Source organism: Parachlamydiales bacterium (genome assembly GCA_041671045.1).
Taxonomy (GTDB): Bacteria; Chlamydiota; Chlamydiia; order Chlamydiales; family JABDDJ01; genus JABDDJ01.
The window spans coordinates 57,672-115,342 of the sequence record JBAZCF010000006.1; the positions used below are offsets into that span (position 1 = coordinate 57,672).

The 57,671-nt window shown below is 43.6% G+C and carries 49 protein-coding genes and 2 tRNA genes (1 of these 51 only partly in view); 18 read left to right on the forward strand and 33 right to left on the reverse strand.

Annotated features, from left to right (window positions below; translation table 11 throughout):
- The 10 genes in view from WC222_07880 to WC222_07925 are tightly spaced (at most 60 nt apart) and all read right to left on the reverse strand, a layout consistent with a single transcriptional unit that may run on beyond the window.
- A protein-coding gene (locus tag WC222_07880; GenBank protein ID MFA6916302.1) for a hypothetical protein crosses the window boundary here: on the reverse strand, positions 1 to 840 show its beginning. It extends 2,127 nt beyond the left edge of the window; 840 of the gene's 2,967 nt are visible here — the first part of the coding sequence; its start codon is at positions 838 to 840; the stop codon falls past the left edge of the window.
- 60 nt (positions 841 to 900) lie between these two features.
- Complete coding sequence (locus WC222_07885) at positions 901 to 1,848, reverse strand: glycosyltransferase family 2 protein (protein MFA6916303.1); 948 nt, start codon at positions 1,846 to 1,848, stop codon at positions 901 to 903.
- Between the two features lie 54 nt (positions 1,849 to 1,902).
- Positions 1,903 to 3,027 (reverse strand): glycosyltransferase family 2 protein, encoded by a 1,125-nt coding sequence (locus WC222_07890; protein MFA6916304.1) that lies wholly within the window; start codon positions 3,025 to 3,027, stop codon positions 1,903 to 1,905.
- An 11-nt stretch (positions 3,028 to 3,038) separates the two neighbouring features.
- A complete protein-coding gene (locus tag WC222_07895; GenBank protein ID MFA6916305.1) occupies positions 3,039 to 5,222 on the reverse strand; it encodes a hypothetical protein in 2,184 nt (727 codons plus the stop codon).
- Between the two features lie 28 nt (positions 5,223 to 5,250).
- A complete protein-coding gene (locus WC222_07900) occupies positions 5,251 to 6,468 on the reverse strand; it encodes a glycosyltransferase family 4 protein (protein MFA6916306.1) in 1,218 nt (405 codons plus the stop codon).
- On the reverse strand, positions 6,455 to 7,900 hold the full coding sequence (locus tag WC222_07905; GenBank protein ID MFA6916307.1) for an O-antigen ligase family protein: 1,446 nt from the start codon (positions 7,898 to 7,900) through the stop codon (positions 6,455 to 6,457). The genes WC222_07900 and WC222_07905 overlap by 14 nt, the downstream gene beginning before the upstream one ends.
- Positions 7,888 to 9,138, reverse strand: a complete 1,251-nt coding sequence (locus tag WC222_07910) for a glycosyltransferase family 4 protein (protein MFA6916308.1) — start codon at positions 9,136 to 9,138, stop codon at positions 7,888 to 7,890. The genes WC222_07905 and WC222_07910 overlap by 13 nt, the downstream gene beginning before the upstream one ends.
- Positions 9,139 to 9,170: 32 nt before the next feature.
- Positions 9,171 to 10,130, reverse strand: coding sequence for a glycosyltransferase family 2 protein (locus WC222_07915; protein MFA6916309.1), 960 nt, complete (start codon positions 10,128 to 10,130; stop codon positions 9,171 to 9,173).
- Complete coding sequence (locus tag WC222_07920; GenBank protein ID MFA6916310.1) at positions 10,127 to 10,714, reverse strand: exosortase-associated EpsI family protein; 588 nt, start codon at positions 10,712 to 10,714, stop codon at positions 10,127 to 10,129. The genes WC222_07915 and WC222_07920 overlap by 4 nt, the downstream gene beginning before the upstream one ends.
- A complete protein-coding gene (locus WC222_07925; protein MFA6916311.1) occupies positions 10,704 to 11,144 on the reverse strand; it encodes a hypothetical protein in 441 nt (146 codons plus the stop codon). The genes WC222_07920 and WC222_07925 overlap by 11 nt, the downstream gene beginning before the upstream one ends.
- A gap of 126 nt (positions 11,145 to 11,270) precedes the next feature.
- On the opposite strand from WC222_07925, the gene WC222_07930 reads away from it, so the two are divergent.
- Entirely contained in the window at positions 11,271 to 11,732 is a 462-nt protein-coding gene (locus WC222_07930; GenBank protein MFA6916312.1) for a hypothetical protein, read from the forward strand.
- A gap of 37 nt (positions 11,733 to 11,769) precedes the next feature.
- On the opposite strand, the gene WC222_07935 is transcribed toward WC222_07930, so the two are convergent.
- A complete protein-coding gene (locus WC222_07935) occupies positions 11,770 to 12,180 on the reverse strand; it encodes a hypothetical protein (protein MFA6916313.1) in 411 nt (136 codons plus the stop codon).
- Between the two features lie 23 nt (positions 12,181 to 12,203).
- On the opposite strand from WC222_07935, the gene WC222_07940 reads away from it, so the two are divergent.
- Positions 12,204 to 12,641, forward strand: a complete 438-nt coding sequence (locus WC222_07940) for a hypothetical protein (GenBank protein ID MFA6916314.1) — start codon at positions 12,204 to 12,206, stop codon at positions 12,639 to 12,641.
- Between the two features lie 20 nt (positions 12,642 to 12,661).
- On the opposite strand, the gene WC222_07945 is transcribed toward WC222_07940, so the two are convergent.
- From WC222_07945 to WC222_07955, 3 genes are all read right to left on the reverse strand, one after another.
- Positions 12,662 to 15,424, reverse strand: a complete 2,763-nt coding sequence (locus WC222_07945; protein ID MFA6916315.1) for a carboxypeptidase-like regulatory domain-containing protein — start codon at positions 15,422 to 15,424, stop codon at positions 12,662 to 12,664.
- Positions 15,381 to 16,163: a hypothetical protein gene (locus WC222_07950; GenBank protein MFA6916316.1), complete on the reverse strand. Its 783-nt coding sequence runs from the start codon at positions 16,161 to 16,163 to the stop codon at positions 15,381 to 15,383. The genes WC222_07945 and WC222_07950 overlap by 44 nt, the downstream gene beginning before the upstream one ends.
- Positions 16,164 to 16,268: 105 nt before the next feature.
- Positions 16,269 to 17,129, reverse strand: a complete 861-nt coding sequence (locus WC222_07955; protein ID MFA6916317.1) for a hypothetical protein — start codon at positions 17,127 to 17,129, stop codon at positions 16,269 to 16,271.
- 87 nt (positions 17,130 to 17,216) lie between these two features.
- On the opposite strand from WC222_07955, the gene WC222_07960 reads away from it, so the two are divergent.
- From WC222_07960 to WC222_07985, 6 genes are all read left to right on the forward strand, one after another.
- Positions 17,217 to 18,854, forward strand: coding sequence for an FAD-dependent thymidylate synthase (locus WC222_07960; GenBank protein MFA6916318.1), 1,638 nt, complete (start codon positions 17,217 to 17,219; stop codon positions 18,852 to 18,854).
- The gene (locus WC222_07965) at positions 18,847 to 20,052 is read left to right on the forward strand and encodes an aromatic amino acid transport family protein (protein MFA6916319.1); all 1,206 of its coding nucleotides are present in this window, start codon (positions 18,847 to 18,849) and stop codon (positions 20,050 to 20,052) included. The genes WC222_07960 and WC222_07965 overlap by 8 nt, the downstream gene beginning before the upstream one ends.
- A 4-nt stretch (positions 20,053 to 20,056) precedes the next feature.
- Entirely contained in the window at positions 20,057 to 22,087 is a 2,031-nt protein-coding gene (gene uvrB / locus WC222_07970; protein ID MFA6916320.1) for an excinuclease ABC subunit UvrB, read from the forward strand.
- A gap of 293 nt (positions 22,088 to 22,380) precedes the next feature.
- Positions 22,381 to 24,555, forward strand: coding sequence for a GreA/GreB family elongation factor (locus WC222_07975; protein ID MFA6916321.1), 2,175 nt, complete (start codon positions 22,381 to 22,383; stop codon positions 24,553 to 24,555).
- An 11-nt stretch (positions 24,556 to 24,566) separates the two neighbouring features.
- Entirely contained in the window at positions 24,567 to 25,166 is a 600-nt protein-coding gene (gene rdgB / locus WC222_07980) for an RdgB/HAM1 family non-canonical purine NTP pyrophosphatase (protein MFA6916322.1), read from the forward strand.
- Positions 25,167 to 25,170: 4 nt separating this feature from the next.
- Positions 25,171 to 25,836, forward strand: coding sequence for an NYN domain-containing protein (locus tag WC222_07985; GenBank protein ID MFA6916323.1), 666 nt, complete (start codon positions 25,171 to 25,173; stop codon positions 25,834 to 25,836).
- Positions 25,837 to 25,874: 38 nt separating this feature from the next.
- Here WC222_07985 and WC222_07990 read toward each other — a convergent pair whose 3' ends face one another.
- The 3 genes from WC222_07990 to WC222_08000 all read right to left on the reverse strand — a co-directional run bounded on the left by WC222_07990 (position 25,875) and on the right by WC222_08000 (position 27,923).
- On the reverse strand, positions 25,875 to 26,126 hold the full coding sequence (locus WC222_07990; GenBank protein ID MFA6916324.1) for a hypothetical protein: 252 nt from the start codon (positions 26,124 to 26,126) through the stop codon (positions 25,875 to 25,877).
- A gap of 63 nt (positions 26,127 to 26,189) precedes the next feature.
- Positions 26,190 to 26,262 (reverse strand) — tRNA-Ala (locus tag WC222_07995).
- Positions 26,263 to 26,819: 557 nt separating this feature from the next.
- The gene (locus tag WC222_08000; protein MFA6916325.1) at positions 26,820 to 27,923 is read right to left on the reverse strand and encodes a class I fructose-bisphosphate aldolase; all 1,104 of its coding nucleotides are present in this window, start codon (positions 27,921 to 27,923) and stop codon (positions 26,820 to 26,822) included.
- Between the two features lie 112 nt (positions 27,924 to 28,035).
- On the opposite strand from WC222_08000, the gene WC222_08005 reads away from it, so the two are divergent.
- The 5 genes from WC222_08005 to WC222_08025 all read left to right on the forward strand — a co-directional run bounded on the left by WC222_08005 (position 28,036) and on the right by WC222_08025 (position 34,096).
- A complete protein-coding gene (locus tag WC222_08005; protein ID MFA6916326.1) occupies positions 28,036 to 29,229 on the forward strand; it encodes an aromatic amino acid transaminase in 1,194 nt (397 codons plus the stop codon).
- Positions 29,229 to 30,374, forward strand: coding sequence for a rod shape-determining protein MreC (locus tag WC222_08010; protein MFA6916327.1), 1,146 nt, complete (start codon positions 29,229 to 29,231; stop codon positions 30,372 to 30,374). Before WC222_08005 ends, WC222_08010 begins: the two co-directional genes overlap by 1 nt.
- 13 nt (positions 30,375 to 30,387) lie before the next feature.
- The gene (locus WC222_08015) at positions 30,388 to 31,299 is read left to right on the forward strand and encodes a glycosyltransferase (GenBank protein ID MFA6916328.1); all 912 of its coding nucleotides are present in this window, start codon (positions 30,388 to 30,390) and stop codon (positions 31,297 to 31,299) included.
- A gap of 34 nt (positions 31,300 to 31,333) precedes the next feature.
- A tRNA-Arg gene (locus tag WC222_08020) sits at positions 31,334 to 31,406 on the forward strand.
- A 20-nt stretch (positions 31,407 to 31,426) separates the two neighbouring features.
- Positions 31,427 to 34,096: a hypothetical protein gene (locus WC222_08025; protein ID MFA6916329.1), complete on the forward strand. Its 2,670-nt coding sequence runs from the start codon at positions 31,427 to 31,429 to the stop codon at positions 34,094 to 34,096.
- A 24-nt stretch (positions 34,097 to 34,120) separates the two neighbouring features.
- On the opposite strand, the gene mutY is transcribed toward WC222_08025, so the two are convergent.
- The 10 genes from mutY to WC222_08075 form a co-directional block, all read right to left on the reverse strand.
- Positions 34,121 to 35,155, reverse strand: coding sequence for an A/G-specific adenine glycosylase (gene mutY / locus WC222_08030; GenBank protein ID MFA6916330.1), 1,035 nt, complete (start codon positions 35,153 to 35,155; stop codon positions 34,121 to 34,123).
- A gap of 1 nt (position 35,156) precedes the next feature.
- Positions 35,157 to 35,687 (reverse strand): hypothetical protein, encoded by a 531-nt coding sequence (locus WC222_08035; GenBank protein MFA6916331.1) that lies wholly within the window; start codon positions 35,685 to 35,687, stop codon positions 35,157 to 35,159.
- 193 nt (positions 35,688 to 35,880) lie between these two features.
- On the reverse strand, positions 35,881 to 36,120 hold the full coding sequence (locus WC222_08040; GenBank protein MFA6916332.1) for a KH domain-containing protein: 240 nt from the start codon (positions 36,118 to 36,120) through the stop codon (positions 35,881 to 35,883).
- Between the two features lie 120 nt (positions 36,121 to 36,240).
- A complete protein-coding gene (gene dtd / locus WC222_08045; protein ID MFA6916333.1) occupies positions 36,241 to 36,705 on the reverse strand; it encodes a D-aminoacyl-tRNA deacylase in 465 nt (154 codons plus the stop codon).
- Between the two features lie 2 nt (positions 36,706 to 36,707).
- Entirely contained in the window at positions 36,708 to 37,625 is a 918-nt protein-coding gene (locus WC222_08050; protein ID MFA6916334.1) for an RluA family pseudouridine synthase, read from the reverse strand.
- 11 nt (positions 37,626 to 37,636) lie between these two features.
- Positions 37,637 to 37,942 carry a hypothetical protein gene (locus WC222_08055; GenBank protein MFA6916335.1) on the reverse strand — a complete coding sequence of 102 codons (306 nt, stop codon included), beginning with the start codon at positions 37,940 to 37,942 and terminating at the stop codon, positions 37,637 to 37,639.
- Between the two features lie 15 nt (positions 37,943 to 37,957).
- Positions 37,958 to 38,236, reverse strand: a complete 279-nt coding sequence (locus tag WC222_08060; GenBank protein ID MFA6916336.1) for a hypothetical protein — start codon at positions 38,234 to 38,236, stop codon at positions 37,958 to 37,960.
- Positions 38,237 to 38,389: 153 nt separating this feature from the next.
- On the reverse strand, positions 38,390 to 38,821 hold the full coding sequence (locus WC222_08065) for a RecX family transcriptional regulator (protein ID MFA6916337.1): 432 nt from the start codon (positions 38,819 to 38,821) through the stop codon (positions 38,390 to 38,392).
- Positions 38,818 to 40,734 (reverse strand): DNA topoisomerase IV subunit A, encoded by a 1,917-nt coding sequence (locus WC222_08070; protein ID MFA6916338.1) that lies wholly within the window; start codon positions 40,732 to 40,734, stop codon positions 38,818 to 38,820. The genes WC222_08065 and WC222_08070 overlap by 4 nt, the downstream gene beginning before the upstream one ends.
- Positions 40,734 to 42,545: a DNA topoisomerase IV subunit B gene (locus tag WC222_08075; protein MFA6916339.1), complete on the reverse strand. Its 1,812-nt coding sequence runs from the start codon at positions 42,543 to 42,545 to the stop codon at positions 40,734 to 40,736. The genes WC222_08070 and WC222_08075 overlap by 1 nt, the downstream gene beginning before the upstream one ends.
- Positions 42,546 to 42,617: 72 nt before the next feature.
- Between WC222_08075 and pseB the strand changes: the two genes are divergently transcribed.
- Both pseB and WC222_08085 read left to right on the forward strand, forming a co-directional pair.
- Positions 42,618 to 43,631, forward strand: a complete 1,014-nt coding sequence (pseB, locus tag WC222_08080) for a UDP-N-acetylglucosamine 4,6-dehydratase (inverting) (GenBank protein MFA6916340.1) — start codon at positions 42,618 to 42,620, stop codon at positions 43,629 to 43,631.
- Positions 43,632 to 43,757: 126 nt separating this feature from the next.
- A complete protein-coding gene (locus tag WC222_08085) occupies positions 43,758 to 44,753 on the forward strand; it encodes a glutamyl-tRNA reductase (protein ID MFA6916341.1) in 996 nt (331 codons plus the stop codon).
- A gap of 188 nt (positions 44,754 to 44,941) precedes the next feature.
- On the opposite strand, the gene asnS is transcribed toward WC222_08085, so the two are convergent.
- Positions 44,942 to 46,345 carry an asparagine--tRNA ligase gene (gene asnS, locus WC222_08090; protein MFA6916342.1) on the reverse strand — a complete coding sequence of 468 codons (1,404 nt, stop codon included), beginning with the start codon at positions 46,343 to 46,345 and terminating at the stop codon, positions 44,942 to 44,944.
- A gap of 15 nt (positions 46,346 to 46,360) precedes the next feature.
- A complete protein-coding gene (locus tag WC222_08095) occupies positions 46,361 to 47,242 on the reverse strand; it encodes a deoxyribonuclease IV (protein MFA6916343.1) in 882 nt (293 codons plus the stop codon).
- A 94-nt stretch (positions 47,243 to 47,336) separates the two neighbouring features.
- Here WC222_08095 and murJ point away from each other — a divergent pair, with 94 nt between their 5' ends.
- Complete coding sequence (gene murJ, locus WC222_08100; protein ID MFA6916344.1) at positions 47,337 to 48,683, forward strand: murein biosynthesis integral membrane protein MurJ; 1,347 nt, start codon at positions 47,337 to 47,339, stop codon at positions 48,681 to 48,683.
- A gap of 38 nt (positions 48,684 to 48,721) precedes the next feature.
- Here murJ and rpsD read toward each other — a convergent pair whose 3' ends face one another.
- Positions 48,722 to 49,342 carry a 30S ribosomal protein S4 gene (rpsD, locus tag WC222_08105; GenBank protein MFA6916345.1) on the reverse strand — a complete coding sequence of 207 codons (621 nt, stop codon included), beginning with the start codon at positions 49,340 to 49,342 and terminating at the stop codon, positions 48,722 to 48,724.
- 176 nt (positions 49,343 to 49,518) lie between these two features.
- On the opposite strand from rpsD, the gene WC222_08110 reads away from it, so the two are divergent.
- Positions 49,519 to 50,829, forward strand: a complete 1,311-nt coding sequence (locus WC222_08110; GenBank protein ID MFA6916346.1) for an ATP-binding protein — start codon at positions 49,519 to 49,521, stop codon at positions 50,827 to 50,829.
- 179 nt (positions 50,830 to 51,008) lie between these two features.
- Positions 51,009 to 52,412, forward strand: coding sequence for a sigma-54 dependent transcriptional regulator (locus WC222_08115; GenBank protein MFA6916347.1), 1,404 nt, complete (start codon positions 51,009 to 51,011; stop codon positions 52,410 to 52,412).
- Here WC222_08115 and yidD read toward each other — a convergent pair.
- The 3 genes from yidD to WC222_08130 are packed head-to-tail and all read right to left on the reverse strand — an operon-like array spanning position 52,390 to position 57,449.
- Positions 52,390 to 52,779, reverse strand: coding sequence for a membrane protein insertion efficiency factor YidD (yidD, locus tag WC222_08120; protein ID MFA6916348.1), 390 nt, complete (start codon positions 52,777 to 52,779; stop codon positions 52,390 to 52,392). The genes WC222_08115 and yidD overlap by 23 nt on opposite strands.
- A gap of 1 nt (position 52,780) precedes the next feature.
- A complete protein-coding gene (locus WC222_08125) occupies positions 52,781 to 53,746 on the reverse strand; it encodes a tetratricopeptide repeat protein (protein MFA6916349.1) in 966 nt (321 codons plus the stop codon).
- A gap of 52 nt (positions 53,747 to 53,798) precedes the next feature.
- Positions 53,799 to 57,449: a secretin N-terminal domain-containing protein gene (locus WC222_08130; protein ID MFA6916350.1), complete on the reverse strand. Its 3,651-nt coding sequence runs from the start codon at positions 57,447 to 57,449 to the stop codon at positions 53,799 to 53,801.
- Positions 57,450 to 57,671: the final 222 nt, after the last annotated feature.

The window sequence follows — 57,671 nt, forward strand, 5'->3', positions numbered from 1 at the left end:
CTCTAAAAGGGTTTTATCCTCTTTCTCTTCACTCTGCAATAGATATGCGATCACATGGCGGTACTGATTAGCATTCGTTAGATTACGTTCCTCAAGAAGAGGTGCATTAAGTACCCTTATGTATCTTTTATCCCCTTGATTTTTCAAGTGGTGAAAAAAAAAGCTAAGGATAGTTAAAGAAGCATCTTCAGGAAGAATAAGATCTACATATTCAAGTTTAGAAGCAAGATGGTCTGCTAGTATCCTCGTTTTTTCAATTGAGATGTAATCAAACTGTCTAAAAAGTGCTTCGAATACTCCCACTCTGAAATCCAAATCTACAGCATTAAAAAATTCGCTCGATAAAAGAGTCTTTAGCTGTGTGTCGGATCCTATCTTACATACTTGAAATATGAGTTCGGGCAGATAATCTGAATTTTCATGTGCTAATAATAATAGAGACTCCAGGCCTAAATTTTGGTTCTTGGAAATTTCCTTATAAAAATCGCTTAAATACAAGTTAAGGGTGCTTTGCAATCCTTCAAGTTGAGTTTTCAAAGCCCCTTCAATAGAAATAGTGTTAGATAAAGTGTGGGTTTTTGCAAGAAAACGTGTAAGTTTTTCCTTACTTAAAGGAGCTGTTTTTTCTATTCTTATATTCCAACGTTGGAGAATGGCGGAGGAGATGTTTTGTTCTGTAAAGAGAAATTGGTTAGTTTTTACTGAAAGGTAAATTCTCTTTGCAAACTTATATAAGACTGAAGGAAGGTTAAAAAATAGTTGAAAGCGACTGTTAGAGACTGGAAAAAACAGAGAAATTAACTCAGAACTTTTATTATTAACAAGATCAACTTTCGACATAATTATTCCTAATTCTAAGGAACTAAATATATCTACTGATTACTTAAAATAAAAGTACTATTACCAAGGAATTTCGGGTGAAATCTTCCCGCGATGCGTGGACTTCCAGGCATCTTTATAGAGATTGAGAAGTAATATCGTCTCCTCATATTTAAGTTTGTTGGTCCAATTTTTCAGAAGCCGCAGATATTGCCATCCATTTTCCAGCAGATATGAAGACCAAGCTCCTAACCTTCCATAATGCTTTCTATAATAGAGGTATGTGCTTTGAAAACGCCATAGGCCTACTTGTCGTGCTGCAGTAATATGCTTCCCCTCGATAGCTTGCAGGGAAGCGCTTCCCAAATGAATAGAAGTCAGATCCTGCCAATAGCGGATGGTGCCATACTGTTCCTTAAGGGTGCGGCAAAGATCCACCTCCTCGAAATACATGAAAAAGCGTTCATCAAATCCGGCGCACGCCATCAGCAGATTTCTACGAATTATGACAAACGCACCAGGAACCCAATCAGGATAAGGACATTGCTCGTAGGAATGATTTTTAAATAAGCCTATACGCTGGACTAGGTCACGCCAGGGTGTGGGAAAAAAGCGGCTGGAAATTTGCGGTCTACCCTCTCCACTCATCAGCTGTATACCTCCGGCAGCGACTCCTCTCTCCCTTTCCATGCGCTTTAATGCTTCCTTTAGCACTCCGTTATGCAAAAGAAGGTCGCTGTTGATAAGTACTACGTAAGTACCTGTAGCGTGCTGAAATGCCAGATTATTCGCTGCAGCAAAACCTAAATTTATGGGTGAAAGTATGAGGGTGAATTGTGGAAATTCGTTTTTAACCATATCAGCGCTATCGTCAGTGGAGGCATTATCCACTAGGATGACCTCGGCTGAAAGATCTTCAATTTCTGAAGCTACCCTCTTCAAACATTGGTAAAGGATATTACTGGTATTAAACGAGATGATGACAATGGAAAGGACTGGGATATTGTTCGTACCGGATCTGGCAGACATAGGGAACTCGATTTTCTTGCAAAATTGCAGTTTCTACTATTTATTTCAATCCACTTATTTCTTATCCCTATCGGTACGCACCCATTCCGCATCGGATTTGGCGGCTTTAAAAATATCTTTAAGCAATGTGAGTTTCCATAGAATATAAAAAGGGGCTGAAGCAAGAACCCAAAGATCTGAAAGCTGCCCTTTCAATGCGATGGACGTTAAAATGTGCAATGCTAAAAGTAGAAATGAGAATATTGCCGCGGTAGGCCAAAAGAAAGCTAGTGGAATAAGCAAAAGCGCATAATAAGCTAAAGGAAGAGATGTCAACTCGAAAAGTGGTTCTAAAGTATGCCAGTTTCCATGAAAAGTTTCTTCCACTAACCTAGGAAAAAGCTCCCTAGCAACTCTTAGCCGTCCCCCTTCCCACCGTGCTCTTTGTGTCGCTGCACCTTTTCCTTGTATAGGGGCTGAGGCATAAGCGGCTGTCTCGTCGCAAAAGAAAACCTGTATTTTAGCTTGGACCAGCGCGCAGTGGTACCATAGATCTTCTGCTATAGCATGAGTATCAAAAGGCACTTGCAGCAGGACAGAGCGATGAAGGGCAAAACCTAAACCTAGTATGCCGCAGGATAGGCCTAAACGCGAGCGTCCTCTAGGCCTGAGGTAGTTCATAGAGTAGAAAGCCACCCGCATAAGTTTTTGGCGCCAATGAGATGCGGATTTATCCATTCCGTAATAGGCCTGTATTGCAGATACACCTTTTTGCGCATATGCTTGTAAGGAGGCTATGAAGTTCGGTTCCACAATACAGTCTGCATCTAACACAACAAACCAATCGAAATCTTCTTTAAGAAGAATATCAAAGGCATAATGCAAAGCCTTATTTTTACCTCTATTCAGAGTATCGATCCTTTCAATCACTCTATAACCCATTTTTCTTGAGATCTCTGCTGTTGCATCATTGCAATTGTCTGCAATAACGATTACCTCTGCCTGAATTGCATTAGCCTTTAAGCTATGAAGCAGATGTGCAATTTGTGTTTCTTCATTATGGGCTGGAATAACAATGACCCATTTACCTTCCAGAGGCTCTTTTTGAGCAATATTCCTGCGTGGCAGCAGCGCCCCTATAGTCACAATAAGGAGTTCTACTGTTGTAGGCAGAAGGATTAGAAAGATTAACCAGCCCATTAGATCGCTCATTAGGGTGAAGGGGTGCCGGGACTTAAGATGACAAAACCATAGGAAGGGAGGGTGAAAGTCACATCCCTTTCCGTAATTTGCGTAGGAGCGGACCCAAAGGTTACGTCTTGAGCGTCCTCATTGGTTGAAATCGGGCTGGTACTTTGCAGCCAAATTGCTAATTTAGGTAGCGTATTACTATCGTAGGGAAATTCTATAGTCACCGTTTGCGGCTCATCATTTCCATTGGTCGCTGCTGCAGTCCATTGTGTACCGTATTGGAAGGCACCGATGACAATTTTCTGGGCCTGCGGCTGCTTGTCTATTGTTTTAAGATTTGTACGGAACATTTTACCCCCAATGACATAATTAAGCATCATCACAGCCATTCCTGTAGGACGCATTCTTTTGGTTGTGATGATATCCCGCATAAGGCCCCAAAGGTTTACATAGTCTTGGATTTCGGCCAGAAAATAACCATACTGGGCAAAATTGGAAGCCATGATAGGATTGTATCCTAAAAGCATGGCATTGAGGATATTCTGTGCTAAAGCCGCTCCGGCTGCTTGTCCTGAGACGTAGCTGTTTCGTTCTTTAGCGGGCAGATTACCCAATGTTGTATGCATGTTTATTTCGTAAATGGACAGTTCCTTGCCGTGATTTTTGGCGACTTCTGCGTTTCCGGTCATTTGTCCATATTCAGGGGCGAATAGGTCTTCCAAGATTTTCTTTTGGTTCATCCCCTGTTCAAGGTAATAGAAGTAATAGGGTGCGGTAGACATCATATCGAAATTCTTCGCATTCAGCATGTACTGGTCAGACACCCAGGGATTGGCGTCTTGTCCATTCAGAACCTTTTTAAGCGGAGTTTGAGCACCCGCACTGTCTTCAATGAGTCTAAAAGCCCTATCGGATACTTGTCCATGAACGTCGTAATAAGGAATACCTAAGGGACGGAAAACCCAGTTCCAATTTTCATTGCCGAATTCGATGATGATGGAGCTGAAGTTATACTTCTGATTAGCCTGTGCTAGATATTCTCCAAAAGCTTTGTATTCGCTGTCGTTCCAAGTGACTGGAACGATGATCCAAGGGTTTGCCCCTATATCTTTAGAGAGGGACAGATGATCCTCGATCGAAAAGCTAAAAGATGGCTGGGGATTGCTACCTGCAATATGCATCATCCAAGTACGTCTTGCAGATAAGGGGGCGATCCTATTTTCAAAAGAGTCGCCTAACGGACCGCTATCCCGAAGGAATGAGGGGTGAAAAAGGGTAAGGATATCGATGACTTCTTTTCGAAATGGAGAGTTCCCAGGCTGTACCTCACCAAGGGAAACGTCGTCAATCCAGATCGGAGTATTCCCATAGGCATTGATGCTTAATATAATCGTCGTAGGGGGGCCTGTATCCACAGGATTGAAGTTGACTATATATTGCTGCCATTCGGTATTAAGCTGTATTTTCTCCTCAAGATATGGCTGTGTTCCATTTAAGCGTAAGAACTTGATCTCAAGATGGTCGTTAGGATCCTGTGCTTTTGCCCAGATGGAAAAAGTCCAACGCCCATTGACAAGCAGCAACTTCCCTCCTTTGTCGCTCATAGAGTCAAAAAAGAATAGAACGCGCGCTGGATCATTTCCTCGGGGATCCATACGTAAAGACTGGTTACCTGCGGACCCTGGACGTTTGGTGCTTTTGTCTACATGGATGGTATCTTTTGAGTCTACCGGTATCCACCAGATAGGAACCGGATCTTTCTCTACCGTCAAGGTAACAACAATCATGTCTTTAGCATTTAAAGAAGGGAGAGGATTATCCACGAAAAACTGAGGAGCCCCTCCCAAACCTTCTTGTACATACTTTTTTATGGTTCCACGGGTACCGATATGGTCTCCGCTCCGTATTTCAAATTTAGCTCCATTCCAGTAGTTGTCCGGAAGCCCCCAGCCGCTATGGTCAGAAAAACTTTGAGCATTGCTTTGGGATACAAAGACAATACGCCTATCAATATAGCCTTCAAAGCCGGGGTTCTTTAGGATATTGCGCATGAAATGTCCTGAACCGGAAGTTGACCAATAACCCAGATTGATGCCTACCCTCCAGGGATGGACTTGTACAGGGAGAGGGTCTATTCCATAATGGATGCTCTGATCTTCTTGAGTTTGACCTAACAAAGGGGAAGACAAAAGAAGAAAAGTCAAAAATAAACTCTGGCAGTAACTTAGCATATTAAAATAGGCTGCTTAATGTTTTTGTGTTTTTCTCTAAATTATATTCATCCTCTATTCGCTGCCGTCCTGATTGAACAATTTTCTGTTGCAGCTCAGCATTCTCGGAGAGATGCGCTATTGCATTCTGTAAACTAATAACATCTGAGGGGGCTACAAGGATTCCGTCAATCCCATTTCTGATCAGTTCCGGCGTGCCATTGATCCATGTGCTGATGCAAGGAATTTTCATGGCCATAGCCTCCATCAGAACAATAGGGATGCCTTCGGCAAACGTAGCCAGAACAAATAAATCTGCATGCTGCATATGTTTTAAAGTTTCATGATGGGATAAAGGCCCTTTGAAGCGTATTTCATCCACCACATCTAAGCGCATAGCAAGCTCCTCAAGTTCAGCCCTTTCAGGCCCGCTTCCTATCAAAGTCAGCTCAAAAAATTTTCCCTGTTCCTTAAGGTTTGCAATAGCTTGAATTAGGATAGAGAATCCCTTTACTGGAACTAATCGACCTACGGTAACAATTTGTTTTCTTGGGTTGTTGCTCTTTTCATGGGTTGAAGGCAAAGGAGTAATTTTGCTCACGTCCACACCCATACGGACTATATGCAGCTTTTCCCATTCTGTGATTTTGAGATGCTTCAATATCTGGCTTTGAGAATAAAAGCTGATGCACCGAATCCAATCGGCATCTTGAACCTTGATAGGCAGGCCTTCCATTGTCTCATCATAGAAGATATCCGGACCATGAATCGAAAGGGAAAGCTTAAAGGGTTGAAGGCGTTTTGCAATCATAGCCACCGTAGCAGCCACATTCCCGAAATAGGCATGTACTTGCTCGCTATTCTGAGCGCTAAACCAGCGTGCCAATAGCAGGGCTTCACCAAAATAGCCAAATAAGTATTTTATGCTCCGACGTGTTTGCCGTATATATTTCCATGTGAAGCTCAATGCTTGAAAAAAGCGTACAGGATTGAAGATGAGGTATTGAAATAGAGCGTCAATGGCTGTAATGACACCCTTTTCTTTGATATAGAAAGTATTTTTTTCTTCTTCTCTGACTTCAATGCTTTTAGCCATCTCTTCGATATTGGAATTATTGATGGACGCCACCACAACTTTTTTACCCGCCTGGCGTAGAAAAGCAATTTCTTGCTGTATAAAGGTATGGGATACGGCAGGATAACAACTTATAACGTAAATGATAGTATTAGAATCTGACACGTAATCTCCTACTAGGTCTATTTACAACCATAAAACCTTCCGCCCATCCCATGAGTAGGAAAAACAAAGGTTGAATTTGTAAACCTAAAAAGACGGTAATAATTGAAACTGCAATAGCCACAATACATCCTAGTAATGTATAGCACAGGGATTCTTCTATTCTTAGCTCATCATCAAAGCGCAATCCTTGTCTAGCTAAACGGACGCAAATCCAAAAAATGACAAATAGGAATGAAGCTAATCCTAATAAACCATGTTTTAATATTAGAAAAAGATATTCATTATCCACAGATTGCAATGCTGCATCGTGCGGCCAGGTAGTATATCCCCAACCAAGAAATGGTTTTTGCTCTATAGCCTGGTAATAACTTTCAAATAACTTAGCCCTGTAAGCAGCGGTCGCCGTCATGTCAGGCGAGAGTGTGGCCGAAACCTCGGCATAATACCTATAAACTATGTATCCAAATATCAGAGCTAAGAAAAAGGTTATAAGCCTCCAACCTAGAGCCCACGTATGACGACGGGAATATCCTGCTGTTGCAAATAATATTCCTGAAGCAGCCCCCACGAGGGGGCCGCGGGAGATAGTCATCAGTAATCCTAAGAGGATGATGCCGGCAAAAAACCATCCTTTTGAAACTGGAATAGGGCTTGTCTCTACATTTAATTCCTTGTAACTGCTTCTTGGCACAAGCCACGCAAAGCTAAAAAGAAAGTTTAAACTTTTTATCCAGCGGTGGAAAAGCGTTTTAGGGATGGCGCGGTGCGAATGGCCCCATTGTCCGGTCCGTGTTAGCCAATAGTTGAGGATAAATCCAATAGAAAGTGCAATTCCAAAAAGAATAGTTTGTACAAAAGGTCCGCCGATACGCACCAAGCCATAACGATATAGTGTGGGCCAATCTTCTCCTTGACCCGGAAAGAAGGGCTTCATTACAGCGACAAAAGGATTAGTGACAAAGCGCATTTCGTATAAGGAGATAATGACGCATATCACCAATAAAATAACGATACGAGAGGCATAAAGATCGCTTTTACCTTTGCGATGAATTAAGGCTTTAGCTAACAGATAGGGAAAAGCTACTTTAAAGACCATGTCGATCAAAAGAATTAAGGATAGCCTTTCTTTCCCTTCAATATGTGCCGTATTGTAATGCTCCGAAACACAGCAGCAGAAAATAAAAAGAAAAATCCAAATGTCCATCCAGGACCAACTCCAAAAGCGGATGTATTTGACTGCACAAAAAATAGCAATGGGAAAAATAGCTGCAGAAGCCGTAGAGAGACTTGGAAGTCCGCTGATCTCACTGTAAAAAACCTGTGGTACAAGAATCAATACGGGCAGGTAAACATTGCGGAAGGCGCTTTCATCCCCTTTAACGCATAAAACTATAATAGCGATGAGTGCCGGAAGGAATATCAGGAAGAACATGAGTGCCCTTCCTTTGCTATAAATTCATTATAGGTATCTAGGATATCATTCGCTTTAGCACTCCATGAAAAAGCTTTAGCTCTTTGACGCGCGCATTCACCCATTTTTAGCCTTCGAGAAGGATTGAAAGTTAATTCTTCCATAGCAGAACTGAAATCAGCCGCTAACGTTTGGGGATCAGTCGCCGATAAAAGGATTCCGCACGAAGAATCGGCATATTCCCCTACACCCCCGTAGTTCACACCTACAATAGGCAACCCTGCAGCCATAGCTTCTAGGATGACCGCACCTCCAAAATCCTTGACAGAAGGGAAACAGAATATGTCCGCACTTTCATAGTGCGGCAACAACTGATTGTGGGGAACCCAGCCTGTAAATTGTACAAAGTCTTCTAAGTGCAACTTATGGACGAGAGCCTCTAGTTGTTTCCTTTCCGATCCATCCCCCACAATTGTCAGACAAATTTTCTCCGGCATTAGCTGAAGGGCATTGATAAGTATATCTACGCATTTAACAGGCTCCAAACGCCCCACAAATAAGGCGCGGCAACCGTTCTTTGCCTCTCGTCTAAGAGAGAAGTATTCATCATCGACTCCATTTTCTGAGAGTTTCACTAGATTGCTTTCAGGGAAAATGACTTTAAGTGCTTGCAACGTATAATCTGAACCAACCCATACCACTTTGGAATTATGGTAGGTTGTTTTGTATCCCGGAAGATATTTGGCAAACCGTTTCAATGCCTGAAAACCTTGATGTTCTTTCTTTGCTACTTCAGAAAAGCCTGGGGGAAAAGGAATTCCCCCGTTCACCGGGCCCAGGAAAAAAGGGGTGGATTTACACACGGAAGCAATTTTCACTGGATAGCGTGGAATAATCGGTGTGAAGGCATGCACTAGATCAAAATTACCCCTCGCCACTGACTCTGAAAAATGTTTATACACAGCGTGGTTGAACTCAGCATAAATAGGATAAAGCAGTGTATGGAATAACGGCCAGCGTGTGGCGCCCCTTGTAAGGAAAGACTCCAAAAACCGGTAATAATAGGTAGAAGCCCTGCTTTCAGGGAAAAATACGATATCTGCATCAGGGTGCAGTTTAAGCAAGGCTTCTTTATTTCTACCGTGTGTTGCGAGCGTGACATCGGCAACAGCGCCTAGCGCCCGGTATAATTTATAACCTAAAAAAGGGACAGAGGACATTTCAGGATGGCATTGTTCAATGATTAATAAAACCTTCAACCTCCTTGAAGTATCGCCTCCTACCTTCTGTATCATTTGTACTCAATGGGTTCTTGCAGTGACTTCCAGTAATACTTCATCTGCCCGTATGCCATTGGCAGATGTATAAAATGGCTATGGATACCATAAAGAATGCTATTTTTTAATGAAGCTCCTTGGGATAAAGCCCTAAGGGATGTTCGTGATACTAACGCGATAATGCAGAGAAGCCAAAGGATTAACCAGAAGGGAGAGCGGCTTATAAAAATAATTAGAGTTGCAGTTACGAAAATCGCAGCCTTGATAATGTTTTTCAGTGCAGTCCTTGTCCATAGGTCTGTTCCGAGTTCCTTAGAGCGTGCTGCCACTGCGGCATAGGCCATACCTGTCCGTACATTCCTTAACCAATATTGCTTGAAAGAATCCATTTCCAAATCATGCCAAGCCATAACTTCCGGAAGTTTCCTTATTTTCCATTCCTTCATTACCATTCGCTGACACATTTCAGGCTCTTCCCCGGCATAAAGATACTCATCGTAGCCGCTGACAGTTTGCAATGCGGTTTTTCTTATCAGCGCATTTCCTCCACAATACTCTATCCCCTTGATATTCTGTGCATTATCTAAATCTGCTACACCTTGATAGTATGAACGATCGGGATATCTTTCCCTTGTTTCTCCGTACACTATAGCAATTTTTTCTTCTGCTTTGAGAATATCTATACTACTAAGAACCGTCTCCGGCACTATTTCAGAATCTCCATCGACGAAGAGGATCCACTCTCCTTTTGCAGCTTTCCAACCTATATTACGCGCTATTGCCGCAGAAAATTTAGGACCGGGCACAGCAATGACTTTTGCCCCGGCTTTCTTAGCGATTTCTACGCTATTATCTTTTGAGTCGGAATCTACATAAATGCATTCACCAGCCTCCAAAGGGATTACAGATTTAAAACAATTTTCTAATCTGTCGGCTTCATTTCTGCCAATAATAACAATGCTTAATTCTTTCATAGTTGAAACAGTGAGGGGAAAAGTTCTTGAAGTTTATTCCAGGGCAAATATTTTTTTTCTATAGGTTGTACCACAATAAGCACAGGTTCTTCTCCAGAGTGTCCAAAAGTAAGGCGCCGCTTTGTAGCTTCCCACCAATAGCGATAAGTAGAACCAAAACTATGTTTACCGTCAGAAAACCAGTATAATGCTTCTTGAGTTTGATCCCCTTTTTTTAAAGAAACCAAACGAGCATCTCCATTAGCAATAGGAAAGGGCTCATCCTTTATGACATCCCAACCCCCGCCATGGAAGCAATAGTAGGGATCATGCACAACATGTCTATTACGTGTTCCGTCAATGACCGTAATGAAATAAGGGACATCCGCTACTGTGTATACTCGCTTCAGCAAGTCGACACCCCCAAAGATCTTAGCTTCGAAAGCAGATAGCGGTACATTTTCACCCAGATAAGCAGGCCCATAAAGAGGTAACTTGCTTATCCTTGCGGCAGCGCTTTGAAGCGGCATGAATTGCCAGAGCAAGGCAATGCATATTGCAAGAGCCAAGGTGATATACAGCAATGTTTTGCCGCTAGACTTCATTTCTTAGGCTCCTTATTTTTAATAAAGTAGCTAGAGACACTCCTAGAACTTTGCAAGAAATGGCAATTCCGAATGGCCATTCCACCATAAGATATGAGAAAATAGGCATCCAAAGAATCGAGCTGGAAATCCAGAGGGGCGACTCTTTACTCCAAGGAATCCAAGCAGCAATGGAAAATGCAAACCCTATGTAAGTTAGAGTATTCACCGCTGTTAAAATACCTGCAATGACCATCACCAAAGCAAGTTCAGATGCTACCCAGCTCGTTGGTAACCGCAAAGCATATAGCGGTAATAACCATAGGATAAACGGAATCCAGTTGAATGCATCGTAAGGCGAAACAAACCATGCTTCAAAAAGGGACAATGATTCCCAGAGACAGAAAGTTATAATACTTAAATGCAGTAAGTTAAGATTACGGTGACCCATATCCCCAATTTTTTTTTGTGGAATCTTCAAAAAATATTAATTCACTCTATATAAAATAATATGTTAATTATATAAAAAAAATTACACTTAAATTTAGAATCGAATAACCCTAACCGGAACATTTGTATGCGTAAATTACCTTGGCTTTACTTAGGTCTTATTTTCGCCTTTACTGGCCTTTCTGCTGCATCCACAGCAATCGTCACCATCACTTTTATTGTGCAGTCTGTTAGGGATATTACATTTTCGGGCAATCCGGGCACTTTTACAGTATCACCTGGAGGCGCTCCAGCAGTAGACACCTCCACAACATACTCGGTAGTTACGAATGAATCTAACCAGCGAATTTTTGCTGCCTTAAATACTAACATGCCTACCGGACTGACTTTACAGGTGAATTTACAAGCTCCGACAGGAGCCACCTCCGCAGGCGCCCAAACACTTTCAACGACATCCGTGGATTTAGTCACGGGAATTTCTAATGCAAACCAAACCGGATTAACAGTAAGCTACAGTTTAGCAGCCACAGTAGCAGCTGCAACAGCCCCAAGTGCAACGCGTACTCTGACATATACTATTGGTGATTAATGTTCGTTCTTAGGTTCTTGGCCCTGGTATTGCTAGTTCAAACAAAGCTATGGTCAGTCTCTGCAACAGCAAATGTGACTTTTACAGTCCCTACCATCAATGAGATTACTTTTTCCGGGAACCCGGCCACATTTACAATTAGTTCATTTACACCGGGTGTCCCTACGACTAATGCAACAAATAACTCTACAACGTGGACCCTATCGACCAATACCACAGCGGCCAAGGTCACTGCGAAATTGAACTCCGCAATGCCCACGGGACTTACCATGAGTGTTAATTTGGGAGCCCCCTCAGGAGCCACCAGTTCAGGAACCGTGCCGCTATCGACTACCGATTCCGATTTGGTAACAGGAATTACCAAACTCACAGCCTCTGCCTTGTCCGTAACATACACGCTGACAGCTACTGTCAGCGCAGCCCCTGCAGCTTCAACTTCACGGATCATCACTTATACTCTAGGTCCCTAACATGCTTTTCCGTTTTTTCTTATTACTAAATATCCTGAGCATCTTTTCAGCTCTTGAAGGCCTCCTAGATAGCATTGCTGTTTCGGGAAATCCCGGGACCTTTGTTTTTGCTGTGCCGGCGGCAGGCAGCCAGCCTGCTAATCTTGTGGATACTTCAACGACATATAGCGCTTCTACCTTATCCCTCGCGCGTAAAATCACCGGACAATTGAATACCAACATGCCCACAGGCATGACCCTGGCCATCGAACTTCAAGCTCCTTTGATAGGAACCTCTCAAGGCAGTGTGACCATGTCTACCACTCCTGCAGATCTAATTACCGGGATGATCCTATTGACCTTACAAAGCGGACTTCAAATTACTTACACCATGACCGCCACAGTACAGGCGTCACCTGTTACAAACAGTGTGGTTACGGTAACATATACACTTCTGTAGCGTGGTTTATGTATTTTGGCTTAAAGGACCATAGGTAGGATTTCTTTAGGTCTTGGCAGGACTTTTATTTCGATTTTTTCTGAGACCATTCTTTGAACAACTATTTCCAAAGTGTCGTTTTCCATGTAATGATCTAAAGGCACCTCATTAGACATTATTTTCATAGTCCATAAACCAGGGTGCAGATTGTCGAATTTAAAATGTCCTAAACAATTTGTAGTGGTTGAGAGGATTTCACCCGTTCCATTCCTTGAAAGGATGATACGCGTATTTGAAAGACCTTTAGCTTCAACCAAGCTCAACCACACGCCAGGCGAATGCCTTTGTGTAGAAGGATTCAGATTAAGGTTCTCCTCATAGTTATACATTTTGATATCTCCTTCCACTTGCCCTGCATAGGTAGTAGTGATATCATTGCATACTGTTCTGCCACCCATAACATTAACAGGTATATCACAAGGATTGGTTTGGAGCATTCTAGCAGGCAACATGCTGGTAGAAAGTGTATGTATGCCGGGGCAAAGATTGGAAAACCTGAAATTTCCACATTCGTCCGTTAAACGAGCGTCATCCCCCAGAGATACAACTGCATTGGATACAGGTTCATTAGTCATTTGGTCGTAAACAGTACCTTCAATGGAACCGAAATCAGTACGCCATTTGACAGGTGTTTTTGTAGGGATGGTATAGGAGGCAATAAATTTATATTCATCCCTACTGTCTTGATGCCTGCTAAAAAAACAGTCTAGGCGCACGCCAATGTTGTGCAGGTTGCTCAAAGTATGTGAAACACGTCCCATGGCATGCACATACCTTCCGTCATAACATTTCCCATTCAATTTGTCGCCATAGAATCTGTCGTTAATTGCTCTTGCATAGATCTCTGCATAGGACAGATATTGGTACCGCCAAAGGAAGGCACCCCCCGCCGCATAACGCCACTGACGGGCATCATAAGGATTTGTATTTCCGCATTCATAATGCAAAGTAAAAGAACGGACAGGATCTACTGTCATGTTGAAATCGAAATTATACCTTTGCAATGGTTTGCAAAAAGTGTCGGTCACATGATTTTTTTGTCCCCCCACCTCTGAGATACAAAATAGTGCGTACCTGCCGGTATTGAATGAATATTGGATACCACCCCAAGCCTGACTGAAATCGAAGTTACAAGGATCGTAAGCATCCCTTCCGGTAAGCAAATTCCCCACGAGGGTAATTTGCGAACACGCATCATACCAGTACGATAGCTTAGCCGTGTAATCACGCCAGCGGGGTGCTGTTGTATCGCAATGGTTTAAATTCTGACATACACGATTAGTGGTGACTAAAAGTCTTGTAACCGCTGATAACCCAAGGTCCACCCCTGCAGAATAATAGTCGGCATCATTGTAATAGCCATAAAATCCTTTGCCAGCATAGGTACGTGTGAAATAGCAAGAGGAATCCCTACCAAAAGTATTTTTAAAATCAATATCGAAGCCTTTTCTATCCCCTTGATGTTTCTTTGTACTTGTATCATAAGCAAACTCCAAACCGAAAAAACGGCCCGGAGCAGGCGCCTCTTCGCAGCGGATACTGACAATATTTCCTTGGGGAGTATCCACTTGCGAACGTCTGATATAATTTAAGGAGATATTTCCAAAAGGCGAGTATGCATATTGTAGGTATGCGGCCCCTTCCTCAAACTGGCAGTTATGATTTTGCCTATTCTGCCGATAGAAGCTACCGTAGGACAGACGGTCAAAAGTAAAGTCAATGCCTATTCCACGACCATAACCCCATCTTTCTGTCAATGGAGTCAGATAGTAGTTGGTATCACCCAAGACGAACTCGAACTGCGGATCTATAATACCCACAAATAAGCGTTGATATTGATTGTAGAGTGTGGTGTGGGCCTCGCTGGGAATAAGGAATTCGTAGTCTATCTCCCTCAGTTGATCCTCATCGATAAACCCTCTTCCATATAACTCAGTGCCAACGACCAACTCCCCTTCCTGGCCTGTCGCGAACATTCTGAAAAAGCCTGATACGTTTACCCAGGGGTCAGGAATGCTATCCATGCCACAGGGCAGCACATCTACCACTGAACAATATGAATACAATTCTTCATCTGTGCAAGCATCCAAAACAATGATCTGCAGTACTCTGCTTTTTGCTCTGCAAGTCGTGGGGAGGACCCCGACTTGTCCGTAAAAAATAGTATTTTCACCGGGAACAAGATCATATTCTTCACAATCGAGAACAGCCCAAGCATCATTATCGATGATGGTTTTAATCCTGATAGGTACCGTGATATTACCTGCGTTATGGGTGCTTAAGGTAATGGGAAAGCGCTGTCCTTCAGCTACTAACGAGGGCGTCTTCTCCACTTCAAAAGACAGCTCTCTTTGCCCTTGGACATCCAAAATAACCGAATATGGTTTGGAGTCGATAGAGAAAACGACTTCATGCAAACCAGGAAGCGATCCTTTAGCGACAGATATGGGAACAAGAAGCATATGCGAACTATCAGGAGAGAGTGGAATGAGCTTATCACATTCCACTAAAGATTCGCATTCAGGAGGTAATTGCAGGTCGAAAGGTATCAGTACATCTTTTTTTCCCGGATTGCTGATATTAATGATAATAACAGCAGCTTCTCCGGGCGTAACTTCTAGGGATGGGGGAGTGATCAGAGTACACTCAGCAGCGTACGCTAATGAAAATTGTAGTATCGCTATTCCTATCAATCCATATTTAATGAATGGATAGAGACAGCCTTTCTGCAAATAATTTACCATTCCCAACATCTAGTAGTAGTAACCCGTAGTATTCCCCTTCAGATATCTCTTCTAGGGGAAGGGAAAACCGCACTGAATTATAGGGAAGAATATTTTGTGGAGCGGCCTGCATTGTTTTTACTAATTGTCCCTTGAGATCGTATAGTTTTAGAGTAGGATGAGGATAAAGATGGCAGTTCCCATTATTTTCAACATCCATGTTTAACGTATGGCCGGTATCAGTCTTTAATAGATTCGAGTCTAATAATTTTAAAGACTTTTCTAAAGCGCCTACATTTACGATGATCTGGTGGGCGTAACGTACTTTAATTTGAATGGAAACGGCGTTTTCAGCTTGTAAGGTTGTCACAGGTTCTGTCGGTTCGATAAGTATCGCGCTAGAGTATGAACCCTTAAGCTGAGGATTATTCGGAACACGTACTGTGTAATAAACATCCTTAGTTTGCCCTGGCTCAATTCTTACGCTTTGCTGGTGGAGTTCTAACCATTTAGCATTCGAACGTTCTAGAGTATTAGGCTCTTCAAAGAAATTCTCACCGTTAGAATTATATTTATAGTCAGCTTGGTTGATGTGAACTTCTTCGGGGACATCCTTATTATTTGTCATCGTTAATTTTACATTGAAGATCTCACCCGGTTTTGCAACAAGAATTTTGGTAAGATCGCCATTAAATACCACAGCTTCAATGTTCGAAATAGTTAGTAGGAAAATAAGTAGAAACTTAATTCTTAGCGCCACGTCACACCTTAATTAAACGAATTTATTTCATAGTTTCTTCTCACGATATTTGCAAGCATTTCTTGCAGCGCAATGCTAAATACGCTCCTCTTCTAAATCTGTAAGTCAACTGAAATAACTGCGCAGAAGAGACCATCTAAACTCTTTATTTTCCGCTGCATAACGAGTGATCTCTTCAGGAGCATATCCCGCAAAAAGAATGATCTCTTTATCGGTAAGCCTGCAGGCAACATGATTAGCCTGCGACGTCAATTGCTTAAGGTTTTTCAGACATCTATCCAGTTGGCTTTGCCTATAAATTCTGCGTATGCAAGCCGCAATTATCATAAGCCAAGGTAATAGATTTATGCCGACCATCCAAAGCGGCCATACGCCTGTTCCTGCTGTTAATGAAATGACCATGCTTACAAAAATGAGAAGTGCAAAAATAGCAGTCTCTTTGGATGATTCGGCCAAGGGCCCTATAAATCGTTGAAATGCACTTTGAGAAGTCATATAGGCTAGTATTTCTTCAAACTTGGGCTCTTCAAATGCCATTCGAGCTACATGCACACCTTCGTGCGCTAGTAAGAAAGAACGCTTGTAATAACCTAAGAATATTTCCTTCTTTTTAAAGCTACGCCGTAATTGGAATATCGCTCCGATAGGAGAATCTTCCGCTACTCGGAAAATCCATGCGCAACCGCCATGCCAGGGGGCTAACTGATGATTGCTGAAAAATAAAGGGGTCCAAAGAGGGGCGATGCCGAAGAGTGGACGTGTGACTTGCCACGCTTCTTCAGTTAAGGGCTGGTCTTCCGCTTCCATTACTTCCGGAGGAATAATTGAACCGTGATCTTTAGATAGTATCGTCCTTAAATGTAGGCAATAATCTACTCTTTTATAATAGTCAGCTTCTTCTTCTTCAGGTCCGGGAAATAAGCCTAAACTGTTATACTCCAATAATTTATCATTAATTAATTCCATATCAGCCTATTTCTAAGTCAGCGCTTTTCTTTATCGTTATCTTGTGGCAAGATAAGACAATTATAATTTCCCGGCACGAGGTTTCTAATGTTATCGGATGATTACGAGGAGTTCACCGACGCGCAACGACGCATCTTGGAGCGTTACGTTACGAATACGCATAGCCATATTTTTGCTTTGCGCAATCTTCCCGAAGTCATAAAAGGAGCTCTTTTCTCCCGTTACTCACGCTCTAATTTAGGCTTGCGTTCCTTGCTATTGAAGGAGTTCATTGGAAATGAAGATGAAGCCCATTTCTCTGAAATTGCAGGACAACCTCAAAATTATAGTACTGAAAGTCAACAAGAAGCTATCCAGAAAGCCCAGAATTTCTATGACCGAATCCTGGACGGCTACGGCGATGACTCCATTGGCGAACTCGGTGGAGCACATATTGCCATAGAAAATATTTCCATGCTCGCTGCAAAGGCTATTGAAGACTGCAGAATTGGCGGCTCCCCCTTAGAGAAGTCCACCCGCTATGTCTACTTTGACCAGAAAGTGAATGGTGAATACCTTTTCTACCACGAACCTATCCTAATGACCTCCGCCTTCAGAGATGCCTATATCTCCACCTGTAATCACCTATTTGAAACTTATAGCGCACTCATCCCCCCTCTGACGCAGACTTTTGAAAAAACATTTCTGAAAGACCCGGCCATCTCCGCTACCGCTTACAAAGCTGCTCTGCGCGCCAAGGTCCTAGACTGCTTAAGAGGTCTTTTACCGGCGTCCACCCTAACAAACATGGGTGTGTTTGGCAACGGCCGTTTCTATGAAGGGCTGCTGCATAAAATGCATTGCTATACTCTCACCGAAATGCAAGACATCGGCCGCCGCATGCATGAGGAGCTTACAAAAGAAATACCTTCTTTCGTCCGCCGCTCTTCCCCCTCGCACCACACTCATACCAATTACAGTTCTTTCTATGAGAACATGCTCAATGATCTCCATCAAACAGCCTTCCTTTTTGCAGACGCAGCCGACCGCTCCATGACTCCCGGTGTACGCATGCTTGACTATGACAAGGAAGGCCCCCTCAATGTAGCAGCAGCCTTATTATTCCCGCACTGCAATAAAGGCTTGGGAGAGCTGCGCAAACTATGCCACGAAATGTCCGAAGAAGATATCGCACGCATTTTAGACGCTGCCGCAACAAGCAGGGACAACCGACGCCAGAAATCTCCGCGCGCATTAGAGCATGCAACCTTTACCTTCGAAATCATCGGTGACTACGGCTCTTACAGAGATCTTCACCGCCACCGCATCCTGACACAAGAAAAGCAAATGCTTACTTGCGACTACGGCTTCTATATACCGCCGGAGATCGAAGGCAGCGCGCTGGAAGACGATTACAACGAGGCCATGTTCCGTGCAAAAGAAGCCTACGATATGATTGCCGTTGAGTTTCCTGAAGAAGCCCAATACGTGGTCCCTATGGGCTATCATTTACGTTGGTATTTCAATGTTAATTTGCGGGCCCTGCAATGGCTCTGCGAGCTACGCTCATCTCCCGCCGGACACCCAACCTATCGCTTCATAGCTCAAGAGATGGCAAGGCAAGTATGCGAGATATGTCCTGCCTTTGAACGGTTCTTTAAATTTGTCGACTATGAAGGCTATCAAATGGGCAGATTAGGACAAGAGCAACGAAAAATAGAAAAACAACATTTATTAGATGCATAATTGGGCAAAATTTCTAGGCGGTATATTGCTTGTCGCCGGAACGACTATCGGCGCTGCCATGTTAGCATTGCCCGTATCCGCAGGTGTAGCAGGATTCATTCCCTCCTTAGTTCTTTTTATCTGTTTTTGGCTGTATATGACCTATACAGCCTTGCTGTTTCTTGAAGTGAACACCTGGTCAGGCCAAAGAACCAATCTGCTTACTATGGCCAAAATGACCTTAGGCAGACCAGGAGAAGCTATCAGCTGGACGGCTTATCTTTTTCTTCTCTATTCTTTGCTCACAGCCTATATTGCCGGTAGTAGCGCCATCATCAGCGATCTGTTAACCAGCACTTTCAATATCCCTCCACTAGGTGCTTGGTGCGGTATTCCCCTAGTACTTTTGCTGGCCTACCTACTATTAAGAGGGACGGCACACGTAGACTATTGGAACCGCTTCCTAATGATTGGTTTAGCTGTCAGCTATTCCGCAATGTTAATAATGCTTTCCCCTTATGTTGAGACTGAAAAGCTTATCCGATCCGACTGGCCGACTGCTTTTTCCGTCGTCTCTGTCGTAGCTACTGCCTATGGGTTCCATATCATTATCCCTAGCCTCTACAGCTATATGCATGGAGACATCAAAATCCTTAAATGGACCTTATTAATAGGCAGCTTCATCCCTCTCGTCATCTATGCCCTCTGGCAAATGATCGCATTAGGCATCATACCATTTGAAGGGGCTAACGGACTATTACAAGGATATCAAAAAGGGGCTAACGGCGCGACGTTACTAGCCAATGCTATCAATACCCCTGTATTAAGCCTTATCGCACAACTATTCAGTTTCTTTGCCATTGTCACCTCTTTTATTGGGGTCGCTTTAGCTCTATGCGACTTCCTCGCCGACGGATTTAAATTACAACGTACACATACGAATAACCTTATGTTAGTGTGCTTGGTTTTCATCCCCCCCTTCCTCATCGCCATCACTTATGCGCGCGCATTCCTTACAGCGCTGGAGATTTCAGGCGCTTATGGCGTAGTTTTCCTTCTAGGTCTTATGCCCGCCCTTATGGTATGGAGAGGTAGATACATACAAAAGAGATTCGAAGGGTATGCCGCCCCGGGCGGAAAAATTACCTTGATCGCTGCTATGCTATTCTCTTTTCTTGTGATAGGATTAGAAATAGCCAAATCACTTTCCCTTCTGTAAATTTATGACTGAGTTCAAACTAGCAACTGACTTTCTTCCACGCGGAGATCAGCCACATGCTATTGATGCCCTCGTAAAAGGCATTAAAGAAGGAAAGAAAGCTCAAGTCTTACTCGGCGTTACAGGTTCAGGCAAAACCTTTACGATGGCTAATATTATAGAGAGAGTACAAAAACCTACTCTGGTCCTTGCCCACAATAAAACCTTAGCCGCACAGCTTTATCAAGAGTTCAAATCTTTCTTCCCTAACAATGCTGTCGAATATTTTGTTTCTTATTATGATTACTACCAGCCCGAAGCCTATATTGCCCGAACAGATACCTATATAGAAAAAGACCTAGCGATCAATGACCAGATCGACAAAATGCGATTAAGCGCCACAAGGTCACTGCTTGAGCGCAATGATGTCATAATTGTAGCATCAGTCTCTTGCATCTACGGCCTAGGCTCTCCAGAATATTACCGCGGAATGAATCTTAATATCCAAGTAGGACAAGAGCGGCGTCGTGACGAAATCCTTTTGCACTTGGTAGAGATGCAATACAAACGAAATGATATGGATTTCGCTCGTGCGACTTTCAGGGTCCGTGGCGATATCCTTGATATTTTTCCAGCATATGAAGACTCGTTAGCTTACCGCATAGAGCTTTTTGGCGACGAAGTGGAAAAAATAACAGAAATCGACCCTCTGACAGGTAAATCTAGAAAGTCCATCGATTCCATCACTATCTACCCAAGTTCGCACCACGTTACACCTGAAGAAGTGCGCCTTCATGCCATCGAGACCATTAAAGATGAACTTAAACTTCGCATGGCGCATTACGAACAGAATAAATTGTATGTAGAACACCAGCGCATACACCAACGCACAATGTATGACTTGGAGATGATCAAAGAAATAGGATTCTGCAAAGGCATTGAGAACTATTCACGTCATTTCAGCATGAGGAATCCTGGAGATCCCCCTCCCTGCTTGATCGACTATTTTCCAAAAGACTACCTTCTCTTTGTAGATGAATCCCATCAGACCATACCGCAAATGACAGCTATGTATAATGGCGACCAAGCCCGCAAACAATCGCTAGTTGAATTTGGTTTCAGGCTCCCTTCCGCATTTGACAACCGCCCCCTTAAATTCGAAGAATCCTACGCCCGCTTCAATCAAGTCGTCTACGTATCTGCAACTCCAGCTAACTGGGAGATCCAAGAAGCTGACGGTGAGATTGTCGAACAATTGATACGCCCCACCGGACTTTTAGACCCTGTCATAGAAATACGCCCCGCTGCTGACCAAATAGACGACTGTCTCGCTGAAATCCATGCACATACCAAGAAAGGCGGCCGCGTCCTTGTCACGACACTAACAAAAAGGCTTTCCGAAGAGCTTTCAAAATATCTGATCGAGCTCGGAATCAAAGCAAAATACCTCCATTCCGATATCGATACCATCGAGCGCATGCAAATTATCCAAGATCTGCGCAGAGGAAATTTTGATGTACTCGTAGGGATTAACTTATTAAGGGAAGGATTGGATATTCCTGAAGTTTCGCTAGTCGCTATCCTCGATGCCGATAAGGAAGGCTTTCTCCGCAGTAAAACTTCGCTCATCCAAACATGCGGCCGTGCAGCCCGGAATTCCGAAGGCCGCGTCATCATGTATGCGGATAGAATGACAGAGTCGATCCGGCAAACAGTGGAAACGACTGAAAAAAGACGGGCACTCCAAGAGAAGTACAACACGGACCACGGAGTCACCCCTAAAACAATTAAAAAAGAGATCATTCCTTTAGTCTCGGATGAAGAATACGAAGAAGTATCCTACTCCGGCTCTAAGAGAGGAAAATCCAAACGCGCAGCAGAACCAAAACACGAATATCTAAGTTTAAATGAGATACGCCAAAAAGTCAGCCTTCATTCCCAAGAAATGCGCCTTGCCGCAAAAGAAATGCGCTATGAAGATGCTGCCCATCAGCGCGATCTGATGAGAAAATATGAACAAATGGAACTTAACTATTCAGATCTTAACGAACTTTGAAAGGAAATCTGTAATTCCCGTAGTTTTTTTTAGCCTTTTCATTTAACCTTTGTACATACAATTAGGAGATTTATGCAGTTCATAGCAATGATGTTTCCGTTAACCACACGTGAAGTATATGCGCCCTGCTCATTCAGCGTAATTACTGATATACTAGAATTCACTGCAATGCGGCCTATTCCTATCTATTTATCGAACCAAAACCGCTTTTGAATTTTATTGCCACTAAGATTATACTCTATCTCACCGGCAAAGTTAGCAAAAATTTTAAGTTATATTGAGGATCTTTTTTCATGAGTTACCTGGAAGAAATAAAAAGCCAAATTAATCATAGGGACTTTTCTAAGCTTCTCATCCTATGGGAAGAATACTGTGCAAATGATATTGTAGATGTCGAAGAATATAAAGAAATCCTCGAAACAATTAAAAACTCCGACCTTTCAATCCCCTTCGGAAAATATGTCGAAAATGGACTCACCCTCTGGAGCCTAATCGATAACTTAGAAGATTCCTATGAAGTTCTCAGATTGCTCATCGATCTTCAAACGACAAATACTCCCACTCTAGCAGATATCACTATCGATGCCATCAAAAAGAAACACCCCAATGATCCACATTTTAATGAACGCATCCGTCTAGTAGGCTTAAGAACAAAGCAAAACTTCCAAGGCTCAATTTCCAATTACGAACTGCTCCACCACATGAAAAAAGGCAATTATGTTTTCCATAATGGCGGATGGGATGCAGGCGAAATTGCAGACGTCTCCCCCGTGCGTGAACAACTTGCAGTTGAATTCGAATTCGTTGCCGGCAGCAAACACTTCACCTATACCAACGCCTTTAAAACACTGACACCTCTTCAAAATAGCCATTTCCTTTCCCGCCGTTTTGCCAACCCCGACATCCTTGAACAACAAGCACGTGAAAATCCTAACGAAATTATCCATACGCTTCTAAGAGACCTTGGCCCTAAAACAGCCGCAGAAATTAAAGACGAACTCTGCGAACTCGTCATCCCAGAGAAAGACTGGACCAAATGGTGGCAATGGTGCCGTACCAAACTAAAAAAAGATTCTCTTATCGACACCCCTAATAGCATTAAACAGCCATTCCGCCTACGTAAAGCCGAATTAACTGAAAAAGACATGCTCCAACAGGCGTTACAGCAAACAGCATCACCTAACGAAATCATCCTGCAATGCTACAATTTAGTGCGTGATATTCCTGCTGTCCTAAAAAACCCAGATGTCAATAAGATGCTTCGCCAAGCTATGCTAGGCTTATTCGATACCAAAGATATCTCCCCTTCAATCGCCATCCAAGTCAGCATTTTCTTTGAAAACACCTTCAATGAAACATTAGACAGCCGCAGCGTCGCCACTATTATCCAAAATAGCAACGACCTTCCCAAACTTATCGATGGCATAGAAATTCTAGCTTATAAAAAACGTGTTCTTATAGCCATCAGAGAACACCGCCCTGATTGGATTCCCCTCTTCCTCGGTTTCTTCAATAACCTCACTAATGCCCCCTTAAGAGACTACGTTCTAAAAGAACTCAATGAAGGCGAAGCTAAACCATCCCTTTCCGATGCAATAAACGAACTTCTCCAAAACCCAACGAAAAATCCGGAACTCTTCGTTTGGTATTTCCAGAAAATCGTAGGAAAAGAAAGCAAAGATCTGCCCTTCAATGACAATGAAAGCCAACAATTCTTTTTTGAATCCTTCCTGATCCTCTATAACTCCATAGAACTGAAAACCGAATACCGCGAACTCCTGAAAAAAATGTATGCCATCCTTTCAGGTCAACGCTTCTCCGTGGTAAGACAACTGCTCGAAGGAACTAGCCTCGAATTCGTCAAAGAATACCTACTCCTCGTCAGCAAATGCCAAACATTAAGCGATCATGACGTCAAAATCCTCCGTTCTCTAGCTGAAGTTGTCCACCCTTCCTTAATTGTGCGGAAGAAAACGAAAAACCAAAGCCTTACTGACGGGCATATCATATGGACAACTGACGAAGGTTATCAACGCACTAAAAACCGTATTCAAACCATCGGTACCGTTGAAATCGTGGAAAATGCACGTGAAATCGAAGCCGCACGCGCCCATGGCGACTTGCGTGAAAACTCCGAATTCAAATTTGCTCTGGAAAGACGCGCCCACTTACAAGGCCAGCTCAAATTCCTTAGCGAGCAACTTAACCGCGCACGCATCATTACCAGAGATGACGTCAATCCTAATGAAGTCAGTATTGGCACCATCGCAACATTAAGCGTGACTGGAAAACCCGACATTACCTACACAATTTTAGGCCCCTGGGATGCAGATCCAGAGAAAGGAATTCTCTCATTTCAATCCCAACTAGCACAATCGCTCATTGGTTTGAAAAAAGGTGAATCCATCCGTTTCAGAGAAGAAGACATCGTCTTAACTGAAATGAAAACAATATTCGACAAATCCTAGAGGAAATAACCATGGAACTTGTCCTAGCCACAACTAATATACACAAAATTCGTGAATACAAGGCAATGTTCCATGGTTTACCGCATATAGACCTCTTAACTCTGCATAACTTTCCCCATTACGTACAGCCGGAAGAAACCGGTAAATCCTTCCAAGAAAACGCCAGTATTAAAGCTGAACATGCTGCCAAAACTCTCCAAAAATGGGTCATAGCTGATGATTCAGGCCTGGTTGTCCCCGCTCTTAAAGGAGACCCGGGTGTACATTCCCGCCGCTATGCAGATGTTAATGCTTCTGATATTGAGAACACTAAAAAACTTCTCAAAGAAATGACAGATTTCAAAGACCTGCAAAGAGCAGGTTTCTATGAATGTGCTATTGCTCTATCAGGTCCTGATGGCTATCTAAAAGTTGTTACTGGGATTTGCGAAGGCATGATTGCCGAAGAAGAAAGAGGCAATAATGGATTTGGTTACGATTCCGTTTTTTCCAAACATGACTATGGCGGCAAAACATTCGGTGAACTGCAGGAAGACTTAAAAAATAAGGTCTCTCATCGCGGCAAGGCTTTAGAAAAAATATTGCTCTTTTTACAGTCAAAAATTAAGTAGCCCTATGCGCTACCTCATCGATGGATATAACCTCGCATTCCGATTATATTCCTCGAAGCACTCTCTCCAACAAAAAAGATTTTTAAGCATCACTGAGTTAAGTGAAAAAGTTGCTGCCCTCAATATCGAAGCAGCGATTATTTTTGATGCACAGCATACCTTAGATGAAAGTAGCCGCGGGCACTATGCAGGCCTGGAAGTTCACTTTACTAACCACAATGAAACTGCAGATGAATATATCATCAACGCCATCGATGAATTCAAAACCCCTTCTAAAATTACTGTGGTCACTTCTGATAGGGAGCTCACCCATCGGGCACGCCTTAAAGGAGCCCACTCTATTAACATAGAGACATTCGCCCTTTGGTTGGATAAGCGTTTCAAAAATAGCTTTCAGAAAATAAAGAAAGTAGCAAAACCTCAACCTCCTCCTCTACAGAAACCCCCGCCTGTTAAAAAAAAGGTGCAAAAAACCACTCCCGTTGAAGAGTGTTTAGAGTACTATATTGAAGCGTTTAGCGTGAACATGCCCACCCAAGAGCCTCTTCCAAAAACCCTTTCGAAATTAAAAAAGAAAGTCCATCCTGAAGCTATTCCTACCGGTCAAAAGGTAGAAGAAGACCTTTGGAAATACTACTTGAAAGCTTTTGAAGAGATGAGAGATTCATAAAAAAGGGTCGTCAAGGATTACTAAACGACCCCAATCCACTAATAATAATAGTAATATTCGCCCGGTACAACATATACAGGAGCTGGTTCTACGTAATATACTGGCGGAGCGTAGTAATAGACTGGCGGAGGCGGTGCGTAAACAGCTACAGGTCTAGGTGCAGGTGCAAGCAATTGTGGAATAAGATTCAGATTCAAACCAAAGAAAAAACTCGATCTAGCTTCTAAAGCAGGGGTGCTTATAAAAGTAAATGCTACAACTAAAGGTATTAAATATTTATAGTAACGCATATTATCCTCAATATAGAGTTTGTTGCGTAATTACTATAACACAAATAGTACTTTAAAGAAAATTGGAGCGTAACGGGATCGAACCGTTGACCTCAACAATGCCATTGTTGCGCTCTACCAACTGAGCTAACGCCCCTCAAAAGAAGGTGACGTTAGTTTACACAAGTGTATTTTTTGATTCAAGAACGAAATGGATATGAACCGCCGCGGTACTCCAGCGCACAGAACGCAGAGAAGCTCCACCCTGAGGGCGCCACTAGTACGGTTATTTTCATACCGATCTCACATTTACATTACACCGAATCCATTCAAGTCTTTTGCAGGATAAACCTAAATGACAATAGCAAATTTTGTCATGCTATCTACCATTAAGTTATGAAACTTGTTTCTGCTGTGGAAACCGCGATTAAGAGTATTAAATAAAGTGTCTAGTTATGCTTGACGTGATCGCGCAGCGAGCATGTCAACGTCGGCGACGCGGTCCCGCGGGGGACCGCGTCGATGTAAGATCGGTATGAAAACAACCGTACTAGTGACAACCAAATGCAGGGCGGAGCTTCTCTGCGTTCTTTGCGTTCAAAAAAAAAGCCACACAATGGGTTTAGAGGCAACTTCTTGCAGAGCGAAGCTTCCTGCGTTCAGATAAAACCCTACACAGACCATACTGGAGACAACTTCGCGGTTGTTCACCCGTTAAGCAATAGACACTTCTTTGCAAAGATAGACATCCTGAATAGCATTCGTAAGCTTGATCCCCTCATCCATTGGACGCTGAAATGCTTTTCTGCCCATTATCAGTCCCATTCCACCCGCACGCTTGTTGATCACTGCAGTACGGATTCCATCCTGCCAATCGTCTTCTGTCGATGCACCGCCGGAATTAATAAGACCTACTCTTCCATTATAGCTATTGATCAGCTGATACCGCGTCAAGTCAATGGGATTATCCGAAGACAGCTGGGAATACATCAGATCACTATATTTCCCATAGCTGCCTTTCTTATCTTTGTTTAAGGCCTTATACCCGCCATTATTTGTCGGGAGTTTTTGCTTTACAATATCCGCCCCTATTGTAGCGCCTAGATGATCCGCTTGACCTGTCAGGTCTGCACTTGTATGGTAATCTACTCCATCTACTTTGAATGCGCTGTTACGAAGGTAACACCACAAAATGGTTGCCATCCCCAATTCATGGGCATGAGCAAATGCTTCACTGATTTCTTGAATTTGACGCGGACTTTCAGGGGAGCCAAAATAAATGGTAGCTCCTACTGCGACAGCGCCCATATCATAAGCTTGCTGCACATTAGCAAATAAGACCTGGTCGAATTTGTTTGGATAGGAAAGGAGCTCATTGTGATTTATTTTGAGGATAAATGGAATTCTATGTGCATAGCGGCGTGCTACATTGCCTAATACTCCCAATGTGGAAGCTACGCCGTTACATCCTGCTTCTATCGCCAATTTAACAATATTTTCCGGGTTGAAATAGAGTGGATTAGGTGCAAAGGATGCGCCGGCTGAATGCTCTATGCCTTGATCAACGGGGAGAATGGAAACATAGCCTGTTCCTCCTAAGCGTCCGTGATCAAACAACCGCTGCAAATTCCCTAAAACACGCACATTGCGGTCGCTAAACATAGTGACTTCATCGACCCAGTTTGGATTAGGGAGCACTAAATCTTTTTTTTTGATAGTCTGCGATGTATGGTCCAATAAATCGTTTGCTTCTTTTCCTAGAAAGGAGCGGATTTGGTCATAATTAAGTGGTCCTGATTGTTTTTTTGCAGCAGACATTTTTCCTCCATTCGACATTATTTTATCTGTCTTTCTAACCTAAACCTCCTATTCTTTTCCAGCTTGCTGCTTTCATGTGAAGAGAATAGAATAACGTATTAAAAGGGTAATCATGGATATATATCATCAGCTTGAAGTAAAATCTGAAGATCCCATCTTAGGCATACCTGCCTTATTTAGGGCTGATACACATGCCCAGAAGGTTAATTTAGGAATCGGATCCTACCAGAACGAAGAGGGAAAACCTTTCGTATTCAAGTCTGTCAGGGCCGCTGAAAGTCAGATTTTTGACAGTCAGATGGATAAGGGATATCTTCCTATCCTTGGTGATAAGGTATTTATTGAAGAAGTAAGCAAAGTTATTTTGGGCGAAGACGCCCCCTGTCTTACGGAGAAGCGATTTATTGCGGCGCAATCTATCGGCGGCTCTGGAGCAATACGTATCGCAGCTGAAATGCTATTTTTTTGCGGAATAAAAAAAATATTCATTCCTACCCCCAGTTGGCCCAATCACCATACCCTAGTTTGCCATGAGGGTATTCAAACTGAGCTTTGTCCCTATTACGATAATAAGACACGCCAGATAGATTTTGATAAACTTTGCGACAGTATCTCACACATGCCTGCTCGCAGTGCGCTGCTACTGCAAAGTTCTTGCCATAACCCTACAGGCATAGACTTAAGCAATGATCAGTGGACGTCTCTATGTGCGTTATTAAAAGGAAAGGACATCGTACCCATCATCGACATGGCTTATCAGGGTATGGGAGACAGCTTAAGTGAGGATGCTTTCGGCTTGCGTCTATTTGCAAAAGAACTTACCCCCCTATTCTGCATCTCTTTCTCCAAGAATTTTGGCCTTTACGGCGAGCGGACAGGCCTATTCGGCTTAGTCCTACCCGACACAGAATCTACAAAAAAAGTTGAAAGCAATTTAAAAGTCATCGTTAGAGCAAGCTATTCCAACCCCCCACTTTATGGAGCGCGGATCATTAGAACGATATTGCAATCTCCCACATTGAAGCTTATGTGGGAGCAAGAGCTTACTGAAATCCGCCACCGTCTACGCGTATTACGAAAAGCTATTGTAGATGAACTTAAACAACAAAACCCCCATACCGACTATTCTTTTTTCTTAGGAGGCAAGGGTTTCTTCTCCCTCACCGGATTATCTAAAGAACAAGTACTAAGTCTGCGTGAAGAAAGCGGCGTATACATTCCTGAAAATGGCAGGATCAATATTGCCGGCTTGAACCAAAGCAACATCCCCCTCGTAGCCAAAGCCATAACACTTGCAACTCGATAATGAAAAAACGGTCCTATACTTACCTGATTTTGCCTTTAGCGGCCCTTATCCTAGTGCTGAATATCTCTCGGATGCAAGTGGAGAATATCCAAGGATGGGTGATGAAAATTTCCGCCCCCCTTTGGAATATTTTTCAAAGCCCTGAACCTTCTACAGATATCTATTATCCAGATACGATTGCTTCGTTAGAAGCGGAAAACAACTATTTGCGCACATTGATACAACAAGAGCTCCAACTCTTGGATAAGTTATCCACAGCAGCTTTTGATCAGGCGACAGACAAACACCGTAGAATTTTGGAAGAAAATCTACGTCAGCAGTTGGAAGGACTCCCTGCTCGCGTTATATACCGCACTACAGCCGCATGGAATAGTTCGTTATGGATTGATGTCGGTACTGAAGACAACCAGACAGTCGGATCGCCCGTCATCTCGAAAAATAGCCCCGTCCTTTCTAAAGGCGCTGTTGTCGGTGTGATCGACTATGTGGGGGAAAAACAAAGCCGAGTGCGATTAATCACTGATTCAGGCCTAACAATATCTGTCAGGGCAGCCCGCGGAGGCTGGCGGGATCAATGGTTAGCAGAGATGCTAAATACCCTTCAAAGGCAGCTTTCCTCCCGCAACGAGCTATTTGATGCTTCGGAAGAAAAAGACCGGATGCTGGATGACCTGGCTATGCTCGGGGGCAAACTTCAATCTGAAGCCGGCACCATCCTTATGGCTAAAGGTGAGTTAAATGGTTCCAGCGCCCCTTTATGGAGATCCCCTGGTCAGCGCTTAAAAGGGATCGGTTTCAACTATGATTTTCCCGATGAGGAAGGCCCTGCCCGTGATTTGCGTTCAGGAGCACCTGAAGGCTCTATAAACCAAGACAAAGCCCTACCCGTCCTCAAGGTAAAAGATCTACTCATGACAACCGGCTACGATGGGGTTTTTCCCCCAGGACTCCCCGTCGGAGAGGTAGTTCACATTCAGCCCTTAGGCGAAGGGGATTATTACTATAGCCTGGAAGCATTACCTGCAGCGGGAAATCTTGACGACCTCTCTTATGTTCTAGTATTACCTTCCAATGGCTACGATAAGTCAGACCTTCCTCCACCCGTACTGTGGGATAACCGCACTAAGTTAAATAAATTGAAATAAAGCCTAATCGACCATGAACAAAACTATCGGCATCTGTGTGTTAACTTTAAACGGAGAAAAGCATCTTCACTCTTGCCTTACTCCACTTCTTAAATCTGATTTAAAGCCTCGTGTTCTCGTTATCGATTCTTCCTCCTCCGATCTAAGCGTCTCTATCGCAAAGTCACTAGGGGCTGAAACGTTAGTGATCCCACGCCACCAATTCAATCATGGCACCACTAGGGAAATGGGACGCAAACATTTAAATACAGATATTGTAGTGATGGTGACGCAAGACGCCTATGCCTGCGATGAGTATGTCCTAGGGAAACTAGTCCAACCTCTTTTAGAAGGGAATGCCTCCGCATCTTATGCACGTCAACTACCTCACAGCGGAGCAGAGATCTTTGAAAGTTTCCACCGTCAGTATAACTACCCTCCCGAGAGCGAACTTCGCACCTTGAAGGATTTACCTAAGAAGGGCAAAAAAATCTATTTTTTCTCCAACTCATTCTCATGCTACTTGAATTCTGCTCTAGATGAAATCGGGGGATTTGAACATCTCCTCCTAGGAGAAGACACCCTCGCTGCTGCACGCCTGCTTCATCAAGGACATGCAATAGCATATACTGCGGATGCCCTAGTGCATCACTCCCATCGTTATGGACTAAAGGAAGAGTTCCAACGCCACTTCGATACGGGCTACGCGCGCTACAATTTTGATAAAGTGATTGCCTGCACCCAAAGCGATAACGCTCAGGGAAAAGCTTATATGCAAAAATTGATGCAGTATGCATGGCAGCATTCCCCGCAATCGCTACCTTATGCCGTTCTTCTCATCCTAACCAAATGGACGGGATATACTCTCGGTCGTTGGGGACATAGGATGCCCCCCTCCTACAATAGGTTCTTCAGTGCATATAAGGGTTTCTGGCAAAGAAGTTGAAAAGAACCCTGCGTAACTGTATAATTCTTCGCATGGACTGATAGCTCAGTGGATAGAGCACCCGCCTTCTAAGCGGGTGGTCGTAGGTTCGAGTCCTACTCAGTCCGAATTCTCTATGGGAGCGGCTATGGGAAAAAAATCCAGCATTTCCCTGCAGTCTAAGGAAGCACTACCATCAAATGTGCTTATAGGTGAGCACGTCCCTTTATTTTCCACCTTTTCTTCTCTTGATAAGTATTTTGAAGAATTCAATTCGCGTGCTTTTAAGTCGATGTGCCGCCGCAGGCAATTTCGCAGAGTAAATCAAATTCTGCTTAATTTACTTCAAGAAGCTCCTCATGACGCATACTTACTTACCGCTGTCGGAGGGTTCATTGGACGGATCAACAAAGATAAAGTCTTCAATGAAACATATACCTTTGATCTGTTTGAATTTTGGCTTAATCACTTCAACGATCTTCCTCTAGAAGAGAAATATAAAATCAGAGCAAAAATTTCCGGAAAATTTCTGCCCAGAGAAGCTTACCAAGCCCTATTCCCTATTGGCGGCGGAACGATCTATCCCGGAACGCATTTTGTCACTGCCCATCTTTCTCCCGATATGGATACTACCATTGCCTCTTTCTGGGGCTGGAACGATGCTTTTTCTGCCGGGATCGGTACCGGACAGCATCTGTGGTGCCTGCCGGGCGGCCCCCCGCCTTCTCCCATGACACGTGTCTTTAATGACCTTTGGGGCGAAAATTTCTTCCAAGTATTTGCACGGACTTCCCTGACCCTCTCATTAAACGCTCAGGACCTTGTCAACCAAAAGAATTTTTTCCGCAAAAAAGGCGAGAACTCCATCAACACTATCGAACACCGGCTGGACGAACACGCAATAGTGTTGGTGGACGATAACGGGCACTTCATCGGAGATTGGCGCAGTTCGGATGTTGAACCTGTCAGACAGGTATCTGTCCTCTTTAAATCATGCTTGCACTGGTTTGAAAATAATCTGCATATCAAGATGATCTCGCTATTTGCCACTTCCGGACTACACATCGACCAAGTACAAGCCTTCGCCAACCTCCTCTGCGATACTACCATCGAGCAGTCTGAACCCGTCCAAGAGTTCACTGAACAGCAGAAGGAAACGCTTGATAAATTACTTTCACGTGTCTTAAACCTTCCTCAAGGTTTGAAAGCCTCTTTCCGCGATCTTAGCGAAGCGATGAATACCTTTGAAGTCTATGAATTCGGCCTCTTCCTAAAAGAGTTGGATAATCTAACCTTCTCTCCACTCTTTGATACTCAAGGCAACCTTGTCAATGACACCTCAGGTATCCTTAATCTGATCGAAAGAGTCATCATCCAGCTGGATATTGCTATCCATTGCATGAGATTGCATGTGGAACGTCTGGATACTGCAGTAGCAATCAAACGCCATGTCTCCGTAGATGCGCCGGACCCATTCATCACCTTAAAAAGCGATGTGGAAGAAATCCGGATGCGGATGAAGTCATATAACTTTCTGACAGTGCTAGTGGAAGATGAAAATGATAAAATGTATCCCGTCGGCGTCATCTGGGCCACCGATCTACGTAAACCTACGTTAGGCACAGTCTCCTTACGCGATTTCAGCAGTTTTGAAGAGGTTAGAATGGCACCATACCTTTCCATCATCAGTGTCATCGACCATCACCGCGCTGCCTTTAGCACACCTTCAACACCTATGGCAATCATAGGCGATGCGCAATCCAGTAATGTGCTCATCGCTGAGATTGCTTGTGAACTGAATAATCAATATAGCCTGGGCGGCATGACGCAAAAAAACATTGATGCCCAGTTGGCTGAACTCGCTAAAGCCCCGCAATCTGTTAAAAACATACGCCTCCAACGCCGCCTTCTACGCAAAGCCTCCATCCTTCACAATAGATCAGACTTCTATGTACACCCCCAGCGTGAATTTGCTGAATATCTAACTTTCCTTTACGGAATTTGCGATGATACGGATCTTCTCAACAAGGTCACACCGCGTGATGTGCAATGCGTAGCTAAAATCTTAAACCGCATGAAATCTATCGTTGAGGGTAAGGAAACAGAAATCATCGATTTCGACAACATCCCGCAAGATGCATCTTTTGCCAGACAGGCTGCAAAACGTATTCTCAAAAGCCCTGATATGTTCTCTATTTATAGTAAGATCTTTATGTCTAAGGAGAAAGACATTGAAGAACAGCTATATCTCTGCGGCAACGGTAAGCCATCCGAGCTATTCGCTGACACCAAAGAACAAAACAAATGCTGTAGGATCGGACAGATTAAGATATTCAGTTCCAATATTGTTTCTTACCTTAAATATCGCGATTCCATCTTGGATTATTGGCTCACCTCCTCCTATGACGTTGCCTTTAACCATCCGGAAATCGATTTGCATATATTTATGATCAGCACTATTGCTAGCGCTGCTGAAGTGTATGAAGACCGCCCCGGCAGCACTTCTCATCAGGATGAACTCTGGTTCTGGGGACCTAATACTCGCCAAGCCTTCAACCACCTCTCAAGTTTTTTACTTGCATTCCAAACATTGCCGGAGCTACAAAACAACCACCCTATGTTGGAACTTACACCACAGGAAGAATTTTCCCATGAAGTGGAAGACATCTTCCGGCGTCACTTTCTTAACATCCCTGTAAAGAAACTTCCTGAATCATCAGCAAAATTAAAGCCCTGGGCAATTCTTAAATATGATGCAGGGACGATCAACTCCCGCAAGTCAATGATTACACCCTATCTTCCGCGCGCCATAGCTTAACCATCGCCGCTGCTTAAAGTTAAATTAAAGATATTTTTTGAGATTGCGGTGTCCTGAGGGAAAGGGAAGGGTATGCACATCCTCTACCTTAACCCAAAGATAGCCTTTTATGTCGCTTTGAATAAGTACTCTTATTTGATAGGCATAAAGACAGGCTTGGTAATTTGTGAATCCATGTTTTTGTACTGTCAACGGATTGATCCGGTCTACCGTCATACCATGGGCATTCAACCATTCTATCAACGGGTCGGCAGTGGAAGGCACGTCGACGACTTGAACGTAAGGGAATTCATATAATCCCCCCATTATCTTTCCCTCCTGCACTTTTCGAATCAGGATAGAATCATTAGCCCAAACGATTCCTGTGATACGATGAAGTGGGATAGTAGCAGCCCTATCCTTCTTTTTTGGAATAAGAGCTGTTTTTTTTTGGAGCCTAGCGACGCAATTCTCTTGCAATGGACATTCTCTGCAGAGAGGCTGACGGGTGCAGACTTTCGCACCCAGTTCTATTAAGGCTTCCGAGATAACCCACGGATCTTCATCCGGTAATAATTCCTCTACAGCACGCAAAACCTGAGCTTGGGTGGATGCTTTCGAAATTTCTTCCTCTATACCATAATATCGGGCTACCACCCTTTGCACGTTGCCATCGATAGCGGCAGCTTTCTTATGGAAAGCAAAATTCAATATCGCCCCTACTGTATAGGGCCCCAGCCCTTTTATTGATCTTAAAGCTATCGGACAACAGGGAAGCTCGCCCTCAAAGTTTTCTAAAACGTATTTTGCCCCTTCATGGAGATTCCTAGCGCGGCTATAATAGCCTAAACCTTCCCAAGTCTTAATAACTTCTTCTAAAGGTGCTTTTGCAAGACTTTTGACATCAGGAAAACGTTCCATCCAGAGGAGATAGTACGGGATAACGACGGAAACTTGGGTCTGTTGCAGCATAACCTCTGACACCCACACTTGATAAGGTGTAGGATTACCACGCCACGGAAGATCGCGGGCATTGTCTAGAAACCATTTTCTAAGTTTTTTTACTGCGTTTTTACTCAACTTACACTACTTCAATATCCACATTTTCAATATCCACATTCATTTCCCTTTCCATGCCGACTACAATGCTCAGAGAGGCAAAAACCATATAACCTAAAGGAAGGACGTTATTTGAAATGCAATATTTTGAGCATATTCCCATTTCACGTTCGCTTGTTAGATCACTATAACAATCTGTAACGGCTTTTCTTAACAACAGCCCTTGAACAAAACTGCCTGCGTTCAACATCAGGGCCAGACTCTTCTGCTTTAAGTTTCCAGGAACGCGTATCTGAAAACATTTATAAACTCCTCCCGCAGTAGCTACGGTGAGAAGGATCACATTTTTAACATTCCAGTTTTGGATGTCATAAACATCTAAACACTCTGATGTACCCTCATAAGCGATATAGCCGATAAAGCCTGCCTGGGCTAACTCATTAATCAACGTCACTATATCTTTATCTACACCCACTCTATCACAGAGTACTTGGCAAGATGTTGCAACAGTATTTCTCACTGAACTTAACAATGACCTAACTAAAGCGGCCATAATTTAATCCTTGATTCTGAGTAAAAGAGAACTACTTTGGAGTCTCTCTTTAAGTCTCTTTTCCGTCAATTTTTTGGGTAAGGGGAATTATCCTAAATTTTGGAGAAAACGTACCGAAGTATGAGCTATCGCCCCATCCGGTACGTCTAATTAGAAATGTGGCTCATCTTAAAACTACCTATACTTTAGCTTTTCAATGCTCGTCTTCCAAGATTTCCAAGCTAACTCGAATGCCATTGCGACTAGCAACCGACATTAACAAAGTACGGATAGCGTTAATTGTTTTACCTTTTTTGCCAATGATTTTACCGATGTCGGATTTCTCTACTGACAATTCGATGATCAGGGTTTGAGTCCCCCCAATTTCATTAATCTTTACCTTGTCTGGGTGATCGACTAGGTTTTTTACTATGTAAGCTACAAATTCTTTCATAGCTCGATCCTTGTTTAACATTGTCTGTTTTCGATAGATGAAGAAGTAGTTCTTCTTCAATTGTTATGTTATCTTATTAATAGATAAATTATCTACTTAAAAAATTTTCCTTCTTTGATCTTAACTTATTGTCCCTGAATAATCAGGACCCTTCTCTACCAGAACAGTCACGGGTCCGTCGTTATTAAGTTCAACTTTCATGTCGGCCCCGAATATTCCAAACGCCGATGGAAAATGAGCTTTTTTCAATTCTTGAATGAAAAATTCGTAGAGAGTTAATGCTTGGGATCCCCCTGCAGCGTGGAAAAAATCAGGGCGCCTTCCTCTAGAGCAGTCGGCATAAAGAGTGAATTGGCTTATAAGTAGAATCTCGCCTTTTACATCCTGGATGGAGAGATTCATTTTATCTTCCATATCATTGAAAATACGTAAGTTAAGTAATTTATTGATCAACCATGGAATAGGTGCGGCAGTATCATCACGATGAATCCCCAGAAGAACAAGCAATCCCTTCTGAATTGCGGAGACACGCTCACCTTCTACCGTTACACTTGCAGAGCTGACACGCTGTATCAATAAACGCATGACTAAAAACAGTATTGGGGTAATTGGCGGGATAGGAAATTTTGCATGTCGATAGGTGGGCGTGTTTCAAAGCTTAAAGGATGCCCTGTGATAGGGTGATTAAATCTAAGTTTCCAGGCATGCAGCATTTGTCTTGCAGCTTGGGTATTGGCGCCATAGAGCGGATCGCCTATGAGCGGACATCCAATATGTTGGAAATGTACGCGGATTTGATGGGTCCTGCCGGTATGAAGCGTTGCGGCAACGACACTGATGCCTTGGTGCGAATGCAAGGTGTTTAAGAGAGTCAAGGCATGCTTGCCCTCAGGTCGGACAGTCATTCGTTGCCTTTGCACGGGATGGCGCCCAATAGGTTCATTTATCTCCCTTTTGCCAGGGTTGCCTTTGCAAATGGCGAGATATTCTTTATAAATCTGACGTGAGGAAAAAGCTTCGATGAGTTTTCTTTGCGCAGGTAAATTTTTCGCTGCGAGCAAAAGGCCGGAAGTATCTTTATCTAAGCGGTGTACGATTCCAGGTCTTAGGGAATCATCTTGCTGAACGTTACAGTGAAACAGGAGAGCGTTCACAAAAGTGCCAGTCCAATTGCCAGGAGCGGGATGAACGACCATGCCGGCGGGTTTATTGATAACTACGATGTGATCATCTTCAAAAAGAATTTCAAGGGGGATGTTCTCAGGAATCAGGTCGGGAGGAGCAGTATTTTCGAATTGGACCTCGATTTCCGAGCCTGAGGGGATCAAGATCCTTTTTTTAGTTTGAGGCTTCCCATTAACGGAAACAAAGCCTTTTTCAATGAGATTTTGAAAATAGGTGCGTGACTGCAAAGAGGGATATTGTAAGACGAGCAGCTTATCCAAGCGTAAATTATGCAATTCGTCACTTACAGTAAATAGATCTATGGAGGAATCGAGGAACAAGATAGGAGCCTTTATTTTTCTAGAGAGTGGACAATAGGAACAAGTTGAAGAGGTGTGGTTTCATAAGGGAAATTGGGAACGAGTTTTTTTAGAATGCTATAGATGTTCAGCTGAAGAAGTTCCAGCGTGGAGGTTTCAGTAATAGGGCCTACGGGTTTACCTAAGTACTTATTACCTTCATTTTCAATACTTTGGAGATAAGCTTCCCCCTCTTGAACATATAAATCTATCATACGGGGGTCTAATGATTTCAAAGCGGCAGAAAAATGTTCATCCACCGGAAAGCCAAAAAACATATCTATCTGGACATATTGCATTCTAAAAATCCTAGGTTAAGAATCGCGATGTTTTTTGTTTTCTTGTTTTATGCGTTCGTTCGAATCATTTTGTCTTTTGAAGAAAGTTGTCATACTTCCTTGCAGCATCAGATCATATAATTTAGGGTATTTTCTGCGCAGCTCCCCTAGGCTACTGAATGATGTATCTGATCCACTTACGGATTCTTTAGTTCCACCATTTGAACTGACTGCATTAGCTGCGGTGGTTGCGTCTGCCTCAACAGTTTGAGCGCCGGGAGCCACTGATGCGGCTGCTGCTGCTTCTTGTGACATACTTACCTACTTTTCTGTAAGTTTACAGAATTTTATCTTCTACTAATTATTATTATACTAAATATTGATAAACTATCAAACTAATAATCAGCATCTTATTTCAAACTAACATTTTGGGATCACAATCGTGGGTAATAAGTAAGCAGTCAATGATCATTGGTAATTCGAATCATACACGACATCGGGATTAAATCCATTTCTGACTAACAATCCATATTGTTTACGAGGATCGCATTTTTTCTTTCCAAGGAGGGCTTTGGCTTTCTCCGTCTGTATTTCTCTAGGATAGTGTTCGGTAAGGAGTTTGTCTGACAAAGAGGAAGAAATGCCTTGGGCATACAGTTTTTGTTTAATCCAACGCGGCCCGCGGAAGCGTTCCATTTCACGATGAATCAATCGAATAGCATATTCTTCATCGTTAATGTAGCCGGCTGCTGTGAAGTCGTTGATCACTTGATCGACGACTTCTTCAGAAATTTCTTTTTCGATAAGGGCTTTGCGTAGTTTATTTCCCGACTGACTTTGACGAGTTAACTTGCGGACGGCTTGTTTTTTTGCGAAAGAATACTGGTCTTCATCGTTCATTTAGCTTCCTTCGTTGCAGGAGCAACGATTTTTTTCACAGCACGGTTAGCTACTCGGATTCCTTTTGCTGTAACACCTTTGATAAGAACATCGTCAAAAGCAAAGTTGACCATCCCGATTTTCTGTCTGACGAGAGGAACAAAATGCACATCAATGACAGTTCCGGGTGCCGTTCCTAAATAGAGGAGTTCTGAATCCTCTTCGAGGTAGAGATAAAGCTTATCCAACATGTATTGGGAGACTACAAAACGTTTTGCAAACGCCATACGTGTCTTAGTGGAACGGTAAAGCACATTGAAAACCGTTTTTTTGTCAGCGATACCGACATATACAGGTTGTTTGCCGTCTTGGTGGATATAGTTTTTTTCGGGTAGATTCATCACTTGATAGGAGCCATCCTTGAAGATAAACAGGAGTTTATCAAAGTTGGTACATTCAATGAGATGGCCGGAAGCTACTTTGGTTCCGACAAATCCTGCTTGTGCATCGTAGTAGACCTTAACGGCTTGGGTTTCTACAGCACGTTTATCGATCTGTACTAAAGCTTGTACTTCAGTTTTACGAGGAAAAAGCTTTCCATACTTCTCGATAAGGCCTTCAATATAATGGATAGTGAATGCTACAACATTTTTGAGGCTTTTCTCAATTTGAGAGACTTCTTTGCGATAGGATTTGATATCTTCCTCATTCTGACGGCTATCATAACGTGAGATGCGCCTGATAGGAATGTTCAGCAGACGCTCTCTATCTTCGTGCTCTGGAATGCGTGTCAATTGGGAATGGAAGGGCTCAAGCTTAGTACGCAACACCTCATGGATACTCTCCAAAGTTGTCTTTTCTTCAATGTGCTTATACATGCGCTCTTCGATGAATATCTGCTCTAGGGTGCGGTTGAAGATCTTCTCGATGAGGGCATCTCTTTCTATTTCCAGCTCGCGCTTCAGGTAACCTTCAAGCTTTTCCGTGTTATAGCGCAGTATCTCCTCTACATCCATTTCACAAGGCATATTATCCTTGATCAAAAGCATTTGGGGATGGAGGGTTACTTCGCACTCAGTATAGTGATATAGAGCTTCAAGGACTTCTTCAGCATAGTGGCCTCTCGGGAGCTTAATCTCGACCTCTACCTTTTCTGCTGTATAGTCATTGATCGCTTCCAGCTTAACTTTGCCCTTTTTAGCAGCCTCATCGATAGAGCGGATGAGGGATTCCGTAGTGGTTCCGTAGCAAATATCGGTAATGACAATTGTTTTAGGGTCTTTTATCTCTAAGCGTACGCGCAGACGTACTTTTCCTTTGCCGTTATTGTAATTACCCGCGTCCATAATCCCGCCGGTAGGAAAGTCAGGAACTAATGTGACGTTTTTATTATTGAGAATATCTATCTGGGCTTTCAGCAACTCTGTGAAGTTGTGGGGTAGAATCTGTGTAGACATACCGACAGCGATACCTTCGGCACCTTGCATTAATAGGAGAGGAATTTTTGCAGGCAATGCAACAGGTTCCTGGTGTCTGCCATCATAGGAGGGGACGGTAGCTGTAAGGTCCGGATTGAATAATGTATGGAGGGCGAGTTGTGAAAGGCGTGTTTCGATGTAGCGGGCAGCTGCAGCAGGATCACCGGTATAAATGTTACCAAAATTCCCTTGCTGGTCTAGCATGTAACCTTTGTTGGACAGATTGACTAAGGCTTCATAGATCGGAGCATCTCCGTGGGGATGGTAAGCCATTGTCTGGCCAACCACATTGGCGACTTTATGGAGTTTGCCATCATTCATCATCATCAATGCGTGCAGGATCCGCCTTTGCACCGGCTTGAGGCCGTCTTCAATCTTTGGTACGGCCCTTTCTAAAATAACGTAGGAAGCGTACTTAAGGTAATGGCGCTTCATGAGTTGTTTAAGGTCTTCCATCAGAGTTCTTCTTCGCTAATCAGGTTATCCATAATAAATTGTCTGCGTTGGGGAGTATTTTTCCCCATGTAAAATTGCAGCGTAGGCTTGATGTCGCCGAGGTGGTTGACTGTGACTGGGATAAGGCGGATATCATCGGCGATGAAGCGTTTGAATTCTTGAGGAGAAATCTCTCCCAGACCTTTAAAGCGGGTAATTTCGATACCCTTTTTCAAAACCTTGATCGCTTTTTCCTTTTCCTGATCGCTGTAGCAATAAATTGTTTTTTCTTTATTGCGTACTTTGAAGGAAGGGGTTTCTAGAATATAGAGGTGGTTATTGAGGACCAGTCCATCAAAATACGTCAGGAAGAAGGTGATGAGCAGGTTACGTATATGCATTCCGTCCACATCGGCATCGGTTGCTAGAACGACTTTATTGTAACGCAAGTTAGAGAGGTCTTCCTCAATATTGAGCGCGCTCATTAAATTATACATCTCTTCGTTCTTATAGAGCTGGTCCAATTTCATGCCGAAAACATTGAGCGGCTTTCCCCTTAGAGAGAAGACAGCTTGTGTCATCGGATCTCTTGAGGCCACGATGGATGCGCTGGCACTATCCCCTTCCGTGAGGAAAATCATTGTTTGATCGCCTCGGCCCGATTTATCTTGGTGATGGTATTTGCAATCGCGCAGCTTGGGAATTTTGAACGAAATTTTCTTCTGTTTTTCCTTAGCTTCTTTTTTAACTGCTGCCAGTTCTTTACGCAGCTGTTCGTTAAAAGCGATCCTTTCAATTAAACGTTTGGCGACTATAGGGTTTTTGTATAGGAGGTCGCAAACGGCGGTTTTGATTTCCTGGACTAAAGGGACGCGGATCTCGGTATTGCCTAGCTTGTTTTTGGTCTGCGATTCGAAGACAGGGTCTTTAACTTTGACCAAAATAGTGCCTACAATCCCTTCGCGTAGATCGACACCTTGGAAGTTTTTCTGGGCAAATTCATTGACGCCTTTAAGTAAACCCTCGCGATAGGCGGAAAGGTGGGTTCCCCCATCGGAAGTATATTGTCCATTGACAAATGAGTAGTAATTCTCGCCATAGCTCTGAGTATGGAGAAAAGCGAATTCCACAGTTTTGCCGCGGTAATGCAGGGGTTCATATAAACGCTCTTCCTCGCCCACTTCTTCATTTAACAAGTCCAAAAGGCCATTTTCAGACGCAATATCCTCACCATTATAAACCAAAGTCAATCCCGTATTCAAATAGGCATAATGCCACATTCTACGGCGTATATTTTCATCTTGATAAGCAAATTTATGAAAGATCTCGATATCGGGAATAAACTCAACATAAGTCCCCGTCGGCTCTTGCGACTTTTGTTCCTTTTTATTGAGCAATTTACCGCGGCTGAAAACAGCTTCCACCATTTTCCCCTCACGGAAGCTGCGCACAATGAAATGGCTGGACAAGGCATTGACTGCTTTAGTACCTACACCGTTCAAACCGACGGAAAATTGGAAAACGTCGTCATTGTATTTAGCGCCTGTATTGATCTGGCTAACGCAATCGATCACTTTGCCTAGAGGAATGCCCCGTCCGAAATCGCGCACTTGGACTAAACTTTGTGCAAAATCCAAGTTGATCTCAATCTTTTTGCCATTGCCCATGATAAACTCATCTACACTGTTATCTATCACTTCTTTCAGCATGACATAAATCCCGTCATCCGGATTGGATCCATCGCCTAAACGGCCGATGTACATTCCGGAACGCAATCTTATATGCTCTAGGGGAGCGAGCGTCTGTATGGTTGTTTCGTCGTAATCTTTCATAATTTTTTTGTCTTGTTGCGCTGTGAAAGATAATACATTAGGATTAGGAAATCTAGTCTTACGAGGTCAATCATGTCAAATTATGAATTCTTAAGGGATAAATCCATCCTAATCACGGGAGGAACAGGAAGTTTAGGACGGCAGCTCGCAAAAATCCTTCTTACCGAAGCAAATCCCCTTAAGGTAATTGTTTTTAGCAGGGATGAATGGAAGCAATCCGAGATGCGCGCAAGCGAGCCTCTCTTCAACCATAAAGCGATGCGCTATTTTCTAGGCGACGTACGTGATCCGCAACGGCTTGTCCGTGCCTTCAATGAAGTGGACTACGTGATACACGCCGCAGCTTTGAAGCAAGTTCCTGCGGCAGAGTATAATCCCACGGAATTCGTTAGAACGAATATCGACGGGGCAGTAAATGTGATCAATGCGGCTATAGACTGCCGCGTACGTGCTGTGATGGCCCTTTCCACAGATAAGGCCGTCAACCCTGTTAACCTTTATGGAGCGACAAAGTTATGCTCCGATAAGCTTTTCGTCGCGGGCAACTCCTATGTCGGCCGTCAAATGGAACCAAAGCTAAGCGTTGTACGCTATGGTAATGTGTTAGGAAGCCGCGGAAGCATTATCCCTCTCTGGCAAAAAATGGTGGCAGACGGGGCAACCAGCCTACCTATCACAGATATGCGGATGACCCGTTTTTGGATCTCCATAGAGCAGGCAGCGCATTTCGTGTTGAATTGCTTTAAATACCTTGTGGGCGGAGAAATCTTCGTCCCGAAAATTCCAAGCATGCGTATTGTGGATCTTGCACAGACTATTGCGCCTAAGCTGCCTCATGACATCATTGGGGTACGTCCAGGTGAGAAACTCCATGAAGTGATGATCACCCCCGAAAACGCCCCTAATACGCTCGATTGCGGGGACTATTATGCCATTTTACCTGCCACCCGCGCTAATGATAATGAATATATTAAAAGATTTCAGAAAGGTAAAGAGACCCAGTGGGTACCTGAAGGATTTAATTATGCTTCCAATACCAATGATAAGTGGTTGAATGTGGAATCTTTGCGCAAACTTATCCATTGAACCACTTAAAAAATATTCGTAAAGTCCTGCTCGGATGCTTTACGAATATTTTCACAAAACTCATTTGGGTATAAAACATTTATTTTGATATAAAGTATTTTCCACATCACGGCACTAGGACCACGCATGCGTGTTGGCGTACTCGGCATTAACCATAAGTTAGCATCCCTAAGCTTGCGCGAAGCTATTGCAGCAGCGTGTAATAAGTATTTCGGATCAGAGAAGATCGTGCATGCCGGACATGCTTTCCTGTTATTATCTACCTGCAACCGCACGGAAGTTTATTTTGCTTCGGAAGATCCGGCCCAAGCACACTCCTATATTTTATCCCTTTTACGGGAAGAAGTAGAAAGCGACTTCGAGCAGAAAATCTACTCTTTCTTCGGTTATGACTGTTTCTATCATCTAACGCGGGTTACAGCGGGATTGGATAGCGCCATACTTGCGGAAACTGAGATCCAGGGCCAAGTGAAGTTGAGTTATGAGCATGCTACAGGAAAATCCTCTCTGCCGCCTGAACTCCATTTTGTTTTCCAAAAGTCGCTGCAAATCGCAAAACAAGCGCGTCATACGCTGCTGAACCAATTTTCAAATACTTCATTAGAACAATTGATGTGGCGACTTTGCACTGAACAATTTAAAGAAAGTCCCAAAATCCTATTCATCGGTGCATCCCAAGTAAACGTCAAGGCGTTAAACTATATTAAACGCAGAGAATATGGCGAGTTATGGATTTGCAACCGCACCGACAGCAAAGCACAGGAAATTGCTTCCCAATCTGAAATTTCTTATCTCCCTTGGGAAGAACGTCATATGTGGAGTCATTCTGATGTCGTTTGCTGTGCCACTAAGTCCCCTACTCCCCTTATCCAGGGCAGAACTCCAGGGATTGCAACACGTCTTTTCTTTGATTTGTCCGTTCCTAGAAATATTGCACCCGAGATGGCAGAATTAGGATTACTCTTTGATATTGATCAGTTGCAAGCAATGGTCCGAAAACAGCAATCGCATCTTGGAAACGCAGTCATACAAGCAGAGAAGCTTGTCGGCAATGCTACCCTCTGCCATTTAAAGAATTGGCAGCGCCGCGATCATGTGCGTCGCCAGCTTGCCTATGCATAATAGATCTCAAAAACACACAATTAATATCCATGAACATTAGATAAGCTATAATTTATTATTAATCAACAGTTTAAATAATTTTTATTAATAGATCAGTCAGAAAAGTGGGATAAATATTATAGTAAATTAGAGAAAGAAGAACGGCATTAGTTTGCCGTTCTTCATAAAGATAAGATGTAAGGTTAATTCTAAAAGTCAGCATTTCCGGGATAACGGGGGAATGGGATAACATCGCGGATATTATCCATGCCGGTAATAAACTGTACAAGACGTTCAAAACCTGCACCAAAACCGCTATGAGGAATGCTTCCATATTTACGGAGTTCCAAATACCACCAGTAATCTTCTTCATGCATTTTAAGGTCGTGCATACGTTCCTTCAGATAGTCCAGCCTTTCTTCCCTTTGGCTGCCGCCGATAATTTCGCCGACGCGTGGAACGAGTACGTCCATAGCACGCACGGTTTTGTTATCTTCATTCATACGCATGTAAAAGGCTTTAATATCTTTGGGATAGTCGGTGATAATGACGGGCTTACCGAAATGCTCTTCTGTAAGGAAGCGTTCATGCTCAGTTTGCAGGTCAATGCCCCATTTGACAGGGTATTGGAAAGTCTTGCCTGATTTCTCGAGAATGCGGACGGCGTATGTGTAGGTTGCGTGTTCGAAGGGAGTCTTTTGAACGAGCGTCAACCTTTCAACAAGACCATGGGAGACATATTTGTCGAAGAAGTGCATATCTTCGGCATTATGCTGCATGACATAATTGATGAGGTACTTGATATAGGCTTCTGCGCATTCCATATTGTCTTCTAATTCTGCGAAAGCCATTTCAGGTTCAATCATCCAAAATTCAGCCAGGTGGCGAGAGGTATTGGAGTTTTCTGCGCGGAAGGTGGGTCCGAAAGTATAGATATCGGAGAGTGCCGAAGCATAGATCTCGCCGTTGAGCTGTCCGGATACTGTTAAGAACGTAGGCTTGCCAAAGAAGTCTTGGGAGGAGTCTACCTTGCCATCTTCGCCACGAGGAAGCTTTTCCAAGTCGAGGGTAGTGACACGGAACATTTCGCCGGCGCCTTCGCAGTCGGCCCCTGTGATGATTGGAGTATGGATATAGAGGAATCCCCTCTCCTGGAAAAACTTATGCGTAGCGAACGCAAGGGCATTGCGCACACGTGCTACAGCACCAAGAGTATTTGTTCTTGGGCGAAGGTGAGCGATAGAGCGCAGGAATTCAAAAGTATGTCTTTTCTTTTGGAGAGGATAGCTTTCGGGATCGCATTTGCCTAGGATCTCAATTTTATCGGCTTTTAATTCCAGAGCTTGGTTTTTCCCGGGGCTTTCAACTATTTGTCCTGTGACGGCAATGGAAGTTCCTGTCGACAAGCTTGCGATGAGGCTGTCGTAGTGCGCCATTGTAGGTTCGGCAATGACTTGGAAGTTGGTTAAAGTGGAGCCGTCGTTCATCTCCACAAAGCTGAAAGTTTTCTGATTACGGACGGTGCGGACCCAGCCTTTGACAGTGATTGTCTTACCTATAAGTTCTTCTAGGGGCTTTCTAGGGTTTTTTAAATCAACAATTCTTGTACGCATATATTTTTTTCCTATTTATACAAAACTTCTGAGTAGGGCGATTTCTTTGATCCAAAGAGGGGGGCCGTCAGGGGTTTCTAAATATTTGGGCAAATGGCGGGTGCGGGGATCTTGCATGAGGAAGCTAAAGCATTCCATGCCTATCTCCCCTTCTCCGAGGGGCTTATGGCGGTCGACACGAGAGCCTAGGCCTTTAGCCGAGTCGTTGAGGTGGAAGGCGTATAGGTGTTCTAAGCCTACGACCCTATCAAATTCTTTAAGAGTAGCGTCAACAGCTTCGGCAGTACGCATATCGTAACCCGCGACAAAGGCATGGCAGGTATCGATACAGACGCCTATGGGGATCTTTTTCTTTACTTTTTCTAACACGTAGGAAAGTTCTTCGAAGCGATATCCTACAGCAGATCCTTGCCCGGCCGTGCATTCTAGCAGAAGGCGGGTATGCCCTTCTCCGGCTTGTTTTTCTATAAGCAAAAGACTTTCGACAATTTTATCAAGACATGCTTCACGCGATTCTTTTGTGGCAGCGCCGGGATGAAAGTTAAGGAAAGTCAGGTTCAGTTGATGGCAGCGTGTAAGTTCTTCACTGAAGGCTTGGCGGCTTTTGGCCAGTAATTCAGGATCGGGTGAGCCAAGGTTGATAAGATAGCTGTCGTGGCTCATGATGGATTGAATGCCTGTCTCATCTAAAGCATACTTCCAACGGTCAAGTTCGTCCGGGGTGAAAACTCGGCCTTTCCACTGTTTCTGATTCGAAGTGAAAAGCTGCACAGTAGTAGCGCCGATTTTTTGGCCTTCTAACAGTGCTTTATGCACGCCGCCGGCGGCAGAAGTATGAGCGCCAATAAGTAGATGGGCAGGATCATCAAGTAGATGGGCAGGATCATCTTTCATCATTTTTCCTTTAGATAAATCAGGTAGATCATACCATCGTTAGGGCGTTCTTTACAAATAAGGAAAATAATTCTAAAAGCGCGCATCATACAATGTTATGAAACAAGATACTTTTAAGACAATTGCCCGTTCAGCAAGACATTTTTTGAGCGGAACAGTATTAAGCCGAGTAACAGGATTGATCCGGGATGTCGCTACTGCTTATGCGTTTGGCGCTGATGCAAGTGTTGCAGCTTTTTTAGTTGCCTTTCGTTTTTCTCATCTTTTCAGACGGATTTTAGGCGAAGGTGCATTGCAAGGGGCTTTTACTCCACGCTACGAAAAGTTGAAGCATGAAGACCCTGTACAAGCGGCATTATTCTACCGTGATCTTCAGTATGGATTAGGCAGTTTACTCTTTGTATTCATCCTTTTTAGCATAGGGATTTTGCAGTTTGCAAACGGATGGAGCGGCCTTTCAGCAGGAAATCACGAGATTATTCTGCTGACGACCTATTTAATGCCGGGTTTATTTTTCATTTGTTTATATGGTCTGAATGCCTCTTTGCTCCAGTGTGAAAGTAAGTATCTCCTGTCCAGCGCGGTTCCTTCACTTCTCAATTTAGGTTGGACAGTCGGAGTATTGCTCTTAACAGGGCTTCCCTCTGCGCAAGCAATGCCTTGGCTTGCCTTATGCGTAGTATTGGCCACAGGACTACAGTGGGCAGCTACGGTGCCTGCCTGCCGGAGCATAGTACATAAACTTGCGCCCCAAATGGCATGGAGGAGCTGGGATATTTACTCTTTAAATGTGAAAGCCCTCGTCAAACCCATGCTATTGACAATTGCGGGCGTTGCAGCTACACAGGTCAACTCGGCAACGGATGCTCTTTTTGCTCGCTATGCCGACTTGGAGGGGCCTGCTTACCTATGGTATGCCATCCGGCTGCAGCAGCTGCCGCTGGCCCTTTTCGGCATTGCCATCGGAAATGCGATTCTGCCCCCGCTGGCACGTGCTGCCCGTGAAGGAAATCAGGAACGTTTTCAAAGCTTTATCCGCTATGCATGGAAGGCCACTCTCGCGTTAATGATCCCTATTACTTTGGGAATTTTCCTTTTTGGCGGCTGGGCTATTCAATTGATTTTCGGACATGGAGACTTCAATAGTCAGGATGCAGCTATGACATTCTACTGTTTGGAAGGCTATGCGATTGGACTTATCCCCTCCGCTTTGGTGATCTGCCATCTTCAGGGGTTCTTTGCGCGGGGCGACTATAAAACACCGATGCGTGCTTCGCTAGGCTCCGTCGTATGCAATACCTTTTTGAATGCGCTATTTATCTTTGGATTGGGTTGGGGAAGCGTGAGCGTAGCGATTGCAACAGGAATAAGTGCGTGGGTAAACTTAGGATTGTTCTATGTTTTCAGGCCTAAATTGAGCCCATTATTTGGAGAAGCTACTTGAGATGAACATGAAGCGCGGCCAGAGGCCGCGCTACAAGACTATGAGCTGTGAGCGAGGAAGTCGCACACTTCATGGATATCGATTTCGATAGGAAGAGGGATCTGCTCGATTTCAGGAAAGGAAAGCATTTTCCCACTGAAAGAGGACTTGTCTAATTCGTAGAAATCTGGAACGTTGCGTGTGGGGTTTTCCAACGCTTCGCCGATAGCTTTCATTTGACGGGAGCCTTCTTTGATCGAAATAATTTGACCTGGGCGAACTAGGTAAGAACGGATGTCCACTTTTTTGCCGTCAACGAGGATATGTCCATGGGACACTAGCTGTTGTGCAGCGAAAATTGTGCTTCCGAACTTAAGCCTGTAGACAACGACGTCCAGGCGTGATTCTAGTTGGTGCATCAAGTGCATCGGGGTAGGGCCTTCGCGACGGAATGCCTCTGTATAATACTTCATGAGCTGTTTTTCTGTTAGCATGCCATAGACAGCTTTCAGTTTTTGTTTCTCTTCTAGTTGCAGACCGTAGTCTGACTTCTTACGGCGGCGTGCTCCGTGCATACCCGGGGGGTTTGGCTTATGGAGCAGGGGATTGCGGGCGCGTCCGAAAATGTTAATTCCGAAACGGCGGGCAACACGGTTTTTATTTCCTCTAAAACGGGCCATTGTAATCCTCAATTAAGGCAAATTTCCCCGTTTGGCTACTAACGGGTTTTTAAAATTTGACGAAGCGATAGATGGATTATTCCATACTAGCGCTTAAAATTCAACTTTCTTGCTCAAAATCTCTAGGCATCCTAAGCTAAAATTAATTGTAGAATTATGATTAGAGATTTTTCCTTATGCAAGAGCCCTCATTTTCGCATTTACAGCACGCTGCTCAAGAAGTTGCAAAAAGCCAGACTGCGGAAGAGAAAATCGCTTCTCTTATTAAAGCATTCGAGCTGTTCAACTTAGAAACCCAGAATTTAGCTGGAGCTTATGAAGCTTTAAAAGAACAATTCAAAGCTGTGAACTTGGAATTGGAAGAAAGCAATAGACAGCTGAAGCTGAAAATCTCTGAATTGGACGTGATCACCTATTATCTCGATAGCATTTTAAGCAACATTTCTCAGGGTATTATTTTTATTGATCTCATCGGAAATATCACCACTTATAACTCCTCTGCTGAGCGTATATTAGAAGTCGACCGCTTAGATGTTTTATTTCAGCCCTTTTGGAATAAGTTCAATGATGAGCATTTTGGGTTTTCGATGAGCAAAGCCCTGAAAAATAAGCGCGCTCCGCATATGACATTCACAACGATAAAACTCCCCAACGGCCAAATGCGCGAATTGGAAATTGATACAAGTTTTGTATTACAAAAACGCAACGAAACAACGATTACACGTGTCTCCCCTACAATAGACTTCATGAAAGGCTTGATCGTCATATTGCGTGATATGACCGATTTAAAGCGTTTACAAGGAATAGCCAACCGTAACGACAGGATGAAAGAGCTGGGGGAGATGGCAGCTAAAGTGGCGCATGAAATCCGTAATCCCTTGGGAGGAATTAAAGGTTTTGCTGCATTACTACAACGCGATTTAGCTGCAAATCCTGAGCTCCAGAAAATGGCCCATTATATTGTAGAAGGAACGGATACGATCAATCATTTAGTCAACAATGTCTTAACTTATTCCCGGCCGATGGATCTGCATTTAGAGTCGATTGATCTGAACGAATTGTTAAAGGAAATCATCGATTATATGCGAGCAGATGCGCTAATGACAGCTAAGCATCAATTAGTTATACATTCAAAAGACGAAAAAATATTCGCACCTGTCGACGCTTCCCAATTTAAATCTGCCTTATTGAATATTGTAATTAATGGGATCCAAGCAATGCCGGATGGAGGCAAAATCGAGATTACATTACGGCGTGATCCTAAGATGGCAGTTGTCATTGTTAAAGACGAGGGAACAGGTATAGCACCCGAGAATCTAGAAAATATTTTCTCCCCTTTCTTCACCACAAAAGAACAAGGGAACGGTTTCGGTCTGGCCGAGGTATACAAAATTATGCAGGTCCACGGCGGCACAATTGACGTCGAATCCGAGATAGGCAAAGGGAGCACCTTTGCGCTGCACTTTCCCCTATCTTTAGATTCATAAATTAGACTTCTTTCTCAATCAAAGCCCATTTCAAAAAAAGACTATTCTCTCTTTTTTTTGAAAGCTTGATAACCGTTATTTTTTCATCGATAGGTCTAGGATTTAGGTGCGAATTGGGTTTTAACTTGCTATAGCCTAGGGCAAACTATATAATTATTTTTAGGACAAATAGGTGAATTATGGCCATAGAACGTATTTTAGTCGTCGACGATGAAGCGATTTTACGTAATTTTCTTTCGGAGACCCTAAGGCGGCGCCACATCGAAGTACATACGGCAGAAAATGGGCAAAAAGCTATAAATGCTTTACGATCAAACACTTACGATATGGTCATCACCGACATGAAAATGCCGGACATGACAGGTCTTGATGTTTTAAAGAAAGCTAAAGAAATTTCACCCCAGACGATTGTTATCGTAGTGACTGCATACGGCAGTATAGAAAACGCAGTAGAAGCGATGCGCTTGGGTGCATTCAACTACCTTATCAAGCCTTTCTCCCCTGACACCATCGAAGCCTTAATAGACAAAGCCTCCGAGCACATCTCCCTAGTAGAAGAAAACCATTATCTAAGACAGCAGGTGACCGGAAGCACACTTTCTTCCAATGCTCCCTCTATAATCTACGTTAGCAACATTATGCACGATATCGTAGAGAATGTGAACCAGATTGCCAAGAGTAATGCTAACGTCTTTATCACAGGCGAATCCGGGACAGGAAAAGAAGTGATCGCTCAGGCTATCCATTACAATTCAAAACGGGCGTTTCACCCCTTCATCAAAGTTAACTGTGCCGCCATCCCCGACACCTTAATCGAGTCCGAATTTTTCGGTCACGAAAAAGGAGCCTTTACCGGTGCTTATACTGGAAGGAAAGGACGTTTAGAACTGGCAAATACCGGGACACTCCTGTTGGATGAAATCACCGAAACGCCTCCCATGCTACAAGCAAAATTACTGCGAGTGATACAGGAGCAAGAGTTCGAACGTGTAGGCGGCGCTAAAAGCATCTCCATCGATGTACGCTTTATCGCTACAACTAACCGTAATATCCGAGAAGCTGTAGCCAATAAGATCCTTAGGGAGGATTTGTATTATCGCCTTAACGTGGTGCCTATCCACCTCCCCCCTTTGAGAGAACGTAAAGACGATATCATCCCTCTTGCCGAACATTTCATTGCTGCGATGAACCGTGAATATGGTTCTAGTAAGACCCTATCAGACAGTGCTAAAAAGAAAATTATGAACTACGAATTCCCCGGCAACATCCGTGAGCTTGCTAATATTGTAGAGCGGGCTTTTGTACTTGTAGATGCTGCTGTCATAGGCCCTGAGCACTTATTGATTTCAGGGAACCTTATGGAAACACCCTTACAGAAAAATGAGACCAGTGATTCCATCAACTTTCCTGTCGGGCTATCTTTAAGAGAATTGGAAAAACATTTGATCATCGAAACATTGACTAAATTTCATAGCCGCCGCAAAGCAGCAGAAGTGTTAGGCATTTCAGAAAGGACGCTCCGGAATCGTTTGCAAGAATACAAAAATGCCGGAATAGAATTTACTTCACAGGATCAAATTTAGTTATCTTCCCTTCAGGATTGAGGGTAGTCTTGTAAATCCATTTTTCGGAATTTTCGCGCATCAGCCTATCGCAGCCGTAAGCAACCCCTTTTGCAAATCCATATTTTCTCATGGCATCTAAAGTATATTGTGAACTGCTCGGAATAAAGTTGCTGCGAGGGCCATCCGCCGGTGAGATCACTTCTTGGTGAAAACGGATAAGGCAGACGCCAGCCTCTGCTAATGGGTTATGAGAGCCGCAGCAAGGGCTGGGTGGATCACAGGGTTCATAAAACGCCAGGGATTCATCAGGTCCCCAAGGAATCTCTCCCTGTATCAGATGGCTGCAAAACAAAAGATAGATGACCAGAGAGAGAGTTTTTTTCATATTAAAATGCCGTTTGGAAAAGAAGGACAGGGAATAAACGCCCCTTAATCATCATTTCTTTTCCGAGGGTATTATAGATGCACTCATTGTATTCCTTCGCAGCGAGGCCTGCACCGTTAATACCGCCAATATACCAGCCTAACTCCAAGCTTGTCGTGATAAGACCTGCAGCCCAATTCCCTTTCTCAAAGAAAGTATATGCAGCCGCTGTAAAAAGGGTGTTTATAATTAACGAAGTGGCAGCAGCCTTTTCCTGTCCCACATAGTAGTATCCGGCACCCGGTAGTATAGCATTCAGTGTTTGGGCTTTTCTGACGGATAGCTTTTTACAGCAATACTCCTGAGCAAATCCTTCAATTAAATTCACTTCTTCGCAGGGAAGATCGCTGGCAAGGCATTTAGCTGCGACAAGGTCGCCTAGGACTAAACTATCCGCAGTGCGCAAGCGTACTCCAATTTCTGTATCGCAAGCATCGATCAGTTCAAGGATGCGGAAAGCTTTAGGATATTGTTCCGTATGCATATAGGAGTCATATACTGCGATTAATAACTCACGAATAGCTGGAAATTGCGCATTGACATCGGTTAATGTTCCGCATTCGAAATTATTGAGGGCATCTTGATATCTCCCCCCTAAATAATAGGAGAAGAAAATTCCGTATTCTATCTGCTGCTCCCTTTCTAGATTATCTTCGCCTGCAAAAAGAATATGCGCCCTTTTGAAAGCGGTGATAGCCCTATACAAATCCAATTCACAGGCAAGCTTCTCACCCACTAGAAGTTCTTTGCCCCAATCTGAGCATCTTTCTTCAGGAGTGAGATCCGGAAAAGCGGAAGGCAGGGTAGTGATGTGGCAAACTTGGGGCGTATAGCCAAGGGTAGGTTCAAGTAAACAGCTGCGAGGGCTGCATGCCGTAGTCATAAGGGCTAATAACAAGAGGCATAATGTAGGGATGAGTTTTTTCATGTTTTTTCTGTGTAAAGAGCACCCTCTAGGATTTAGAGGGTGCAGAAAGTGATTAACGGCAAGGACCGCAGCGTTTTCTTACGCAGCGTGATCTTGAGCGAGCTACACGTTTTGCCTGATTAGATCTATCGGAATAATCAGGTTGGGTATGTGTCAGCTCAGCAACTTCTTCGTCTTTGGGGAAGCCTAAGGGGCCTGTACCTCCGCAATCTACAAAGTCACCCACATTTAAGAAGTTAAGCGCTTCCTTCACTTCGTGTTTCCACATTGGAACAGGCTTATTACGTATCTTAAAGATGTTTTGCTGATGCCGTGTCAAATTGTTAATCTCTTCTTCCGTATCGATTAATTTCGGACGGATGAAGATCATCAAATTCCGTTTCGAATCACTGTAGGTTTTATAGCTGAATAATGCTCCTAACAGTGGTGCTCCACCTAAGCAAGGCACTTCATTACGATAACGGGTCTCGTCATCTTGTATCATACCGCTTATGATTAAGAAGTAGCCGTCTGGGATATGAACACGTGTTTTTGTCGTGTTCTTGCTCGTCGTTGGGCCTGCTCCGGCGTCGCTAAGGAGTCCATTCTGTCCGCCGCCGCCACCGCCGCTCGATGTAGGGTTGTTGATGACGTTGCTAACTTCTTCGGCAATATCCAAGGTAATGATATTGCTGGGCCCTAAGGTAGGCGTGACAGTCAGACGTGTACCGATATCCCTGAATTCAAAGTTACTGGTGATAACGTCCCCTGTATTGTTTGCTACAGAGTTAGTACGGAACTGAGTATTGATACCTACAAATATTTCAGCCGGTACGCCATCTTCAGTTAAAATCTTAGGATTGAGGATAACGTTACCGATATTTCTTTCATGTAGAGCTGTGATCAAAGCGCCGATAGAGTTAAACTCCAAACCAAAAGCTTTATTCACAATATGTTGACCGATGATACCTAAGGTATAACCCGGCGAAGAAGCAAACTGTGTACCGTTAGGAGTTGATGCTGTCGCTTGGCCTGCGGCATTTACTGTCACACCTGTTGAATTCAGTGCTTGAGGAAGTGTAGATGCACCGGCAATAAAGCCTTGGGAACCTGAGAAGTTACCCCCGCCGAAACGTGTAGCCCAGTTAACGCCATAATTTAACGAGTCTGTGATCGTTGTATCCAATATCAACATCTCGATAAAGACTTGTCGTAATGGAATGTCCATTTCATTGATTAGCTCGATGACCTTATCCAGCTCTTCGGGAGGACCGCTAAATACCAACGAATTAGACTCTTCCAGCCACTGGATGCTGTTGATGGTAGTGATCAAAGCAGCATTTATAGCTTCGGAATCCAAGAGGCTCAATCCGATTTTTTTGATAGCTTCATCAATTGCATCGCCTTTGCGGAATTGCAATTTATAGATATAGAATTTGGTACGTTCAACAAATCCCACAGGCAAGGTAGGGTTCAGTCTACCAAATCGTGCTTTCTGTCCGGAATAGATCGAATCATCTGGGGACAATTCAAAGATCCATAATCCTTTGCCGTCAATAATCCAATGCCCTTTAGGGCCTAATAAATTGCCGTTCTCATCGACAGGCAAAGTTGCTCTTATAGCATCTAAAGATTGACCGGGAAGTAATTGTTGGAAATACCAGTTTCCTTGCGGATCCACTTTCCAATATCCATCAGGGGGAGGAATATCTGTGGGAAGGGGAAGATTACCTACTCCACCGGGTCTTAAGCTTTGTCCTTGCTTTGTAAAATCTATAGGAATGGGCGGGGCGCCGGGTGTGGCAACAGTGCCCGCTAAACCAGGGATAAAGGGATTTGTCTCAGAACCGGACAGGTTGTCTTGCAAAGTGGGTTTATAAACCCATCTGCCGCGATCGTCCAGTTCCCATTTACCACGCAAACCATCAATGGATCCGGGAAGCCCATCAGGACCTAGATCTGCAGTGCCTACTCTGCCTTTAAGGGCAGCAGCAGCGGCTCCCTCGGGAGTTTCGTCCCCGCGCAGAGCGGAGCGCCAAGCATCGTAATTCATGAACTGGATATTCTTCAGATCATAAACACCTGTCGTTCCATCTCTTTGGTCAAGCCTGTACAAGATAGGCATGATCCTTTCCATGATGAAAGGAGAAGTCATGATGAAGATACTATTGGAAGCTCCATGAGGAACCAAGGTCAGTGGTTGTTCACGCGCAATAGGCTTTAATACGCTTTGCGCCAGTTCAACAAGGGAGTCCAGTGAAGTATTACGTACAACGTACTGGCCGATTGTTTGGCTGCTTGCGGGAGCGTCCACTCCGCGTAAAACCTGTACTATTTGCCTGACATTATCTCTGAAATCACTGATGACCAGGTGATTGGTCTCACGGAAAACTTCTACGATCCCCCTGGATGAAATCAAATTGCTGATTACGTTCTGAGCAGTCTGAGCATCCAGAGTATTCAACTGTATTACTTGAGTGATGATGTCAGCATCAATGGGAATAGAGTAAGGGTTGCCGTAATTGTCTATGACGACATTGCCCAATCCTTTGACGCCGGGATTTCTGTGGATCAAGAAATTGTCGCCTTCCTCAATAATGGACAAATCGTGGATGCGCAAAACTTGCAAAAGAGTAGCCATGATTTCTTCAACAGTGACTGCTTCCTCGGAAACAATAGTCACATTGAACTGAAGATCATTTTCGTCATAAATGAAGTTACGGTTTGTTAGTCGGCTGACAAAATGAATATATTCAGTGATAGCAATGTTGTTAAAGTTAATCTGGATAGGTTTTGTCTGTGTCTTCAATCCCACTGCCGGCTGGGCGGTAGGTTGCACAGGCGCCGCTTGGGCGATAAGGTTGTAATCTTCATAATTTCTAGAGGGCGCTGAACTATCTAAAACCAGACCTACGCTGCGTTTTTGCTGCAAAGGCTGCTCTTGCCAATAATATTCATCACTTTCAAAAGAAGTTTGTTGCTGCGGTTTAGGAGTGATAGAATGGACTATCGCGGTAGCACCTTCCAAACTTTTTTCAGAAGAATTAGCTCCATATCCTGATTGTGTATTCCAACCGACTGCAGCTCCGCTTGGGGCTGTCTGGTAATTACCGGGACCTTCTAAAAGCTCTCGAAAATGTTTTTGCAGGGGTTCGCTCGAAACAAATTGATCCGGGTCGAGCCTTTCGTCTGCGACTTCCCAATCTTGATCTGAAAGTACATTATCGTTCCAAAGGTCTTGCTCATTGCCGGAAGCGGCATTTAAGAATGACCCATACTGAGGCTCTACATTTCCCGCGATAGGATAGAAGGAGGCGGGGGTAGTGGATTGTCGTACAGAAGCTACTCTTAGGTCTACATTAGATCTGTTATAGGCTGAAGAATTCTCCGGTTGCGGAGGCGTGGGGTATATCAACTCGACATCATCCTCATCAGGATCATCTACAGGGCCTGTAGCTTCCAAGAATGGGAGAAAATGATAAGTCTCATTAGGAGAGGTTACAGGCTTGCTCCTCGCCGCTGTCTTAGGGCTTAGACCCTGATGCGGAGGAGGATTTTGCTTGGGGTACATATTGAAGGGCACTGTCTGCTGAAGCAGAATAATGCCTGCACCTTCTGTTTGTCCTAATGAGGATTGTGCAGCTTGTGGAAAAACCGCAATGGCACCCAAGAAAGCGAAGGCTTGGATGTTTTTTCGTAGAGTACGCGAAAAGGCTGCTTTCATGTAGTTTTTCAAATTATTATGTTGCGATATTTCCGTAGAGAAGTCCTGCTGAAAGTCTTACTACACCTTTCTAAACAGTTCCTTTCTTTCCTGCATAATGCGAATACCTAAAGTTCACTTTTATTTCAGAGAATCAGATTTTTCCGCCAGTCAAAAAACACATCTCCTCGCTATTTTTTATTTTCAATCTAAGAAAAGACATAAATGATTTCTTCGTACTTA

Excerpts from the sequence above, each read along its gene's own strand:
- WC222_07975 (MFA6916321.1), top strand. The coding sequence starts at position 22,381 with ATGAGTTACCTGGAAGAAATAAAAAGCCAAATTAATCATAGGGACTTT.
- rdgB (MFA6916322.1), top strand. The coding sequence starts at position 24,567 with ATGGAACTTGTCCTAGCCACAACTAATATACACAAAATTCGTGAATAC.
- WC222_07955 (MFA6916317.1), bottom strand. The coding sequence starts at position 17,129 with ATGGAATTAATTAATGATAAATTATTGGAGTATAACAGTTTAGGCTTA.
- WC222_07960 (MFA6916318.1), top strand. The coding sequence starts at position 17,217 with ATGTTATCGGATGATTACGAGGAGTTCACCGACGCGCAACGACGCATC.
- WC222_08075 (MFA6916339.1), bottom strand. The coding sequence starts at position 42,545 with ATGAAAGATTACGACGAAACAACCATACAGACGCTCGCTCCCCTAGAG.
- uvrB (MFA6916320.1), top strand. The coding sequence starts at position 20,057 with ATGACTGAGTTCAAACTAGCAACTGACTTTCTTCCACGCGGAGATCAG.
- WC222_08110 (MFA6916346.1), top strand. The coding sequence starts at position 49,519 with ATGCAAGAGCCCTCATTTTCGCATTTACAGCACGCTGCTCAAGAAGTT.
- WC222_08040 (MFA6916332.1), bottom strand. The coding sequence starts at position 36,120 with ATGAAAGAATTTGTAGCTTACATAGTAAAAAACCTAGTCGATCACCCA.
- WC222_08060 (MFA6916336.1), bottom strand. The coding sequence starts at position 38,236 with ATGTCACAAGAAGCAGCAGCAGCCGCATCAGTGGCTCCCGGCGCTCAA.
- WC222_08095 (MFA6916343.1), bottom strand. The coding sequence starts at position 47,242 with ATGATGAAAGATGATCCTGCCCATCTACTTGATGATCCTGCCCATCTA.
- WC222_07945 (MFA6916315.1), bottom strand. The coding sequence starts at position 15,424 with ATGGTAAATTATTTGCAGAAAGGCTGTCTCTATCCATTCATTAAATAT.
- WC222_08085 (MFA6916341.1), top strand. The coding sequence starts at position 43,758 with ATGCGTGTTGGCGTACTCGGCATTAACCATAAGTTAGCATCCCTAAGC.
- WC222_08005 (MFA6916326.1), top strand. The coding sequence starts at position 28,036 with ATGGATATATATCATCAGCTTGAAGTAAAATCTGAAGATCCCATCTTA.
- murJ (MFA6916344.1), top strand. The coding sequence starts at position 47,337 with ATGAAACAAGATACTTTTAAGACAATTGCCCGTTCAGCAAGACATTTT.
- yidD (MFA6916348.1), bottom strand. The coding sequence starts at position 52,779 with ATGAAAAAAACTCTCTCTCTGGTCATCTATCTTTTGTTTTGCAGCCAT.
- WC222_08015 (MFA6916328.1), top strand. The coding sequence starts at position 30,388 with ATGAACAAAACTATCGGCATCTGTGTGTTAACTTTAAACGGAGAAAAG.
- WC222_07915 (MFA6916309.1), bottom strand. The coding sequence starts at position 10,130 with ATGAAAGAATTAAGCATTGTTATTATTGGCAGAAATGAAGCCGACAGA.
- WC222_07930 (MFA6916312.1), top strand. The coding sequence starts at position 11,271 with ATGCGTAAATTACCTTGGCTTTACTTAGGTCTTATTTTCGCCTTTACT.
- WC222_07990 (MFA6916324.1), bottom strand. The coding sequence starts at position 26,126 with ATGCGTTACTATAAATATTTAATACCTTTAGTTGTAGCATTTACTTTT.
- WC222_07890 (MFA6916304.1), bottom strand. The coding sequence starts at position 3,027 with ATGGGCTGGTTAATCTTTCTAATCCTTCTGCCTACAACAGTAGAACTC.
- rpsD (MFA6916345.1), bottom strand. The coding sequence starts at position 49,342 with ATGGCCCGTTTTAGAGGAAATAAAAACCGTGTTGCCCGCCGTTTCGGA.
- WC222_08035 (MFA6916331.1), bottom strand. The coding sequence starts at position 35,687 with ATGGCCGCTTTAGTTAGGTCATTGTTAAGTTCAGTGAGAAATACTGTT.
- WC222_08025 (MFA6916329.1), top strand. The coding sequence starts at position 31,427 with ATGGGAAAAAAATCCAGCATTTCCCTGCAGTCTAAGGAAGCACTACCA.
- WC222_08010 (MFA6916327.1), top strand. The coding sequence starts at position 29,229 with ATGAAAAAACGGTCCTATACTTACCTGATTTTGCCTTTAGCGGCCCTT.
- WC222_07920 (MFA6916310.1), bottom strand. The coding sequence starts at position 10,714 with ATGAAGTCTAGCGGCAAAACATTGCTGTATATCACCTTGGCTCTTGCA.
- WC222_08130 (MFA6916350.1), bottom strand. The coding sequence starts at position 57,449 with ATGAAAGCAGCCTTTTCGCGTACTCTACGAAAAAACATCCAAGCCTTC.
- WC222_07985 (MFA6916323.1), top strand. The coding sequence starts at position 25,171 with ATGCGCTACCTCATCGATGGATATAACCTCGCATTCCGATTATATTCC.
- WC222_07940 (MFA6916314.1), top strand. The coding sequence starts at position 12,204 with ATGCTTTTCCGTTTTTTCTTATTACTAAATATCCTGAGCATCTTTTCA.
- WC222_08065 (MFA6916337.1), bottom strand. The coding sequence starts at position 38,821 with ATGAACGATGAAGACCAGTATTCTTTCGCAAAAAAACAAGCCGTCCGC.
- WC222_07905 (MFA6916307.1), bottom strand. The coding sequence starts at position 7,900 with ATGTTCTTCCTGATATTCCTTCCGGCACTCATCGCTATTATAGTTTTA.
- dtd (MFA6916333.1), bottom strand. The coding sequence starts at position 36,705 with ATGCGTTTATTGATACAGCGTGTCAGCTCTGCAAGTGTAACGGTAGAA.
- WC222_08125 (MFA6916349.1), bottom strand. The coding sequence starts at position 53,746 with ATGAAAAAACTCATCCCTACATTATGCCTCTTGTTATTAGCCCTTATG.
- WC222_08000 (MFA6916325.1), bottom strand. The coding sequence starts at position 27,923 with ATGTCTGCTGCAAAAAAACAATCAGGACCACTTAATTATGACCAAATC.
- asnS (MFA6916342.1), bottom strand. The coding sequence starts at position 46,345 with ATGCGTACAAGAATTGTTGATTTAAAAAACCCTAGAAAGCCCCTAGAA.
- WC222_08070 (MFA6916338.1), bottom strand. The coding sequence starts at position 40,734 with ATGGAAGACCTTAAACAACTCATGAAGCGCCATTACCTTAAGTACGCT.
- WC222_07925 (MFA6916311.1), bottom strand. The coding sequence starts at position 11,144 with ATGGGTCACCGTAATCTTAACTTACTGCATTTAAGTATTATAACTTTC.
- pseB (MFA6916340.1), top strand. The coding sequence starts at position 42,618 with ATGTCAAATTATGAATTCTTAAGGGATAAATCCATCCTAATCACGGGA.
- WC222_07935 (MFA6916313.1), bottom strand. The coding sequence starts at position 12,180 with ATGATCCGTGAAGTTGAAGCTGCAGGGGCTGCGCTGACAGTAGCTGTC.
- WC222_07965 (MFA6916319.1), top strand. The coding sequence starts at position 18,847 with ATGCATAATTGGGCAAAATTTCTAGGCGGTATATTGCTTGTCGCCGGA.
- WC222_08055 (MFA6916335.1), bottom strand. The coding sequence starts at position 37,942 with ATGCAATATGTCCAGATAGATATGTTTTTTGGCTTTCCGGTGGATGAA.
- WC222_08115 (MFA6916347.1), top strand. The coding sequence starts at position 51,009 with ATGGCCATAGAACGTATTTTAGTCGTCGACGATGAAGCGATTTTACGT.
- WC222_07885 (MFA6916303.1), bottom strand. The coding sequence starts at position 1,848 with ATGTCTGCCAGATCCGGTACGAACAATATCCCAGTCCTTTCCATTGTC.